This is a genomic window from Pseudomonas sp. GL_103, from assembly GCF_057835175.1.
Genome location: NZ_CM174420.1, coordinates 4,687,620 through 4,743,879, shown reverse-complemented (window position 1 = coordinate 4,743,879; position 56,260 = coordinate 4,687,620). Strand labels below are relative to the sequence as shown.

Sequence of the window (56,260 nt, the reverse complement as noted above, 5' to 3'; positions counted from 1 at the left end):
CTCAATGGCCTGGCGCTGACGTTCAGTCGTTCCACCTTGCCCTGGGCGCGGGATGCATTCGCCGTGAACCCCGAGCAGTTGCCCGAAGGTGTGCCGTACCGCCGTCATATCGGCATCTATGCCTACCGCGCCGGTTTCCTGCAGGATTTCGTCAGCTGGGGTCCATGCTGGCTGGAAAACACCGAGTGCCTGGAACAGCTTCGTGCCCTGTGGCACGGCGTGCGGATTCACGTCGCCGACGCACTGATCGCGCCGCCAGCCGGCGTCGATACCGTTGAAGACCTTGAGCGCGTTCGTCGCCTGCTGGAGGCGTGATGCGGGTTCTGTTTGTCTGCCTGGGCAACATCTGCCGGTCACCCACGGCCGAAGGCGTGCTGCGGCATAAGCTGCGTGAGGCCGGCTTGGCCGATCAGGTTGAAGTGGCCTCCGCCGGCACTGGCGACTGGCATGTCGGCAAGGCGCCGGACAAACGCAGTCAGGCCGCGGCGAAGCTGCGCGGTTATGACTTGTCCGCCCAGCGCGCCCAACAGGTCAGTCGTGCCGATTTCGCCACCTACGACCTGATCCTGGCGATGGACAACAGCAACCTGCGCAACCTCAAGGCCTTGCAACCGGCCAAGGGCAAGGCCGAACTCGACCTGTTCCTGCGTCGCTATCAGTCGCCAGTCGATGAAGTGCCGGATCCGTATTACGACGGCGAGCAAGGCTTCGAGCAGGTGCTGGACCTGATCGAGCACGCCAGTGATTTGCTGGTGATCGAATTGAAGGGACGGTTATGAGTTTGCAGGTTCAATCGCAGGTTTCGCTCAAGCCGTTCAACAGCTTTGGCGTGGATGTCCAGGCCCGGCTGTTTGCCGAAGCCCATAGCGACGCCGATGTGCGCGAAGCCCTGGCCTACGGGCTGGAGTACAAGGTCCCGGTGCTGGTGATCGGCGGCGGCAGCAACCTGCTGCTGACGGCGGATATTGATTCACTGGTGCTGCGCATGGCCACTCGCGGGATTCGCGTGCTGAGCGATGAGGGCGGCAAAGTGGTGATCGAGGCCGAGGCGGGCGAGCCCTGGCATCCATTTGTGCAACACACACTCTCCCTGGGGTTGTCCGGCCTGGAAAACCTCAGCCTGATTCCCGGCACCGTCGGCGCAGCGCCAATGCAGAACATCGGCGCTTATGGCGTCGAGATCAAGGACGTGTTCGCCGGCCTGACCGCCCTCGATCGCCAGACCGGCGAACTGCGCGACTTCACGCTGCAAGAGTGCAACTTCGCTTACCGCGACAGCCTGTTCAAGCAGGAACCGGGGCGTTGGTTGATCCTGCGTGTGCGTTTCGCCCTCGACCGCGCCGCGCATCTGCACCTGGAATACGGCCCGGTGCGTCAGCGCCTGACCGAACAAGGCATCGAGCATCCGACCGCCAGCGATGTCAGCCAGGCCATTTGCAGCATCCGCAACGAAAAACTCCCGGACCCGGCCGTACTCGGCAATGCCGGCAGCTTCTTCAAGAACCCTCTGGTGCCGGCGGCGCTGGCTGCGCGGCTCAAGGGCGAATACCCGGACCTGGTGGCCTATGCGCAACCCGACGGGCAGATGAAGCTGGCCGCCGGTTGGCTGATCGAGCGGGCAGGGTGGAAGGGTTTCCGTGAGGCTGATGCTGGCGTGCATAAATTGCAGGCGCTGGTGCTGGTCAACTATGGCGGTGCAACGGGTCTGCAATTGCTGAACCTGGCGCAGCGCATCCAGAAAGACATTTCCGAGCGTTTCCATGTCGATTTGGAAATGGAGCCGAACCGCTATTGAGCTAAGCTTCCAGGACGGATCAAAAAGCCCTGCACAATGTTTATTGTGCAGGGCTTTTTTGTTAATGCTCGGTTAACTTAGTCAGCTAACGATGCACACTCTTGCTCCACCAAAGGCCCGGTGCAGACCTTTTGCGTCCGCACAAGAGAGCCCATTAGCCTGAGTCGATCTGCGTGCGACCCACCGAGATCCAGCGGCAGATTGCTCGACCCCATAACTCAAGATCTATGCGGGCGTGCCCATGATTACCCTGAAACTCAATGGTCAAGACCATCAACTCGACGTCACCGAGGACATGCCGCTGCTCTGGGCGATCCGCGACGTGGCCGGTTACAACGGCACCAAATTCGGCTGCGGCATGGGCCTGTGCGGCGCCTGCACCATTCATATCGAAGGGGCGCCGGCACGCAGTTGCATCACGCCCATCGGTTCAGTCGTCGGGCAGAATGTCAGCACCATCGACAACTTGCACGCCGACCCGATCGGCAAAGTCGTGCAGCAAGCCTGGCTCGACACGGCGGTTGCCCAATGCGGCTTCTGCCAGGGCGGGCAAATCATGTCGGCGACGGCACTGCTCAAGATCAATCCGAACCCGAGCGACGAGCAGATCGAAGAAGCCATGGTCGGCAACATCTGCCGCTGCGGCACCTATAACCGTATCAAGACCGCGATCCGCCAGGCCTCCACTCACCTGAAGGAGGCCAAGGCATGAGCCGGTTACCGAATGATTTTGCCCTGAGCAACCTCAGTCGCCGTGGTTTTCTCAAGGGCGTGGGGATGACCGGTGCGCTGGTGGTCGCCGCGAGTTGGGGCTGGCAGGACGCGTTTGCCGAAGTAAAAGACAGGAAATTCGGCGCCGACGGCATGTCCCACGGCTGGGTCGATGATCCCAAGGTGTATGTCAGCATCGCAGCTGATGGCACAGTGACCGTGGTTTGCAACCGTTCGGAAATGGGCCAGGGCGTGCGCACCAGCTTGACCATGGTGGTGGCCGATGAACTGGAAGCCGACTGGGCGATGGTCAAGGTGCAGCAGGCCCCCGGCGATGAAGTGCGCTTCGGCAACCAGGACACCGACGGCTCGCGCAGCATGCGTCACTGGTACGAGCCGATGCGTCGCTGCGGTGCCGCCGCGCGGACCATGCTCGAACAGGCCGCCGCCGCGCAATGGAAAGTGCCGGTCGGTGAATGCCATGCGCAATTGCACAAGGTTGTCCATGAGCCGTCCGGCCGCGAGCTCGGATATGGCGCCCTGGCCTCCGCCGCAGGCGCCTTGCCGGTTCCGGCCCGCGACAGCCTGAAGCTCAAGCAACCCGCGCAATTCCGTTACATCGGCAAGGAAGGCACCAAGGCCATTGACGGTGAAGACATCGTCAACGGTCGTGCAGTGTACGGCGCCGACGTGCATTTCGACGGCATGCTGTATGCGACCATTGCGCGGCCCACGGTGTATGGCGGCAAGGTCAAAAGCTTCGACGGCAGCGCGGCGATGAAAGTCCCCGGCGTGGTCAAGGTGCTGCAGATCGAAAGCCGGCCTTTGCCTTTGGAGTTCCAACCCCTGGGCGGCATCGCCGTGGTGGCGAGCAATACCTGGGCGGCGATCAAGGGCCGCGAGGCGCTGAAAATCGAGTGGGACGACGGCCCCAACGCCAGCTACGACTCGATTGCCTATCGCAAGGAGCTCGAAGCCGCCTCGCTCAAGCCCGGCAAGGTGGTGCGCAATACCGGCAACATCGACCAGGCCATGAGCAGCGCCGATAGCACCCTGGAAGCCTCCTACTACTTGCCGCATCTGTCACAGTCGCCGATGGAGCCGATGGTCGCCATTGCGCGGTTCAAGGACGGTGCCTGTGAAGCCTGGGGACCGAGTCAGGCACCGCAGGTCACCCGGGAACGGATCGGTGAACGCCTGGGTCTGCCGTTCGACAAAGTCACCTTTAACGTGACCTTGCTGGGGGGCGGGTTCGGGCGCAAGTCCAAGCCTGACTTCATCATCGAAGCCGCCATCCTCGCCAAGGAATTCCCCGGCAAAGCGGTGCGGGTGCAATGGACCCGCGAAGACGATATTCACTGTTCCTACTTCCACACCGTATCAGCCGAATACCTCAAGGCCAGCCTGAACAAGGATGGCCTGCCGTCCGGCTGGTTGCACCGTACGGTGGCGCCGAGCATCACCGCGTTGTTTGCGCCGGGCATGAACCATGAGGCAGCGTTCGAACTGGGCATGGGGTTCACCAACATGGCATATGCGATCCCCAACATTCGCCTGGAGAACCCCGAGGCAACGGTGCATACCCGGGTGGGTTGGTATCGCTCGGTGTCGAACATTCCCCATGGCTTCGCGATCCAGAGTTTTATCGATGAACTGGCGCACAAGGCTGGGCAGGATCCGCTGAAGTACCAGATCAGATTGCTCGGCCCGGACCGTCAGATCGATCCGCGCACCTTGAGTGAAGAGTGGAACTACGGCGAATCCCCCGAGCGTTATCCGATCGACACCGCGCGCCTGCGCACGGTACTGGAGACCGCCGCCAAAGCCGCCGGTTGGGGGCGTGAGTTGCCCAAGGGGCGCGGTCTGGGCCTGGCGGTGCATTACAGCTTCGTGACGTATGTGGCGGCGGTGATCGAGGTAGAGGTCAAGGACGACGGTACGCTGGTGGTGCACAAGGCCGACATCGCCGTCGATTGCGGTCCGCAGATCAACCCCGAGCGGATTCGTGCGCAATTCGAAGGCGCCTGCGTCATGGGGCTGGGTAATGCGGTGCTGGGGGAAATCAGCTTCAAGGACGGCAAGGTCCAGCAGGATAACTTCCACATGTACGAAGTGGCGCGCATGTCCCTGGCACCGAAAGAAGTGGCGGTGCATCTGGTGACGCCGCCGGGCAGCGTGCCGTTGGGCGGTGTGGGTGAACCGGGCGTGCCACCGATTGCACCGGCACTGTGCAATGCGATCTTTGCTGCCACGGGCAAACGCATCCGCAACCTGCCGGTTCGTTATCAGCTGTCGGGCTGGCAAAAGGCCGGCGCCTGATGGACAGCGCCGATCTGAATGTCCTGCGCAGCGTGTTGCAATGGCATCGCGCCGGTCAGCGGGTGGTGTTGTACAGCGTGGTCGAAACCTGGGGCACCGCGCCCCGGGCACCCGGCGCCATGCTGGCCTTGCGCGAAGACGGCATGGTGATTGGTTCGGTCTCGGGCGGGTGTGTCGAAGATGACTTGATCGCCCGCCTGCACGACGGGCGCCTTGCGCTTAACGGGCCGCCGGTGCAATTGATCACCTACGGCGTGACCCGCGAGGAAGCCGCACGTTTTGGCTTGCCCTGCGGTGGCACCCTGCGCTTGACCGAGGAGCGTATCGACGATGGGGATTGGGTCGAGCATTTGCTCGCCCGTTGCGAGGCCCATGAAATCGTCGCCCGTGAACTGAACCTGACCACCGGCAAAGTGCTTTTGCAGACGGCCAGTAAAGCTGACGTGTTGACGTTCGACGGACAGACCTTGCGGGCGATCTATGGCCCGCGCTGGCGCTTGCTGCTGATCGGCGCAGGGCAGCTGTCGCGCTATGTGGCGGAAATGGCCCGGCTGCTGGATTTCGAGGTGCTGATTTGCGATCCGCGTAGCGAGTTCGTCTACGGCTGGGAGGAGCAGCACGGACGATTTGTCTCGGGCATGCCGGATGAGGCGGTATTGAACATCCAGACCGATGAACGCACGGCCATCGTGGCCTTGACCCATGATCCGCGTCTGGACGACATGGCGCTGCTCACGGCCCTGGATTCCAGGGCTTTTTACGTCGGGGCGCTGGGGTCGCGGGTCAACAGCCAGACGCGCCGGGAAAACCTGGCTCAACTGGGTTTGTCGCAATCGGCGATTGACCGCTTGCATGGTCCGATCGGATTGCACATCGGCAGTCATAATCCAGCGGAAATTGCCTTGTCGCTCATGGCGGAAATCGTGGCGGTCAAAAACGGCATCGAACTGAAGCAGAAGAAAGTCTTGCGGGAGAGCGTATGAGCGAGTCCATTGTCGTCATCGTACTGGCGGCGGGGCAGGGCAGCCGGTTCCGTCAGGTGGCGGGCGCGGGTGCCGAAAAGGATAAATTGGTGGCCGATTGCACCGGGCGTGACGGCGTGGTGCGGTCCGTCATCGAGCACACGTTGGTCAACCTGCCGGCGACGCTGGACAAACGCGTACTGGTGACCACTGCTGACCGCCCGCAAGTGATTCGCATGGCTCAGGCCTATGGCTGCGAGATTGTACTGATCGAATCGACGGGAATGGGTGACAGCATTGCCGCGGGAGTCGCTGCCTGCAAGCAACTCGATGGCTGGTTGATGGTGCTGGGGGATATGCCGTTCATCCTGCCATCCAGTATCGAGCAAGTGGTGGCGGGTATTGGCGATGACAGTATCAGCGTACCCGTGCAGGACGGCGAGTACGGGCATCCGGTCGGGTTCGGACGGGACTTCGCGGTGGGGTTGATGGCGCTATCGGGGGACCGTGGCGCCAAGCCGCTGTTCGCCCAGGGGCGGGTGGTTGAAGTGATTGTGGATGATCCTGGTGTGGTGTGGGATGTGGATGTGCCGCAGGCACTGGTCTTCAAGTAGCTCCGGAGGTGATCCCCTGTGGGAGCGGGCTTGCTCGCGAAGACTGACTGGCAGTCAACTGAGATGTTGGATGATCCACCGCTTTCGCGAGCAAGCCCGCTCCCACAAGGGGTTGCTGTGAAGTCCGGATATAAAAAAAGCCCCGCCTGGGATCACCAGGCGGGGCTTTTTAGTGGCCGATGGAATCAGGCAAGAGGTTTAGGCTCGTGCTCTTTTTCCTGGGCTTGCTCGTGTTGCTCTACCGCGTCCTGAACGGAGCGCGGTGCTTCGTGGATCACCGACTCAACCGGCTCGGCAGCCACTTCGGCAGCCGGTGCAGGCTCGGCAGCGACAACCGCTTCAGCCGGAGCCGCAGCTGCAGCCAGTTCAGCTTCCTTCTGCAGACGCTCGGCTTCACGCTTGCGACGACGCACTTCACGTGGGTCGTTAGGCGCACGGCCACTTGGCGTCAGGGCGCTGGCAGGAGCAGCTTCGACCACCGGTGCGGGTGCTTCGGCAACGACCGGAGCTTCAACGACTGGCGCTTCAACCACCGGCGCTGGAGCCGGTTCTGCGGCGGCAACCACCGGCTCGGAAACCATGGCTTCAGCCACTGGGGTTTCAGCGGCAGGTGCAGCGGTTTCAGCGACGGCTGGCTCGGCAACCCAATTGAATGCGGTTTGCTCTTCGCGAGCTTCACGCACGGTTTCAGTCACGGTTTCAACAACCGCTTCTTCAGCCTGGGCAGGTGCTTCTACCACTGGCGCTGGCTCGGCAGCCGCTTCAACAGCAGGCTGAGCTTCTGGCGCTGGCGCCACTTCGATTTCCGGCGAGGCGGTGATTTCGACCGGTGTGATCGCTTCAACGACTGGCGCTTCAACCGGAGCTGCTTCCAGGGTCGAGGCAGTGGCGCGTTCGGCTTGCACGTTGGCTTCAGCTTCGGCCGGAGCGCTGATCACGCTGCTGGCAACGGCTGCGGTGACAGCCAGGCCGGCGGCCAGATCGGCAGTGCTTGGCGCTTCAGCGTTTTCGCCGGACTCGGACTCTTCCGAACCTTCGATCACGTTGCCGTTGGCGTCACGCTGACGCTCGCGACGGTTGCTGCGACGACGCTGGCCACGGGAGCGGCGGCGTGGACGATCGCCTTCGGCGCCTTCCTGACCGTCTTCCTGCAGTTGCTCTTCGTTGGTGACCAGTTCTTCTTCAGTTGCAGCTGCGGCAGCTTGTTCGGCTCGTGGCTGACGTTCTTCACGCGGTGGGCGTGGAGCGCGCTCTTCACGTGGCTGGCGAGCCGGACGCTCTTCAGCGGTAGCAGCCGTAGCGGTAGCAGCGGCGGCCGGAGCAGCCGGAGCGGCATCCAGAGGTTCGCGCAGTTCACGAACACGTTCTTCACGCTCGCCACGTGGCTTGCGATCTTCACGCGGAGCGCGCGGTGCACGTTCTTCACGAGGAGCGCGTGGTGCGCGTTCTTCGCGGGCTACCGCTGGCGTTTCCTCGCGGGTCTCGCGAGGTTCGCGCACTTCCCGTGGCTGACGCTCTTCACGCGGCTCGCGTGGTGCGCGTTCTTCACGCGGTGCACGTTCTTCGCGAGGCTTGCGCTCTTCATCGCGGCGACCGTTACGGTTGCGGCTCTGCTGGCGACCGTTGCGACGCTCTTCGTTGCGGGCCGGACGCTCGGTGGTTGCAGGCTTTTCAACCACGGTCGGAGCAACAGGTTCTTCCTTGGTGGCGAACAGGCTCACCAGCGACTTCACCAGGCCTTTGAACAGGCTTGGCTCCGGTATGGCGACCGGGGCAGGGGCCGGAGCTGCGACTTCGGTCGGAACCGGAGCATTGGCGCGGGCCGGAGCAGTCTTGACCGCGGCTTCCTGGCGAACCAGGGTGCGGGTCGCAGCGGCTGGCTGGACTTCTTCGACTTCGGCAGCGGCAGCGGCGATTTCGTAGCTGGACTGGTTGGTCGCGGCTTCCGGGCTGTCATCACGCAGGCGCTGCACTTCGAAGTGCGGCGTCTCGAGGTGATCGTTCGGCAGGATGACGATGCGGGCGCGGGTGCGCAGTTCGATCTTGGTGATCGAGTTGCGTTTTTCGTTGAGCAGGAACGCAGCCACCGGGATCGGCACTTGTGCACGAACTTCGGCGGTACGGTCTTTCAGGGCTTCTTCTTCGATCAGGCGCAGGATCGCCAGGGACAGCGATTCAACGTCACGGATGATGCCGGTGCCGTTGCAACGCGGGCAGACGATGCCGCTGCTTTCGCCCAGGGACGGACGCAGGCGCTGACGGGACATTTCCAGCAGGCCGAAGCGCGAGATGCGACCGACTTGCACGCGAGCGCGGTCGGCTTCCAGGCATTCGCGGACTTTCTCTTCCACGGCGCGCTGGTTCTTGGCAGGGGTCATGTCGATGAAGTCGATGACGATCAGGCCGCCGATGTCGCGCAGGCGCAACTGACGGGCGATTTCCTCGGCCGCTTCAAGGTTGGTTTGCAGTGCGGTTTCTTCGATGTCGCTGCCTTTGGTGGCGCGCGCCGAGTTGATGTCGATGGACACCAGGGCTTCGGTCGGATCGATAACGATGGAACCGCCGGAAGGCAATTCGACAACGCGCTGGAAAGCGGTTTCGATCTGGCTTTCGATCTGGAAACGGTTGAACAGCGGAACGCTGTCTTCGTATAGCTTGATCTTGCTGGCGTACTGCGGCATCACCTGGCGGATGAAGGTCAGGGCTTCGTCCTGGGCTTCAACGCTGTCGATCAGCACTTCGCCGATGTCCTGGCGCAGGTAGTCGCGGATCGCGCGGATGATCACGTTGCTTTCCTGGTAGATCAGGAACGGCGCGGCGCGGTCCAGCGAGGCTTCCTTGATGGCGGTCCACAGTTGCAGCAGGTAGTCGAGGTCCCACTGCATTTCTTCGCTGCTGCGGCCCAGGCCGGCAGTGCGCACGATCAGGCCCATGTCGGCCGGTGCAACCAGGCCGTTCAGGGCTTCACGCAGTTCGTTGCGCTCTTCGCCTTCGATGCGACGGGAGATACCGCCGGCACGCGGGTTGTTCGGCATCAGCACCAGGTAACGACCGGCCAGGCTGATGAAGGTGGTCAGGGCGGCGCCCTTGTTGCCACGTTCTTCTTTTTCGACCTGAACGATGACTTCCTGGCCTTCGCTCAGGACGTCCTTGATGTTGACGCGACCTTCCGGGGCTTTCTTGAAGTATTCGCGGGAGATTTCTTTGAGGGGCAGGAAGCCGTGGCGCTCAGAGCCGAAATCGACAAAGGCAGCCTCGAGGCTTGGTTCGATGCGAGTAATCCGGCCTTTATAGATGTTGGCCTTCTTCTGCTCGCGTGCACCGGATTCGATGTCCAGGTCGTAGAGGCGCTGGCCATCTACCAGTGCAACACGCAACTCTTCGGGTTGAGTTGCGTTAATCAGCATTCTTTTCATGTAGTACCGTCGGTTTCCGGGCTGCCGGAAACGGCGTTCGGCACACACGACTTCTCACGGTCGGTGTCAGGTGCGTCGGGAGTGGTTGGCCATTTCCCGTGTCCAGCGAAGTCCGGCCAATGTGGGCCTTCATCGCGACGTACGCGTCCTGCTTGCTGTGGCTACTTAAGCACTCAGTCAGGAGGAGGAATCAACCAGCGGCTGTGGACGAGATGAAGCGTCTTGAGAAAGCCTGTTGCTACACAGTCCGGCGGTTGTGCATCTCCACCCTACACGTATCCCTGATAATTCGGGTGCTGCCGCGCGCAGAATCCGCAGCGGGTTGGCATTTACCGTGAGCTCCGAAAGGGGAGGTCACGCATCATGGCTAATTTAGGCGTTGTTTCCGATGCCTTCGCTCGGGGTCATTCGCAGCTGACTGCACTTTGTGAACTGGCCGTGAATATGGCTCGCAAAACGAGTGAAAACTCTGCTTTGTGGCGTGATTCAGGCCTCATGTCACCTGCGCTCGTTACACCTGCAAACTCCACCGTTACGTAGCGAAAGCCCCGTAGGACGGCCTCGCGTCCTGGTGAATTGCGTTGGTCAGGGCCGGTTTTTGACCGTTGGTCCGCTGTCCAGGCCGCTTTTGGCGACGTTCGCGACTATAGCAGCAATGATTAAGTGCTTCAATTCCATAAAAAATTGTTATCATCCGCGCCATGACGACGACTACCCCCCCGACTCCAGGCGTACAACTGCTTGAGGTCTCGCCGGAATATGCCGGCCAGCGCATTGATAATTTCCTTCTCGCCCGACTCAAAGGCGTGCCCAAGACCTTGATTTACCGCATTTTGCGCAAGGGCGAAGTGCGCGTGAACAAAGGTCGGATCAAGCCCGAGTACAAGCTGCAGGCGGGCGACATCGTGCGCGTGCCGCCGGTTCGCGTGCCTGAGCGCGACGAGCCGGTGCCATTGGCACAAGGCCTGCTGCAGCGGCTCGAAGCCTCGATTGTCTTCGAAGACAAGGCGTTGATCGTGATCAACAAGCCTTGCGGCATCGCCGTTCACGGCGGCAGCGGCTTGAATTACGGAGTCATCGAAGCCTTTCGTCAGTTGCGTCCCGATTGCAAGGAGCTCGAACTGGTTCATCGTCTCGACCGTGACACCTCCGGCCTGCTGATGATTGCCAAGAAGCGCAGCATGCTGCGTCACTTGCACACAGCCTTGCGCGGTGATGGCGTTGATAAGCGCTATATGGCGCTGGTTCGCGGTAACTGGGCGTCCTCGATCAAGCAGGTTCGAGCGTCGCTCGGTAAGAGCAATCTGCGCTCCGGTGAGCGTATGGTCGAGGTCGACGAGGAGGAGGGCAAGGAGTCTGTGACCGTGTTCAAGGTCCTGCGTCGCTTTGGCGACTTTGCCACCCTGATTGAAGCCAAGCCGATCACCGGCCGCACTCACCAGATCCGCGTCCACACGTTGCACGCTGGGCACTGCATTGCCGGCGATACCAAGTACGGCGATGACGATTTCAGTAAGGAAATCCGCGATCTGGGCGGCAAGCGCCTGTTCCTGCATGCCTACATGCTGACCGTGCCGCTTCCCGATGGCGGTGAACTGAAGCTGCAAGCGCCGGTCGACGAGATGTGGGCCAAAACCGTGGAGCGATTGAGTGCGCCCATCTGATTGCAAGCTGCTGATCTTTGATTGGGACGGCACCCTGGCTGATTCCATTGGCCGGATTGTCGAGGCGATGCACGTTGCCTCGCAGCGTTCCGGCTTTGAGCTGCGCGATGATCTGGCCGTCAAGGGCATCATCGGCCTGGGCTTGCCGGAAGCGATCCGCACCCTGTATCCCGAAATCGACGACGCCGAGCTGATCGCGTTCCGCGAGCACTATGCTGAACATTACATTGCGTCGGAGGCCGTGCCTTCTCCGCTGTTCGAAGGTGTGGTCGAGTCGCTCGAAGCGTTTCGTGCCGAGGGCTATCATCTGGCTGTGGCGACCGGCAAGGCCCGTCGCGGGCTGGATCGGGTGTTGAAGTCCCATGGCTGGGAGAATTACTTCGATATCACTCGCGCCGCCGACGAGACCGCCAGCAAGCCTCATCCGCTGATGCTCGAACAAATTCTCGCGCATTGCGAGGTTCGCCCGGAGCAGGCGTTGATGGTCGGTGATTCGTCCTTTGATCTGCAGATGGCGCGCAACGCCGGCATGGGCTCGGTGGCTGTCAGTTATGGCGCTCAATCGATCGATGCGTTGAAGTTGTATGAGCCGCGACTGGCCATCGACCGTTTTTCAGAATTGCATGCCTGGCTGAGTCAGCGGGCTTAACCGGTTGTTTTTGGGGTGGATGGCATGACCGACGAATGGAAGGCGCCCGCCAAGGCGAGCGCAGAGAGCGGTGACGACAAGAGCTGGAAGCTGCTGGAAAAGACCCTGCTGGCCGGCGTGCAGGAGCAGCGCCGGTCCCGTCGCTGGGGGATATTCTTCAAGTCTCTGACTTTTGTGTATCTGTTCGGCGCAATTGCCCTGTTTTCGCCGCTGATGGATATGGAAAAGGCCGCTACCCTCAGTGCCAATTACACGGCGTTGATCGACGTGACAGGCATGATTGCCGACAAGGAGCCGGCCAGCGCAGACAATATCGTTGGCAGCCTGCGCGCGGCTTTCGAGGACAAGAAGGTCAAGGGCGTCATCCTGCGCATCAACAGCCCGGGCGGCAGTCCGGTGCAGTCGGGTTATGTTTATGACGAGATCCGTCGTCTGCGCGGCCTGCACCCGGACACCAAGCTGTATGCGGTCATTTCCGATCTTGGGGCTTCCGGTGCTTACTACATCGCCAGCGCGGCAGATCAGATCTACGCCGACAAGGCGAGCCTGGTCGGCTCCATCGGTGTGACGGCAGCCGGTTATGGTTTTGTCGGCACCATGGAGAAGCTGGGCGTCGAGCGTCGCACCTACACCTCTGGCGAGCACAAGTCGTTCCTCGATCCGTTCCAGCCACAGAAGCCGGAAGAAACCGCCTTCTGGCAGGGCGTGCTCGATACGACCCACAAACAGTTCATCAACAGCGTCAAGCAGGGGCGTGGCGATCGCCTGAAGGACAAGGAGCATCCGGAGCTGTTCTCCGGCCTGGTCTGGTCCGGCGAGCAGGCGCTGACGCTGGGGTTGATCGATGGGTTGGGTAACGCCAGTTCGGTTGCGCGGGATGTGATCGGCGAGAAAGAACTGGTGGACTTTACCGTTCAGGAGTCGCCATTCGATCGCTTCTCGAAAAAGCTCGGTGCCAGCGTAGCTGAGCATTTGGCGATGTGGATGGGCTTTAACGGTCCGTCGCTGCGCTGATCCGGCCTTAAGGTCAAAAGATCGCAGCCTGCGGCAGCTCCCACGCTAATTCATGTAGGAGCTGCCGAAGGCTGCGATCTTTTGCTATCAGGGTATTTGCACGCCTTCGGCCAACAACATGTCGATCAGGCGAATCAGCGGCAGGCCGATCAGGCTGGTGGCGTCAGGTCCCTCGGTACTGCGAAACAGGCTCACCCCCAGCCCCTCGGCCTTGAAGCTGCCTGCGCAGTCGTAGGGTTGCTCGGCGCGCAGGTAGCGTTCGATGCGGGGTGCGTCGAGTTTGCGCATGTGTACGGTGAACGGCACGCAATCGACCTGGCAGTGTCCTGTCTGGCTGTTGAGCAGGGCCAGGCCGGTCAGGAACGTCACGCTGGCACCGCTGGCGGCCAGCAGTTGTTCGCGGGCTTTTTCGAACGTATGGGGCTTGCCGATAATCCGGTTTTCCAGCACGGCAACCTGGTCGGAGCCGATTATCAGATGAGCGGTATGGCTGTCGGCCAGGGCGCGCGCTTTCTCTTCGGCGAGGCGCTTGACCAACTCGATGGCGGATTCGCCCGGGCGATGGCTTTCGTCGATATCCGGCGAGCTGCAAGTGAAAGGCAGCTGCAGGCGGGTCAGCAATTCCCGGCGATAGACCGAGCCAGAAGCGAGTAATAAAGGCAGCATGCGCATCTCCAGAAGGCAGGTGCGAATTCTAGCGAGGCTTGCAAGTGACGGACAGGGCTGAATTTCCTTTGACATGGGCGGGTGCATCCCTATAATGCTGCGCCTATGTTGAATGACCCGATTCCACCTCACGTTGACCCGCGCAAATTGGCTGATCGTGGCACCACCCTTCAAGGTGAAATGCTGCTGGCCGATTTGGAGAGACTCTGCGACCCGCTTTCCGACAATGTCGGTACGGTGCAGGCTAAATTCGTTTTTGAACGAGATGAACGTAAATCTGTGGTCATCCACAGCTTTATCGACACTGAAGTCAAAATGGTTTGCCAGCGTTGTCTTGAGCTGGTCACCCTGCCGATCCACAGCGAATGCAGTTACGCTGTGGTGAAGGAGGGTGCGAATACCCAGTCGTTGCCGAAAGGTTATGACGTGCTGGAACTGGGCGAAGATCCTTTGGATCTGCAGTCACTGATCGAGGAGGAGCTTCTGCTCGCCTTGCCCATTGTGCCTGCTCATCATCCGGAAGAATGCCAGCAGCCGGCGGGTCTCGATGAGCCCGAACCGAGCGAGGACGAGGTAACGCGGTCCAACCCGTTCAGTGTATTGGCGCAGTTAAAGCGTGACCCAAACGTTTAGGAGTTAATCAATTATGGCTGTTCAGCAGAACAAAAAATCCCGCTCTGCCCGTGACATGCGCCGTTCGCACGACGCTCTCGAGGCTAGCACCCTGTCTGTAGAAAAAACCACCGGTGAAGTTCACCTGCGTCACCACGTATCGCCAGAAGGCGTATACCGTGGCCGTAAAGTGATCGACAAGGGCGCTGACGAGTAATCACTTGTCCGCTCAAGTCATCGCGATTGACGCAATGGGCGGGGACTTCGGTCCCCGCAGCATTGTTCAGGCCAGCCTTGCTTGCCTGTCTGCCACACCCTCGCTGCACCTGACCCTCGTCGGTCAACCCTCCCTACTTGAAGAATTGATCGCTGGCCATCTGGCTGTGGATCGCGCGCGCCTGTCGATTGCCCCAGCGTCCGAAGTCATCACCATGGACGAAAAACCGGCCCAGGCCCTGCGTGGCAAGCCCGACTCGTCGATGCGCGTGGCGCTTGAGTTGTTGCGTGACGGCAAGGTCCAGGCCTGTGTCAGTGCCGGCAATACCGGTGCGTTGATGGCGTTGTCGCGGTTCGTGCTCAAGACCCTGCCCGGCATTGACCGTCCGGCCATGGTGGCGGCAATTCCGACACAGAAGGGTTATTGCCAATTGCTCGACCTGGGCGCCAACGTCGATTGCAGTGCCGAGCATCTGCTGCAGTTTGCGGTCATGGGCTCGGTCGCGGCGGAAACCCTGGGCATAGCGCGTCCTCGGGTGGCATTGCTGAACATCGGCACCGAAGACATCAAGGGCAATCAACAGGTCAAGTTGGCAGCGACTTTGTTGCAAGGCGCCCGTGGCATCAATTACATCGGTTTTATCGAGGGCGACGGTTTGTACCGTGGCGAAGCGGATGTGGTGGTGTGTGACGGTTTTGTCGGCAACATCCTGCTCAAGTCCAGCGAAGGTCTGGCGACCATGATTGCCGGGCGCATCGAGGCGTTGTTCAGAAAGAACGTGGCCACTCGGGTGGTCGGTGCGCTGGCACTGCCCTTGATGAAGCGGCTGCAGGCCGATCTGGCGCCTGCCCGACACAACGGCGCGAGCTTTCTCGGCTTGCAGGGCATTGTGGTGAAAAGCCACGGTTCTGCCGGGGTCCAGGGGTTTCAGAGTGCCATTCAGCGCGCCTTGATCGAGATTCAGGAGAATCTTCCCGAACGCCTGCACGGTCGTCTGGAGGATTTGTTGCTTTAGGCGTTTTCGTCGGACAATGCTTAAATGTGACCGCTTGGTTCGATGGGCCATCCAACTGTCAGTTTCTTGCGTCCCCGAAGCGGGGCGCCAACTCTCCGACGACAAGATCATTAGGGGCTTGTTACATGTCTGCTTCCCTCGCATTCGTCTTTCCAGGACAGGGTTCGCAGTCCCTCGGCATGCTGGCCGAGCTGGGCACGCAACATCCGGTTGTCCTTGAAACATTCAAAGAAGCTTCCGATGCACTGGGTTACGACCTGTGGGCACTGACCCAGCAAGGGCCGGAAGAGCAACTCAATCAAACCGATAAAACCCAGCCGGCCATTCTGACCGCCTCTATCGCCCTGTGGCGTCTGTGGCTGGCCGAAGGTGGCGCGCGCCCGGCTTACGTTGCCGGGCACAGCCTGGGTGAATACAGCGCGCTGGTCGCGGCAGGCAGTCTGAGCCTGGGCGATGCGGTGAAACTCGTCGAGCGTCGTGGCCAGTTGATGCAGGAAGCCGTTCCGGCCGGGCAGGGTGGCATGGCCGCCATCCTGGGTCTGGACGATGCCGACGTACTGGCAGCCTGTGCCGAAGCGGCGCAAGGCGAAGTGGTCAGCGCGGTCAATTTCAACTCGCCGGGCCAGGTGGTCATCGCCGGTGCCAAGGCTGCCGTCGAGCGCGCCATCGAAGGCTGCAAGGCGCGTGGTGCCAAGCGCGCCATGCCGTTGCCGGTCAGCGTGCCGTCGCACTGCGAGCTGATGCGTCCGGCGGCCGAGCGTTTCGCCGAGTCGATCGCCGCGATCGACTGGCAGGTCCCGCAGATTCCTGTGGTGCAGAACGTCAGTGCCCAAGTGCCGGCCGATCTGGAAACCCTCAAGCGCGATTTGCTCGAGCAACTGTACAAGCCAGTACGCTGGGTTGAATCGGTCCAGGCGCTGGCCGCCAAGGGCGCGACCAACCTGGTCGAGTGTGGCCCGGGCAAAGTGCTGGCCGGTCTGAACAAACGTTGCGCCGAAGGCGTGTCGACATCCAACCTCAATACCCCAGACGCTTTCGCTGCCGCCCGTGCAGCGTTGGCCTGAATCAGGAGAAGCTTGCATGAGTCTGCAAGGTAAAGTTGCACTGGTCACCGGTGCAAGCCGTGGCATCGGCCAGGCCATCGCCCTGGAACTGGGTCGTCAGGGCGCCATCGTTGTGGGTACCGCGACCTCCGCGTCGGGTGCTGAACGCATTGCCGCGACCCTGAAGGAAAACGGTATTCAGGGCACCGGCCTGGAACTCAATGTCACCAGCGACGAGTCCGTGGCAAGTGTTCTGGCGAGCATTCAGGAGCAGTTCGGTGCGCCGGCGATTCTGGTCAATAATGCCGGTATCACCCGCGATAACCTGATGATGCGCATGAAAGACGACGAGTGGCACGACGTTGTCGATACCAATCTGAACAGTCTGTTCCGCCTGTCCAAGGGCGTTTTGCGCGGCATGACCAAAGCCCGTTGGGGCCGAATTATCAGTATTGGCTCGGTTGTGGGTGCCATGGGCAACGCAGGCCAAGTAAACTACGCTGCCGCCAAGGCCGGTCTGGAAGGTTTCAGTCGTGCTCTGGCGCGTGAAGTCGGTTCGCGTTCGATTACGGTAAACTCGGTGGCCCCTGGGTTCATCGATACCGATATGACCCGTGAACTGCCCGAGGCGCAGCGTGAAGCCTTGCAGACGCAGATTCCGCTGGGTCGTCTGGGGCAGGCCCAAGAGATCGCGTCCGTGGTCGCTTTTCTTGCGTCGGACGGTGCGGCTTACGTTACCGGAGCTACAATCCCGGTGAACGGCGGGATGTACATGTAATTCAAATGTGACGGATTGCTTCAAAAAAATGTCATACGAGCTGTCTAAAATCCGTTATAAAGCTGCAATCTATTTATAGGCAGAGGGTCACCGGGTTCGAGGAGTGAAGCTTTCAGTTGAAAAGCTGAAAAGCCTTTCTATACACTTACCCACTGGCCAGCTGCCTGAATTTGTCCATTAGGAGTGAAAACAAGGTATGAGCACCATCGAAGAGCGCGTCAAGAAAATCGTTGCTGAGCAACTGGGCGTTAAAGAAGAAGAAGTGGTCAACACTGCTTCCTTCGTTGAAGACCTGGGTGCCGACTCCCTTGACACCGTTGAGCTGGTGATGGCTCTGGAAGAGGAATTCGAGACCGAAATCCCTGACGAAGAAGCCGAGAAGATCACTACTGTACAAGCTGCAATCGACTACGTTACTAGCCACCAGGCGTAATAGTTTGTAATCGTTGCTCGCTGTCATGGAAAAACCGCACTGCCATCATGGCGTGCGGTTTTTTCTTTAGGCCTGATGCAAAGTCGTCATTTGAAAAAAAGGAGAGTGCTGTGTCGCGTAGACGCGTCGTAGTCACCGGTATGGGTATGTTGTCGCCACTGGGCACGGATGTGCCGAGCAGTTGGCAGGGCATTCTGGCTGGCCGCAGTGGCATTGGTCTGATCGAACACACCGACCTTTCTGCCTATTCCACCCGTTTTGGCGGCTCGGTAAAGGACTTCAATGTCGAGGAATACCTGTCGGTCAAGGAAGCCCGCAAGCTCGACCTGTTCATTCAATACGGTCTGGCCGCAGGTTTTCAGGCGGTACGCAATTCCGGTCTGGAAGTCACTGACGCCAACCGTGAGCGTATCGGCGTGGCCATGGGCTCGGGTATTGGCGGTCTGACCAATATCGAAGAAACCGCCCGCACGCTGCACGAGACCGGCCCACGACGGATCTCTCCGTTCTTCGTGCCAGGCTCGATCATCAATATGATTTCCGGTTTCCTGTCCATCCACCTCGGTGCACAGGGGCCTAACTACGCCATCGCCACGGCCTGTACCACCGGTACACACTGCATTGGCATGGCAGCCCGCAACATCATGTACGACGAAGCCGACGTGATGATTGCCGGCGGCGCCGAGATGGCGGCCTGCGGTCTGGGCATGGGCGGCTTCGGTGCCTCCCGCGCGCTGTCGACCCGCAACGACGAGCCGACCCGCGCCAGCCGTCCATGGGACAAGGGCCGCGATGGCTTTGTATTGTCCAATGGTGCCGGTGCGCTGGTGCTGGAAGAACTCGAGCACGCCAAGGCACGTGGCGCGACCATCTACGCCGAGCTGATCGGCTTCGGCACCAGTGGCGATGCCTACCACATGACCTCGCCGCCAGCCGATGGCGCAGGAGCAGCGCGTTGCATCACCAATGCACTGCGCGATGCCAAAATCAATGGCGATCAAGTGCAGTACATCAACGCCCACGGCACCTCGACTCCGGCAGGCGACCTGGCCGAAGTCAATGCGATCAAGTCGGTGTTCGGCGAGCACGCCTACAAGCTGGCCGTCAGTTCCACCAAGTCCATGACCGGTCACCTGCTGGGTGCGGCGGGCGCGGTCGAGGCGATCTTCAGCGTGCTGGCAATCAACGGCCAGGTGGCACCGCCGACCATCAACCTCGATGAGCCGGACGAAGGCTGCGACCTCGATTTCGTGCCGCACACGGCGCGCAACATGGATATCGATGTGGTCGTTTCAAACTCCTTCGGTTTTGGCGGCACCAACGGCTCGCTGGTGTTCCGCCGGTTCGCAGGCTGATGGACAGCTGGGTCGACGGTCAGCCGGCTGACGCTTTGTCGCTGAAGGATCGCGGCCTGGCTTATGGCGATGGTCTGTTCGAGACCATCGCCGTGCGCAACGGGCAGCCCGTGTTGCTGGACCGGCATCTGTCGCGTCTGGCGGACGGCTGCTCGCGTCTGGCGATAACAGCCGAGCATGAGCTGATCCGCAGCGAACTGCTGGCCTATGCCGCGGCACTGGGTGACGGGGTGCTCAAGCTCATCCTCACCCGTGGCGACGGTCTGCGCGGTTACGCCCCCGATCCTTCGGCCCAGGCCCGACGCATTCTGCAAGGCAATCCACCTGCGGCTTATCCTGCCGCGCATGGTGAGCAGGGTGTTCGTCTGTTTCCTTGCACCACGCGATTGTCCAGGCAGCCATTACTGGCCGGCCTCAAGCACCTGAATCGTCTTGAACAAGTCCTCGCTCGTGCCGAATGGCAGGACACCGAGCATGCCGAAGGCTTGATGCTCGATCAGGCCGGGCGCGTGATTGAAGGTGTGTTCAGTAACTTGTTCCTGGTGCGTGATGGCGTGCTCATCACCGCTGACCTCAAGCGCTGCGGAGTGGCAGGCGTGATGCGCGCCGAAATATTGTTTCAAGCCAAGTCGCTGGGAATCCCCACGCAAATCACCGATATCCCCCTCGAACAGCTGCAATGGGCTGACGAAGTCTTTGTCTGCAACAGCGTGTATGGTATCTGGCCGGTGCGCGCCTATGCTGCTCTTCACTGGCCGGTTGGGCCGCTCACCCGTAAACTCCAAACCATTGCCCGTGTGCTACTGGATGCTTGATACGTGAGACGTAAACTCTTGCTGCTGCTGGAAACCGGAGTGGTTCTGGCGGGGCTGCTGATGGGGGCTTCAGCCTGGAAAATTCATTCGGCGCTGGTACAGCCGCTGAACATTGCCCAGGAACAATTGCTGGATGTGCCCAAGGGCACCACGCCGACCCGCACCCTCTACCGACTCGAAGCCAACGGCGTCATCAAGGACGCATTCTGGCTGCGGGTGTATTGGCGCTTCAATCTCGCCAAACAACCCCTGCACAGCGGCGAATACCGCATTCAACCTGGCATGACCGTCGAAGGCCTGATCGACCTGTGGAAACGCGGGGAAATGGTTCAGTACAGCCTGACCCTGGTCGAAGGCTGGAGTTTCCGTCAGGTCCGCGCAGCGCTGGCCAAGGAAGAGAAGCTCGATCATAGCCTCAACGGTTTGAGCGATAGCCAGGTCATGGACAAGCTCGGCCACACCGGGATTTTTCCGGAAGGGCGCTTCTTCCCTGACACCTATCGTTATGTGCGGGGCATGTCCGATGTCGAGCTGCTGAAAACCGCTTACGACCGCCTCGACGAAGTACTCGCCAAGGAGTGGCAACAGCGCTCTTCCGATGTGCCATACACCGAGCCTTACCAGGCGCTGATCATGGCTTCGCTGGTGGAAAAGGAAACCGGCGTACCGCAGGAACGTGGGCAGATTGCCGGCGTGTTTGTGCGACGCATGGAGATGGGCATGCTGCTGCAGACCGATCCGACGGTGATCTACGGCCTCGGCGACCGCTACAGCGGCAAGCTGACCCGGGCTCACCTCAAGGAATCGACGCCCTATAACACCTACATGAATGCGGGCCTGCCGCCGACGCCGATTTCCATGGTCGGTCGCGAAGCCATCCATGCGGCGCTCAATCCGGTGGAGGGCAACAGCCTTTACTTCGTGGCGCGTGGCGATGGCACTCACGTGTTCTCCGACGACCTGGATGCCCACAACAATGCCGTGAAGGAGTTCCAGCTCAAGCGTCGCGCCGATTACCGCTCCAGCCCGGCACCCACTGCCACGCCGGAGACATCGCCGACCCAGACTGAACAAAACGGTACGCAGGAGGCCAAGGCTTCCCAGGAGCTGACACCGATCCCGGCCGCTTCACCGAACACGGCTCCCGAGGCGCTGCCGCAGGTGCCGGCGCAAGATCCTGTGCCAGCCCCTGAAACGCCGGAACTCGATGCCAACGCACCGAAAAGCTCGCAATGACTCTGACTAAGGACTGCCTGTGACTGGTTTGTTTATTACTCTGGAAGGCCCCGAAGGCGCCGGCAAGAGCACCAATCGCGAATACCTGGCCGAGCGCCTGCGCGCCGCCGGCATCGAGGTGGTGCTGACCCGCGAGCCAGGTGGCACGCCGTTGGCCGAGCGCATCCGTGAAGTGCTGCTGGCCCCGGTCGATGAAGTCATGAACCCGGACACCGAGTTGCTGCTGGTGTTCGCGGCGCGTGCCCAGCACCTGGCCGAGGTGATTCGCCCGGCGCTGGCCCGTGGTGCCGTGGTCTTGTGTGATCGTTTTACCGATTCGACATACGCCTACCAGGGTGGCGGTCGCGGCTTGTCGCTGGAGCGCATCGCGACTCTGGAAACCTTCGTCCAGGGCGATCTGCGCCCGGACCTGACGCTGATTTTCGATCTGCCTGTCGAGGTCGGCCTGGCCCGCGCCAGCGCTCGTGGTCGTCTGGATCGCTTCGAGCTCGAAGGCCGGACCTTTTTCGATGCCGTGCGCAGTGCCTTCCTCAAGCGGGCCGAGGCGGATCCGGCGCGTTATGTGCTGGTCGATGCTGCCCAACCGTTGGCAAAGGTTCAGCAATCGCTGGATGCCTTGCTGCCGCCCCTGCTGGAGTTGAGCCGTGGCTGAGGCCTATCCGTGGCAGGAAAACCTCTGGCAACAACTGGCCGGTCGCGCGCAGCATGCGCACGCCTACCTGCTGCATGGCCCGGCCGGGATCGGCAAGCGGGCACTGGCCGAGCGCTTGATGGCCAGCTTGCTGTGCCAGCGTCCGAATGCGCTGGAAGCTTGCGGCGAATGCAAGTCCTGCCTGCTGCTCAAGGCTGGCAGTCACCCGGATAACTACATCCTGGAGCCGGAAGAAGCCGACAAGGCGATCAAGGTCGACCAGGTTCGCGACCTGGTCGGTTTCGTGGTGCAGACCGCGCAGTTGGGCGGGCGCAAGGTGGTGCTGATCGAGCCGGCCGAGTCGATGAACATCAACGCCGCCAACGCCTTGCTCAAAAGCCTTGAAGAACCGTCCGGCGATACCGTTCTGTTGCTGGTCAGCCATCAGCCGAGCCGTTTGTTGCCAACCATCAAGAGTCGCTGCGTGCAGCAGGCCTGTCCGCTGCCGGGCGAGGCCATGAGCTTGAAGTGGCTGGCCCAGGCGTTGCCGGAGTGTTCCGAAGAAGAGCGCGTCGAACTGCTGACACTGGCCGCCGGTTCACCGCTGGCGGCGGTCAATCTCCAGGGCCAGGGCGTGCGTGAACAGCGCGCGCAAGTGGTGGAAGGAGTGAAAAAACTCCTCAAGCAACAGCAGTCGCCGACGCAACTGGCCGAAGAATGGAAAAACATTCCGATGTTGCGCCTGTTCGACTGGTTCTGCGATTGGTCGAGCCTGATCCTGCGCTATCAGTTGACTCAGGACGAAGCCGGTCTCGGCCTGACCGACATGCGCAAGGTCGTGCAATACCTGGCGCAGAAAAGCGCCCAGGGCAAAGTCCTCGATATCCAGGACTGGATCCTCGCCCAGCGGCAGAAAGTCCTGAGCAAGGCCAACCTCAATCCGGCCTTGTTGCTGGAGGCATTGCTGGTGCAATGGGCGTCGTTGCCTGTCCAACGATGACCGTCTGCGCCTAGACTCTGAGTATCGGCACATCCGACCGTCCCACCCATTCGATACAAGTTGCAGCCCTTTATGCTCGTAGATTCCCATTGTCACCTTGATCGCCTCGACCTGACCGCCCACGACGGCTCCCTGGATGCTGCCCTGGATGCTGCCCGGCAGCGTGGAGTAGGGCACTTTCTGTGTATCGGTGTCAGCGCGGACAACGCGGCCGACGTCAAAGCCCTGGCCGAACGTTATGACGACGTCGACTGCTCGGTGGGCGTGCACCCTCTGGATGTGCAACCGGGGGCCGCGCCGGCGCTGGATTGGTTGTTGCACGAGCTCAATCACCCGCGTGTGGTGGCGATTGGCGAAACAGGTCTGGACTATCACTACGAGCCGGAAGCGGCAGAGTTGCAGCAGGAATCCTTCCGCCTGCACCTGCAAGCGGCGCAACAGACCGGTAAACCGGTGATCATCCACACCCGTGGTGCCCGCACCGATACCCTGGACCTGCTGCGTGACGCGGCGCTGCCCCAAGCGGGCGTGCTGCATTGCTTCACCGAAGACTGGGAGATGGCGAAGGCTGCGCTGGACATGGGCTATTACATTTCCCTGTCCGGGATTGTCACTTTCCGCAATGCCGACGCGTTGCGCGATGTGGCCAGCAAGGTACCGGCCGACCGATTGCTGGTGGAAACCGACTCGCCGTACCTGGCGCCCATCCCCTATCGCGGCAAGCCAAACCTGCCGCAGTACGTGCGTGAAGTTGCGGAATTTCTGGCAATGTTGCGTGGTGAGCCCTACGAGCGGTTTGCCGAGCAAACCACGGCGAATTTCAAGCGGCTGTTCCCGCTGGCACACGTAAAAGGTTAAATCGCAGGCAAAAAAAACCCGGGTTCTGGGGGGTGAATCCGGGTTAAGACCATTAGGAGTAAAACAATGGCACGCGGTCCGTTGGTACCAATATCGGCGTGACACTTGGGGGAGATGCCCCGCCGACAGTTCAAGTATTGATCAGGATTGCGCCTCGTCCAGTTTGGCGGCCCGGGTTTTTAAACAAATTTGGAATACGTGCGCTTCGGAAGAGTTCTCATCACCCTGTAAACGTGCGCGAAATGACCAGAAAGCGCAGATATGGTCGGATGAACCGTGCATTTTTGCGCAAGTTAGGCATAATACGCGGCTTCGAATTTTGACCCCGACAGACCTTTTCTTATGCATAAAGAACCTCGTAAGGTTCGTGAATTCCGTCGCCGCGAGCAGGAAATTCTCGATACCGCGCTCAAGCTGTTCCTCGAACAAGGTGAAGACAGTGTCACCGTCGAGATGATTGCTGATGCCGTCGGTATCGGCAAAGGCACGATCTACAAGCACTTCAAATCCAAGGCGGAAATCTATCTGCGCCTGATGCTCGACTACGAGCGCGATTTGAACGCTCTGCTGCATTCGGCCGATGTCGACAAGGACAAGGAGGCCCTGTCCCGGGCCTACTTCGAATTCCGCATGCGCGATCCACAACGCTATCGCCTGTTCGACCGCCTCGAAGAGAAAGTGGTCAAGGGCAACCAGGTGCCGGAGATGATCGAGGAGCTGCACAAGATCCGCGCCTCGAACTTCGAACGCCTGACCTTGCTGATCAAGGGCCGGATCAGCGAAGGCAAGCTGGAAGACGTGCCACCTTACTTCCACTACTGCGCGTCCTGGGCGCTGGTGCACGGTGCCGTCGCGCTGTATCACTCGCCGTTCTGGAGCAATGTGCTGGAAGATCAGGAAGGTTTCTTCCAGTTCCTGATGGACATCGGCGTGCGCATGGGCAACAAGCGCAAGCGTGACACCGACACTTCCGGCAGCTGAGCCATTCAGTTGCCTTATTGCGCCATGATTTCGCTACATGGCGCAGTACCGCAGGAATATACTCAGGTAGAGGACTTGCTAAAACTTGATTTCTGAGTCAAGTTTTAGCGGCCCGATATTCTTCCGCCGGAGTGACCATGATCGTTGACCGTCAAGGCAGGCGTTTTCGCAACTTGCGAATCAGTCTGACCTCAGCCTGCAATTACGCCTGTACCTACTGCGTGCCCAACGGCAAGCGGCTGGTGGCTGCGCAGGATGAATTGTCGGCCGAAGCCATGGCGCGCGGCGTGGCTTATCTGATTGAAGCGGCGGGCATCGAGCGTCTGCGCATTACCGGCGGCGAGCCGCTGGTCAGCCCGAAACTCGAAGCGTTCATGACAGCGGTCGGGCAGATGGGCCTGGAAGACATCAGCCTGACCACCAATGGCCAGTTGCTGGCGAAGAAACTGCCGCTGCTGGTGAACGCCGGCATTCGGCGTCTCAACGTCTCCCTCGATACCCTCGACGCCAGTGCGTTCCGCGGCATTGCCCGGGGCGGCGACCTGGCCACCGTGCTCAACGGCATGAACGAGGCCAGTGCGGCCGGCATGAAGATCAAGGTCAACATGGTGCCGCTGCGCGGACAGAACCTCGATCAAGTGATGCCGCTGCTCGACTACTGCCTGGAACGCGGTTATGAACTGCGCTTCATCGAGCTGATGCGCATGGGCCACCTGGCCAGCGATTCCAATGCCTTTCTGCAACAGTTCGTCAGCCTCCAGCAATTGCTGAGCCTGATCGGCGAGCGCTACGAATACCTGCAGGCGGATGCCCCGGTCGATGCGACGGCCGTTCGCTATGAAATTCCCGGCCAGGGTTATTTCGGCGTGATCGCCAACGAGAGCGTGCCGTTCTGCCGTACCTGTTCACGCTTGCGTTTATCTTCCACCGGATGGCTGCATGGCTGCCTGTCGTCGAGCAATCGCCATTACATCGGCGACTTGCTGGACAAGCCACGCCACCAGGCGCTGCCAGCCTTGCAGCGGCTGCTGGTGAAAGCCTTGGGGGACAAGCAGGAAGTGGCGTTCTCCGGTGGCGCGACTGTCATGAAAATTATCGGCGGCTGATCCTGCGCAATCGCGAGCAAGCTCGCTCCCACAGGTGATACGCAATTCCCTGTGGGAGCGAGCTTGCTCGCGATTCGGTCTGTCAGATGCTGATGTTAATGAGCTGGCGCGGAAGCTGCATCCTACGGCCATTCGCCGGTTTTCCGACACCGGCCTCTGGAGGATAGGATGCGTAGCCTGGTTTTGCTGCTGGCCGTTTTGGCACTTGGTGGCTGCATGAACGTCAGCGATATGGCCGAAGGGACTCGTTACCATATGAGCGATGCGGGGTTGCTCGACCACAGTGACAGCCGTCGCGTAAACAACCTGCGCATTCAGCCGGACTCGTTCGTCTACATCGCCCAGGGCGCTTTCATGCCGCCCGGCAGCGCCGTCTACCCGCGGCCCAACGTGATTGCCGAAGTCGCGTTCGATGGCTTCGTCGAATATTTCCCTATGGTCCGCCGTGCCCGTACGCCGGAAGGCCTCGACCAGGCCATGGGCGAAGCCCGTGCCGCCGGTGCGCACTATCTGCTCTACACCCGGTTTGCCCAGTCTGACGACCGTATCGGCAACTCGGACGAGTGGCTGGACCAGGAAGCCCTGGATCGTCTCGGTATCGACAGCGGTATGATTCAGATCATGTTGATCGAGACCAGCACCCAGTATTTGATTGATACTGCAACCATCAAGAGTCGTGGCGGTTTACTGACGTTCCACGATAAAAAACCCGAAGACCTGATGGGCCCGCCGCTGGAACAATACGCGCGCAGCCTGCTGGGGCTCAGCGACCAGTAATGCCAAGGAGAACGCCATGAGTGGCCCGCAAAAAGCCAACGACCTGCTGGGGCAAATCCCCAAGACCAAAGGCTTGCCGCCGGTGCACCTGTGGAATCCCGATTTCTGCGGCGACATCGACATGCGCATCGCCCGGGACGGCACCTGGTATTACCTGGGCACGCCGATCGGGCGCAAGCCGATGGTCAAACTGTTCTCTACCATCATTCGCCGCGACGGCGATGATTATTTCCTGATCACTCCGGTGGAAAAGGTCGGCATCAAGGTCGACGATGCGCCGTTCGTGGCGATTGCGGTGGACGTGGAAGGCGAGGGCGAGGCGCAGCTGTTGCGCTTTACCACCAACGTCGATGAAACCACCGAGGCCGGCGCCGATCATCCCATGCGCGTGGTCATCGACCCGGTAACGCAAGAGCCAGCCCCTTACGTGCACGTGCGCAGCAATCTTGAAGCCTTGATCCATCGCAACGTGTTCTATCAATTGGTGGAGCTGGCGGTGAGTCGCGAGATCGACGGCCAGCGCTGGCTCGGTGTATGGAGTGGCGGCGAGTTCTTCCCTATCGGTCTCGAACCCTGACGCATAACAACACTAATGTGGGAGCAACTGCCTTCACCATGCCACTCGTCACCGCCATTCGGTGCCGTCCCGCAACATGGCATTCAGCCTAATCAGTAAGACTCGCATGCAGGCGACGAACGGCTCAGGCCTGCTCCAGTGCCCTGACTGCCGTGGCCCTACGCCAGATCAACCGGCCCACGGTGATCAGCCAGTTGAGCGAGGCCACTGCCAGCACGGTGAGCAACAGCGTGGCCATGCCTTGCTCGACGATGATTTTCCCGGCCAGCAATGGAAAGCCGAACACACCAATGAAGTACGACAGGCTGAACAGCAGCAAGGATTGTGCGGTGCTGCCGTTCGGTGCTTCGTTGGCGGCCAGGCCGTTGATCACCGAGTAGGTCAGGCCGTAACCGATCCCGAGCATCACCGCCGCGAGCACGTAGCTGAAGCTGCTGTCGACGACAAAACCGAACATCACGATCGAGGCCAGCATCAGCCCTGAAAGCAGGCACGATGCACGGAATGGATCGCGCTTGACCACGAACCCGGCAACCAGCATTCGGCCGCTGATCGCCGCGCCCATGAAGCCGAGGAAGAACAGCGAATAGTCGAGCGAGTGCGCCGCTGCGTAACTGGTTTGAAAACTCGACAGACCACCGAACACGCAGCCGCCGAGGCCAACCATGATGATCGGGAACACGGCCCTGGACGACAGCACCTGACCCGCTGCGCGCCAGGAAATCCGCGACACGCTGCCAGATTGCGCGGGAGCCTGTTTCAATTGTCGATCCAGGCGCCAGAACAGCAATACGCCGATCAGGCTGGCCAGTGCCGCCAGGTAAAACGCGGCTGTCACCGGATAACCGAGCGCACTCGCTGCGCGGCCAAGCAGCGGGCCGCTGCCGATCCCGGTCATCATGCTGCCCGACAACAGGGCGAAGTATTTGGCGCGCTGCGCGGGTGTCACAAGACTTGCCACTATGATCGGCCCCAGGGTGTAGAACACGCCCCAGCCCAGGCCCAGCAGCAGCCCGAAAAACAACAGCAGGTGACCGAAGCCCGGGGTCAGGGCGAAGCCCAGGCTGGCGGCTACCAGCAATACACCGAACAGCGCCACCGAGCGGGCGGCACCGAGCAGGTCGGACAAATGACCGGAAACAATCACCGCCGCAAAGGTGCTGAGCATCGCCGCCGAAATCACACTTCCGGCGTCGTGTTCGTTACCGCCGCGCGAGCCAATCAGCAATGAGAGCAAAAACGTCGAACCGTAGGACAACGACAACAGGTAGCTGGCGAGGCAAAACAGGCCGAAAAGCTTGCTTGAAACTGGGGATGTTGCGGTAGACATGACACGGTTCCTTGACCGGCTAAATGAGCAGCGCAGCTATCTAACCATGCAGTGACCGAATGTTAGGTCCGAGGTTATCGATTCCAGGGTTAGTGTCGGCCGGAGTAATGAGCGCATTTGTGGCCAGTGAGCAAGCTCTCTCGCCACACGTCACGCGCCGACTTAGTATGGCGTTTTCCACTTTTGACAAGGCACGTCCATGACGATCGAAATCCGCCCGGCGACCCCCAGTGACGCACCGCAAATCCTCGCGTTCATCACTGAACTGGCCGACTACGAACGTGCCCGCCATGAAGTCATCGCCAGCGTTGCCGATATCGAACGCAGCCTGTTCAGCGAAGGCGCCACCGCCCATGGCCTGATCTGCCTGCGCGATGGTGCACCCATTGGTTTCGCGGTGTTCTTCTTCAGCTATTCCACCTGGCTTGGCAGCAACTGCCTGTACCTCGAAGACCTCTACATCACCCCGGAACAGCGCGGCGGCGGTGCGGGCAAGACCCTGCTGCGGCATCTGGCGAAAATCGCCTGCGCCAATGATTGCGGGCGGTTCGAGTGGAGCGTGCTGGAGTGGAATACGCCGGCTATCGATTTCTACAAATCCCTGGGCGCGCAGCCGCAGGAGGAGTGGGTGCGCTATCGGATGGATGGGGCGGTGTTGCGGGATTTCGCAGCGGGTAACTGATCGCTTTTAAAAGATCGCAGCCTTCGGCAGCTCCTACACAGGAATTCGCGTTTCCCTGTAGGAGCTGTCGAAGGCTGCGATCTTTTTTATCATGTCTCACAATATGGGATTGATATTTATATATTGAGATATTGCGGCACCAGGGTTTATAGTCCCGCTCACTCACTGCCAAAAACCAAAACAGGTGAAGCGATGCAGGCGCAATTGATCGCGCTCGACTGGGGGACAACCTCATTACGTGCTTACAAACTGGCTGAAGGCGGGCAAGTGCTCGAACAGCGTTCGCTGTCGTCGGGGATCATGCAGCTGCCGAAAGCGCCGCGAATCATTGGCGGCCGGGAATGCGCCGATGGTTTTGAACTGGCCTTCGATGAGGCTTGCGGCGACTGGCTCGATGCCCAGCCGGATTTACCGGTGATTGCCTGCGGCATGGTCGGCAGCGCCCAGGGCTGGAGCGAAGCGGCCTACCGTGACACGCCGGCAAACGTCGCCACGCTCGGTACTTCCTTGCAAACCGTGCGTAGCCTGCGCGGCGTCGATGTGTACATCGTGCCCGGCGTCATCGAGCGTTCGCCTTTGCCGAACGTGATGCGCGGCGAAGAAACCCAGGTGCTCGGCGTGCTGCAAAACCTGGCGAGCGAGGCGGGCGCTGATCTGCTGATCGGCCTGCCGGGCAGCCATTCGAAATGGGTGGAAGTGGCCGACGGCTGCATCATGCATTTCGACACTTTCATGACCGGCGAAGTCTTCGCTGTGCTCAGTCAACACAGCATTCTCGGACGCACCCAACAATGTGGCGCGTCTTTCGATGGCGATGCGTTTGATCGCGGCGTACGGGTCGCGTTGTCGGCGGACGGTGATATCGGTCCGCTGTCGACCATGTTCAGCGCCCGCAGTCTCGGGTTGACCGGCGAGTTGAGCACCACCGCCCAGGCGGACTACCTGTCCGGCCTGCTGATCGGCCACGAGTTGGCAGCCCTGGCCTGCGTGCAACGGCGCCGGCGCAACAGCGTGCATCTGCCGTCGATCATCCTCATCGGTAATACCCGACTCTGTGCCCGCTACAGCCGCGCGCTCGACGCCTGCGGTTTTGCCCGGGTGACCCTGGCCGAACAGGCCACCGAACGCGGATTGTGGCAACTGGCGCTGGCTGCCGGCCTGGTCACGTGCACCGCATCCCGTTAAACCTGACTGGAGGTCTGACATGCTCAAACAAGCCCTGGCGCAAAACGGCCTGATCGCGATACTGCGTGGCCTGCGCCCGCAGGAAGCGGCGGCCATTGGCGAAGTCCTGTACGCCGCCGGATTTCGCGTCATCGAAGTGCCGCTCAATTCCCCTGAGCCGTACGAAAGTATCCGTATCCTGCGCAGTACCTTGCCCGCCGATTGCCTGATCGGTGCCGGCACGGTGTTGACCCCGGAGCAGGTCGAGCAAGTGAAAGCCGCGGGCGGCCAGGTGATCGTCATGCCCCATAGCGATCCGAAGGTCTTGCGCGCGGCGAAAGCGGCAGGGCTGTACCTGTCGCCGGGTGTCGCCACACCGACCGAAGCCTTCGCGGCACTGGCTGAGGGCGCGGATGTGCTGAAGCTGTTCCCGGCCGAGCAGATGGGCCCGGCAGTCGTCAAAGCCTGGCTCGCCGTATTACCTGCCGGAACCTTTCTGGCGCCGGTCGGTGGCATCACGCCGGACAACATGCAGTCGTTCATCGACGCCGGCGTCAAAGGTTTCGGCCTCGGCTCCGGCCTGTTCAAACCGGGCATGACGCCAGCGCAAGTGGCGACCAATGCCAAGGCCTACGTGGCTGCCTGGAAAGCCCTTCGCTAAGACTTCTTTGAGCGCCGAGCGCGCTGCATCTAATAAGAGAGCCAAAAGATGAAAATCACCAAACTGACCACCTTCATCGTTCCGCCGCGCTGGTGCTTCCTCAAAGTCGAAACCGACGAGGGCGTCACCGGTTGGGGTGAGCCCGTGGTCGAAGGCCGCGCCCACACCGTTGCCGCTGCCGTTGAAGAATTGTCCGATTACCTGATCGGCAAAGACCCACGCAACATCGAAGACATCTGGACCGTGCTGTACCGAGGCGGCTTCTACCGTGGCGGCGCGATCCACATGAGCGCCCTGGCCGGTATCGACCAGGCCTTGTGGGACATCAAGGGCAAGGCGCTGGGCGTATCGGTCAGCGATCTGCTGGGTGGTCAGGTGCGGGACAAGATTCGCGTGTATTCGTGGATCGGCGGCGACCGTCCGGCGGACACCGCGCGGGCGGCGAAAGAAGCGGTCGAGCGTGGCTTCACCGCGGTGAAAATGAACGGCACCGAAGAACTGCAATTCCTCGACACTTTCGACAAAGTCGACCTGGCCCTGGCCAACGTCGCCGCCGTGCGCGATGCCGTCGGCCCGAACGTCGGCATAGGCGTGGACTTCCATGGCCGGGTGCACAAGCCCATGGCCAAGGTGCTGATGAAGGAGCTTGATCCGTACAAGCTGATGTTCATCGAAGAACCGGTGCTCAGTGAAAACTACGAAGCGCTCAAAGAGCTGGCGCCGCTGACCAGTACGCCGATTGCCCTGGGCGAGCGGTTGTTCTCGCGCTGGGATTTCAAGCGCGTGCTCAGCGAAGGTTATGTCGACATCATCCAGCCGGATGCCTCCCACGCCGGCGGCATCACCGAAACCCGCAAGATCGCCAACATGGCCGAAGCCTACGACGTGGCGCTGGCGCTGCATTGCCCGCTGGGCCCGATTGCCCTGGCGGCGTGCCTGCAACTGGACGCGGCCTGCTACAACGCGTTCATCCAGGAACAGAGCCTGGGCATCCATTACAACGAGAGCAACGACCTGCTCGATTACGTCAAAGACCCAAGGGTGTTCGACTACGACAAAGGCTTCGTGAAGATCCCGAACGGCCCGGGCCTGGGCATCGAGATCAACGAGGAATACGTGATCGAACGCGCCGCCATCGGCCACCGCTGGCGCAACCCGATCTGGCGCCATGCCGATGGCAGTTTTGCCGAGTGGTGAGTGATCTCTAGCTCACCGCAATTCTAATGTGGGAGCGGGCTTGCTCGCGAAGGCGGTTGATCGTCCAGCATTGATGTCGACTGACACTCCGCTTTCGCGAGCAAGCCCGCTCCCACAGTTTGATCTCCATGACTCCCGAGATCTGCATTTCACATCGACCTCAATAACCATAAAAAGAGGCACCCCCCATGCAACCGCAAACCCTCACCGGGCAGGCGTCGTTGGTGACGCCCAGCCGCAAGCGTTTTTTCATCATGGTGCTGTTGTTCATCACCGTGGTGATCAACTACCTGGACCGCAGCAACCTGTCGATTGCCGCCCCGTCATTGACCAGTGACCTGGGCATCGACCCGATCCACGTCGGCCTGATCTTCTCCGCGTTCGGCTGGACCTACGCCGCCATGCAAATCCCCGGCGGCTGGCTGGTGGACCGCGTGCCGCCACGGATTCTGTACAGCGTCGCCTTGCTGCTGTGGTCGGTGGCCACGGTGATGCTCGGCTTCGCCGGCAGCTTCATCGCACTGTTCGTGTTGCGCATGGCGGTCGGTGCGCTGGAAGCGCCGGCGTACCCGATCAACAGCCGCGTGGTCACCACCTGGTTCCCCGAGCGCGAGCGCGCCACGGCCATCGGTTTCTACACCTCCGGGCAGTTCGTCGGCCTGGCCTTCCTTACGCCGGTGCTGGCCTGGCTACAGCACGAATTCGGCTGGCACATGGTGTTCGTCACCACTGGCGCGGTGGGCATTGTGTGGGCGGTGATCTGGTACGCGGTGTATCGCGAACCACGGGATTTCAAAGGCGCCAATGACGCAGAGATCGATCTGATTCGCGAGGGCGGCGGGCTGGTGGACATCCAGGCCGAACAGGCCAAGGTCAAAGCCAAATTCAGCTGGACCGACCTGGGCATCGTCCTGACCAAGCGCAAGCTCTGGGGCATCTACCTCGGGCAGTTCTGCCTCAACTCGACCCTGTGGTTCTTCCTCACCTGGTTCCCGACCTACCTGGTGAAGTATCGCGGCATGGACTTCATCAAGTCCGGCCTGTTGGCATCGCTGCCGTTTCTCGCGGCCTTTGTCGGCGTACTGTGTTCCGGTTTCTTCTCGGACTTTTTGATCCGTCGCGGCTACACGGTAGGTTTCGCCCGCAAGTTGCCGATCATCAGCGGACTGCTGATTTCCACCTCGATCATCGGCGCCAACTTCGTCGAGTCGACGCCGTTGGTGATTGCCTTTCTCGCGCTGGCATTCTTCGGCAACGGGTTGGCTTCGATTACCTGGTCGCTGGTATCGACCTTGGCTCCGGCGCGCTTGCTCGGGTTGACCGGCGGGGTGTTCAACTTCATCGGCAACCTGTCGGCGATTGCCACGCCTATCGTGATCGGCTTCCTTGCGACGGGTGATTCTTTTGCCCCTGCGATCACCTACATCTCGGTGCTGGCACTGATTGGCGCACTGTCCTACATCTTGCTGGTGGGCAAGGTCGAGCGTATCAAGTTGTAGTCGTGGTGCGCGGGCGACCATAATGCCGCCCGTTCACTCGCTCAACGGTAAAGGCTGGATATGCAGGAAGACGCCCCAAAAATCGCCAAGGACGCCGCGCCGACCGGCACCCAGACCCTGCTTCGCGGGTTGGGTGTGGTTCATGCCGTAGCCAGCGGCGCCCGCGATCTCAAGGAAATCGCCCGGCTGATCGGCACCACGCGCAGCACCACCCATCGCCTGGCCAGTTGCCTGGTGGACGAGCGTTATCTGCGGGTGGTGCCGCAAGTCGGTTATCTGCTGGGGCCGAAGCTGATCGAGCTGGGCTTTCAGGCCCGTGAAGAGTTGCCGTTGGTGACCCTGGCCGGGCCGTATCTGGATGAGTTGTCGGCGTTGACCGGCGACACCATTCACCTGGCGATCCGTGAAGGCGACGAAGTGCTGTACCTGCACAAGAATCCGGGGCGCAATGGCCCGGAAATGCGTTCGCGGGTCGGCCATCGCATGCCGTTGGCGCGCACCGGGATCGGCAAGGCGCTGATGCTCGATGATTCGCCGCAAGAGTGGCAGCGCCTGTACGAAGTCAGCCTGCCGGTGGGTGGGAAAAACCAGTTCTGGCCGCAGCACCCGGAGCAATCCTGGGAGCAGTTCGAGCAGCGCATGGTCGAGTATGTGGCCGGCGGTTATGCCTTCGATCTGGAAGACAACGAACCGTCGATCCGCTGCGTGGCGGCGCCGATCCGTGATGCCAGCAAACGCATCGTCGCCGGCATCAGCATCGCCAGCACCGTGCCGTACATGCCGCTGGAAAAAATGGCCGAGCTGATTCCCCTGATCAAAGGGGTCACAGCCCGGCTGTCGGCGGAGCTTGGCCTCAAGGTTTAAACCTTGAGGGTCGCCATGTCGATGACGAAGCGGTACTTCACGTCACCGGCGATCATGCGCGCGTAAGCCTCGTTGATCTGGCGGATGTCGAGCATCTCGATGTCGCAGGTGATGTTGTGCTCGGCGCAGAAATCCAGCACTTCCTGGGTTTCGGCGATGCCGCCGATCAGCGAGCCGGCGAGCACGCGACGCCCCAACACCAGTTTGGCGGCATGCACAGGCGGCTCCACCGGTTCGATCAACCCCACCAGGATATGCACGCCGTCGAATCGCAGCGTATCGAGGTAAGGGTTGAGGTCGTGCTGCACCGGAATGGTGTCGAGCAGAAAGTCGAAGTGACCGGCGGCGGCCTGCATCTGCGCGTCATCGGTGGACACGATCACATGGTCCGCACCCTGGCGGCGAGCCTCTTCGGCCTTGCTTGCCGAACGGGTGAACAGCGTCACTTCGGCGCCCATGGCCTTGGCGAACTTGATGCCCATGTGGCCCAGGCCACCCATGCCGAGAATCCCGACCTTGTCACCGGCCTTCACACCGTAGTGCTTGAGCGGCGAGTAGGTGGTGATGCCGGCGCACAGGATCGGCGCGGCGCTGGCCGGGTCCAGTGACTTGGGAATGCGCACCACGAAATGCTCGCTGACCACGATGCTGTCGGAGTAGCCGCCCATGGTGTTGCTGCCGTCGACCCGGTCCGGGGTGGCGTAGGTCAGGGTCGGGCCTTCGAGGCAGTATTGCTCCAGGTTGGCCTGGCAGGCTTCGCAGCTGCGGCACGAGTCGACCATGCAGCCAACACCGACCAGATCGCCGACTTTGTGTTGGGTGACTTTCGCACCGACGGCGGTCACCTTGCCTACGATTTCGTGGCCAGGCATCAGCGGGTAAACGGCAATGCCCCACTCGTTGCGGGCCTGATGGATGTCGGAATGGCAGACGCCGCAGTAGAGAATCTCGATGGCAACGTCGTCAGGCCTTGGGCTGCGACGTTCGAATTTCACGGGGGCGAGGGGAGTGGTGGCCGATTGGGCGGCGTATCCGATGGCGGTGTACATGGTGAACCTCGCAAAAGCGCTGACGGGTGAGGTGGCGCATTCTGGGCGCCGAACCCTGTACCGGCCATGGCGATTCCTCCGGGTGTCATGCCTATTCCTCCGGCATCAGCCTCTGTTCGAACCCATTGGCAATCAGACCTGCGATGATGCTTTCGTCCCTTATTCCGTGACTTTTTTTGTGACCTTTTTTTGTGAAGAGCCCCGATGCTGTTGACCCGTCACCTTGATGCCAATGCCACCCTGGTTTCGCTGATCGAGCCGTTGTCCACTCGCGACGGGTTCGTCCCGACTGCGTTGCCGGGCGTGCAGGTTCTGCGGGCCAGTTGCGATGTGGCCCGTGGGCCGCAGATCTACGAGCCGAGCCTGGTGATCATCGCCCAGGGCAGCAAACTGGCGTACCTGGGGCCGCGCACCCTGGAATATGGCGCAGGGCACTACCTGATTCAGGCGCTGCCGGTGCCGTTCGAGTGTGAAACCTTTGCCGCGCCGGACGGGCCGATGCTCGGGGTGTCGGTTGCGATCGACCGGGTGATGCTGGGCGAGCTGGTATTGGCGATGGGCCTGGCACCCGGGCGGCATATTCCGGCGCAAACACCTGAGTCCATGACCTCGGCAGTGCTCGATGATGCGATGCGCGGTTGTGTCGAGCGGCTGCTGCGTTGCCTGCACGATCCGCTGGAATGCCAGATCATGGGGCAAGCGCGCTTGCGCGAGTTGCTGTTCGTCGCATTGCGTGGTCCGCAAGCCGATGTGTTGCGGGCGCTGGTGGAGCAGCAGGGGCAGTTCGCCCGGATCGCAGCATCCCTCAGTCATCTGCATGCGCATTTTGCCGAACCGCTGAACGTCGAGACCCTGGCCAGTTGCGCGAACATGAGTGCGTCGACCTTTCACGAGCATTTCAAGCGCAGCACCTTGTTGTCACCGGTGCAGTATCTGAAGCGATTGCGTTTGCTCAGGGCGCAGCAGTTGTTGCTGGGCGAGGGGCTGGGCGTGGCGCAGGTGGCGCACCGGGTGGGGTATCAGAGCACGTCGCAGTTCAGTCGCGAGTACAAGCGGTACTTTGAGCGTAATCCCGGAGAAGAACGCGCAGCCTGATCCACCAACTGACCCTGTGGGAGCGGGCTTGCTCGCGAAAGCGGTGTGTCAGTCAATATAAATGGTGAAGGATCAACCGTATTCGCGAGCAAGCCCGCTCCCACAGGGGACGGTGTTGTGGCTTGAATCGCAGGCAACAAAAAGGCCCCCGTTTCGGGAGCCTTGATGTTCAGCAGTTCGGCTTACATGTTCGGGTAAGTCGGGCCGCCAGCGCCTTCCGGTGCCACCCAGGTGATGTTCTGTGCAGGGTCCTTGATGTCGCAGGTCTTGCAGTGAACGCAGTTCTGGGCGTTGATCTGGAAGCGCTTCTCGCCGTCTTCCTTGGTGATCACTTCATACACGCCAGCCGGGCAGTAACGTTGTGCCGGCTCATCGTACAGCGGCAGGTTCTTGCTGATCGGGATGCTTGGATCGGTCAGCTTCAGGTGGCACGGCTGTTCTTCTTCATGGTTGGTACCGGAGATGAACACCGAGCTGAGTTTGTCGAAGCTGATCTTGCCGTCCGGTTTCGGGTAGTCGATCTTCTTGCAGTCGGCCGCCAGTTTCAGACAAGCGTAATCCGGCTTGGTGTCGTGCAGGGTGAACGGCAGTTTGCCGCCGAAGATGTTCTGGTCCAGCCAGTTGAAACCACCACCGACGATGGCGCCGAACTTGTGGATCGCCGGTCCGAAGTTGCGGCTGGCGAACAGTTCTTCGTAGAGCCAGCTGTTCTTGAATGCGTCGACGTAAGTGGTCAGCTCTTCGGTGCCGTCTTTCTCTGCGAACAGCGCGTCAGCCACGGATTCAGCGGCGAGCATGCCGGACTTCATCGCGGTGTGGCTGCCTTTGATCTTGGCGAAGTTCAGGGTGCCGAGGTCGCAACCGATCAGCGCGCCGCCCTTGAACACCATTTTCGGCAGCGAGTTCAGGCCGCCCTTGCAGATGGCACGTGCGCCGTAGCTGATGCGCTTGCCGCCTTCCAGGTGCTGAGCAAGCACCGGGTGATGCTTGAGGCGCTGGAATTCGTCGAACGGCGACAGGTAGGTGTTGCTGTAGGACAGGTCGACGATCAGGCCAACCACCACCTGGTTGTTTTCCAGGTGATAGAGGAACGAGCCACCGGTGTTTTCGGTGCCCATGATGTCCATCGGCCAACCGGCGGTGTGGACCACCAGGCCAGGCTGGTGCTTGGCCGGGTCGACTTCCCAGATTTCTTTCAGGCCGATGCCGTAGTGCTGGGCATCAGCGTCAGTGTCCAGGTTGAAGCGCTTGATCAGCTGCTTGCCGATGTGGCCACGGCAACCTTCGGCGAACAGCGTGTACTTGCCACGCAGTTCCATGCCCGGGGTGTACAGGCCTTCCTTCGGATTGCCTTCGCGGTCGACGCCGAGGTCGCCGGTGATGATCCCGCGAACCACGCCGTTTTCGTCGATCAGCGCTTCCTGAGCGGCGAAGCCTGGGTAGATTTCCACGCCCAGGTTCTCGGCCTGCTGGGCCAGCCAGCGGCACAGGTTGCCCAGGGAGATGATGTAGTTGCCTTCGTTGTGCATGGTCTTGGGCACAAAGAAGTCAGGAATTTTCTGCGCGCTTTCAGCGTTCTTGAGCACGAAGATGTCGTCGCGGGTCACCGGCGTGTTCAGCGGCGCGCCGAGTGCTTTCCAGTCAGGGAACAGTTCGTTCAGGGCCCGTGGTTCGAACACGGCGCCGGACAGGATGTGAGCACCGACTTCGGAGCCTTTTTCGACCACGCAGACGCTGATTTCCTTACCGGCTTCGGCGGCCTTCTGCTTCAAGCGGCAGGCGGCGGAAAGACCAGCGGGGCCGGCACCGACGATGACCACGTCGAATTCCATGTATTCGCGTTCCACAGGTTATCTCCTACTCAAGGCTCAACAGTTTTTTTTCTAATTTGGAAGTCGGGTGTCGCATCCATGAATCCCGGCGCAACGCCGGAAGAGGACAATCGATTGACCACCTTTCTCTTTTGGTGGCGCATTATATCTACACCACTCTCAGCGTCCAATACAAACGTTTGTTTGAATTGGCTCAAAGCCAGAGAAATCAAAGTCACGCGCCTTATGAACGGCCATTTTGGCGTATTGACCGGAATAGGCGTTCCGGTCAAGATACGGGCGGTTTTGCGCTCGCCGTAGGCTGGCTGTTGGTTTCAAGAGCACCTCTAAAGACAGGGCGATGGCAGTAGAGAGTGATGCGCTGCGCGGGTTTGATGTGCAGTTTACACGCCGCGATGTTGAATGACTCGTCAGTCACCACTGACGAACGGTCATCCAGATCATGAGCGATGGTCACTTGACAGCTTTGCCGGCGTTTTTGGAGGTGCCCTTGCGCCCGATGAGCATCAACCGCCAGGTTCGCCTAGGCGACTTTCTTTTCACCGGAGAGTAACGAGGAATCCATGAAGGTTCTTGTAGCTGTCAAACGCGTTGTGGATTACAACGTCAAGGTTCGCGTCAAGGCGGACAATTCCGGCGTCGATCTTGCCAACGTCAAGATGTCGATGAACCCGTTCTGCGAAATCGCCGTGGAAGAAGCCGTACGCCTGAAAGAGAAGGGTGTTGCGACTGAAATCGTCGTCGTCTCCGTAGGCCCGTCCACCGCTCAAGAGCAACTGCGCACCGCGCTGGCTCTGGGTGCCGACCGCGCCATCCTCGTCGAGTCCGCCGAAGACCTGACTTCCCTGGCTGTTGCCAAACTGTTGAAAGCTGTTGTCGACAAGGAACAGCCTCAGCTGGTGATCCTTGGCAAACAGGCCATCGACAGCGACAACAACCAGACTGGCCAGATGCTTGCTGCATTGAGCGGCTACGGTCAGGGCACGTTCGCGTCCAAAGTCGAAATCAACGGCGACAGCGTTGCTGTCACCCGTGAAGTCGACGGCGGCGCGCAGACGGTTTCCCTGAAATTGCCGGCCATCGTCACCACCGACCTGCGTTTGAACGAGCCGCGTTATGCGTCTCTGCCAAACATCATGAAAGCCAAGAAGAAGCCTCTCGAAGTGCTGACTCCGGACGCTTTGGGCGTTTCCACCGCCTCCACCAACAAGACCCTGAAAGTCGAAGCGCCGGCTGCACGCAGCGCGGGTATCAAGGTCAAGTCGGTGGCTGAACTGGTCGAGAAACTGAAAAACGAAGCGAAGGTAATCTAATCATGACTATCTTGGTAATCGCTGAACACGACGGCAAAGCAGTGGCCCCGGCCACGCTGAACACCGTGGCCGCTGCTGTCAAAATCGGCGGCGACGTGCACGTACTGGTTGCAGGTCAGGGCGTTGGCGCCGTGGCTGAAGCCGCTGCGAAAGTCGCTGGCGTGGCTAAAGTGCTGGTGGCCGATAACGCTGCCTACGCTCACCAGCTGCCGGAAAACGTCGCTCCTCTGGTTGCAGAGTTGGGCAAGGGCTACAGCCACATCCTGGCTGCCGCTACTTCCAACGGCAAAAACATCCTGCCGCGCGTTGCCGCTGCCCTGGACGTTGACCAGATCTCCGAGATCATCTCGGTAGAAAGCGCCGACACCTTCAAGCGCCCGATCTACGCCGGTAACGCCATCGCTACCGTTCAGTCGAACGCTGCGGTCAAGGTGATCACCGTGCGTGCCACCGGTTTCGACCCGGTTGCCGCTGAAGGTGGTTCCGCTGCCGTTGAAGCCATTGCTGCTGCCCACGACGCTGGCATCTCCAGCTTCGTTGGCGAAGAACTGGCCAAGTCCGATCGTCCGGAACTGACCGCTGCCAAGATCGTCGTTTCCGGCGGCCGCGGTATGCAGAACGGCGACAACTTCAAACACCTGTACGCCCTGGCCGACAAGCTGGGCGCTGCCGTCGGTGCTTCGCGCGCCGCGGTCGACGCAGGTTTTGTTCCCAACGACATGCAGGTCGGTCAGACCGGCAAGATCGTTGCTCCTCAGCTGTACATCGCCGTCGGTATCTCCGGCGCGATCCAGCACCTGGCCGGCATGAAAGACTCCAAAGTGATCGTTGCGATCAACAAGGACGAAGAAGCGCCGATCTTCCAGGTGGCCGATTACGGCCTGGTGGCGGACTTGTTCGAAGCCATCCCTGAGTTCGAGAAGCTGGTCTAATCCGGCTGCTTCACTTATAAAGAGCCCGGCCTTTTGGTCGGGCTTTTTTTTGTTCCGGATTTGAATGGGAGTGTGATGCCATGGATCTGCGTCGCCTGTGCGGCTGGTCGTTGCTGCTGGGACTGTCGGCTATGCCGGCGCTGTCTGTCGCCGCAGGTAAATGCGAACGCCTGGTGGTCACCGGCAGCCCGGATGCGCAACCGTACCTGTGGCAAGACCCGCAGAATCCCAAATACCTGATCGGTGCCAGCGCCGATTTGCTGCAGCAAGTGGCGGGGGAGTTGGGGCTCAAGGTCGAACTGCTTTATGCCGGCAAACGCGCCCAGGCCCTGGACGAAGTACGCAGCGGGCGCATGGACATGCTGGCGGACGCGACGTTGACCGTCAGCGAGCTGGAGACCCTGGACTACATCCATCCAGCCTTGCTGGAAAACGACTACCTGGTCTGGACTCGCAAGGACTCGACCCTGGTCTACAACGAAGCACAGGACCTGCACGGCCATCCCGGTGCCGTGTCGGAAAAGGCCCGAATGACCGCTCAATTCAGCACCTTTGCCGGACAGCAACTGACCCTCACGCGCACGTCCAACCTGACCCAGGCCTTTCAGACACTGCTGTTGGGCGAGGTCGAGTTTGTACTGGCAGGGCGTTACTCGGGCATGGCGACTGCACAGACACTGGGCATGGCCGCTGATCTGATCGCACGCTCGCAACCGGTCGACAAGCCTGGCCTGTACCTGGCGATTTCCCATGATTCGGCCTGCAACGATCCGTGGTTGCGCGGACAGTTGGCCAAAAAGATGACAGAATTGCCCGCGTCCGGACTGACGGAGGCCGTGCTGATGCGCAATATCGAGCGTTGGAAAGCACAACGCTCACAACCACAGCCAAGCTCCCCGCAACAACCCGTCAGTACCCCAAAACAGTAAGGATTTTCAGTGAGTATTCGACCTCTTTTCGCTGCCGTGGCCTTTGCCGCCCTGGTGGGTTGTGCAACCGATCCTGCGCCGAATGAACAGTTTCGCCTGACCGAGCAGGCACTCGAACAGGCCAAGGCCGTGGGCGCCACGGCAGACGATGTGCCGGAAATGAAACTGGCCGAAGACAAGTTCAATCGCGCCAAGGGCAACATGACCGATCAATCCTTCAAAAACGCACGCATGCGGGCCGAACAGGCCGAACTCGATGCGCGCCTGGCTGAAGCCAAAGTGTTGACGGCCAAGAGCGAGGAACAGTTGAACGTGCTCAACACCCGCATCGCCCGCCTGCGCAAGCAACTGGGAGATGCCCAATGAGCCTCAAGAGCAAAGCCCTCGGCGGTTTGATCCTGGCAGGCTGCGCGAGCCTCTTTGGCTGCGCCAGCCAGCACAGCGAGTCCGCCTTGCAGCAGGCCGGTGCTGACTTCCAGAAGGTCAAGGAAGACTCGAATGTGCTGCGAATCGCCCCCAAGGACGTGATTCGCGCCGGTGAGTCCCTGGCCCGTGCCGATCGCCTGTCCAGCTATTGGGGCAGCGGTTCGGACGTGGTGCATTACGCCTACCTGAGCCAGCGCTACAGCGCTATTGCCCGGGAGCACACCAATGAGGTGCTCAACGAAGAGCAGGCGGCGAAACTCGAACTGGAACGGCAGCGTCTGCAACTGGCACTGCGTGAATCCAAACTGTTCAGCGTGCAGCAGCAAGGCAAATGGCTCGAGGAGCAGATCCTGGCATTGACCACCAGCCAGACCGACCGCGGGTTGGTAATGACATTGGGCGACATGCTGTTCGACACGGGCGAAGCGGAGTTGAAACCGTCGGCCAACCGTGTGGTATTGAAGATCGTGCAGTTCCTGCAACTCAACCCCAAGCGTGTGGTGCGGATCGAAGGTTATACGGACAGTACCGGGGGTAAGCAGGAAAACCTCAAGCTGTCCCGCGACCGCGCGCAATCGGTGGCTGACGTGCTGATGGACCTGGGCATCGACGACAAGCGCATCCAGGTCGAAGGTTATGGCGACGAGTACCCGGTGGACGCGAACGCGTCGGAACGGGGCCGGGCGCAGAATCGTCGGGTGGAAATTGTGTTTTCCGACGAAAAGGGCCAGCTCGGCGCCGCCCGGTAGGAGCCTGCGATCTTTTGATCTTGCTCTTGATACTCAAGTGGGCCTGGAAAGATCGCAGCCTCGTTTCACTCGACAGCTCCTACAACCCGACCTGCCATGCAGCGCCGGGTTTTTTTATGCCTGCCGATTACCGCACAAAACAGTACAGATTTTGCTGACACTGCACTGTACGGTCGACTATTGTGGCAACTGTCCCCGTACACTTCTAAACTGTTCCGGTATTGTTTCACACAAGAATAAAATGCCCGTGAAATCGAGTGCTGCGTCATGACCAATCTTTTGCTCTATCAACGTATTGCTCAACAACTGGCCGAAGACATCCGCCGTGGGGTCTATCAGCCGGGGGAGCGCGTGCCTTCGGTGCGCAAGATGAGCTCGCAGCTCAATGTCAGCCATGCGACGGTGTTGCAGGCGTATGCCAATCTCGAGGATCAGGGGCTGATCCGCGCCCGGCCGCAGTCGGGTTACTACGTGCACCAGACACCGGCACTCACCGCGCCGACGCCGGACATCGCCCGGGTCGAGCGCCCCGGCCTGGTCACCCGCAGCAGCATCATTCAACAAGTCCTGGTCGAATCCCGTCGTGAAGGTGTCTTCCCGCTGGGCGCTGCGGTGCCGAGTGTCGACTATTTACCGGTGCGGGCACTGCATCAGCAATTGGCCAAGGTCACCCGTTTCCATAGCCCGCGGGCCTTCAGCTACATGTTCAGCCCCGGTTTCGAGCCGTTGCGCCGACAGGTGGCGATCCGCATGCGCGATGCCGGCGTGGTGGTCGATCCGTCGGAAGTGGTGATCACCCACGGTTGCGTCGATGCGCTGCAGATGTCCTTGCGTGTGCTGACCCGCCCGGGCGATCTGATCGCGGCCGAGTCGCCGACCTATTACGGCTTGCTGCAACTGGCCGACCTGCTGGGCCTCAAGGTCATCGAGATCCCCAGCGATCCTGCCACGGGCATGAGCCTGGAAGCCCTGCAACTGGCGGCCAACCAATGGTCGATCAAGGCGTTGGTGTTGACCACCCGTCTGAGCAATCCATTGGGCGGCACCATGCCGGAGGAGCGGCAGAAACAATTGCTGCGCCTGGCGTCGGACTTCGATATCCAGGTTGTCGAAGACGATATCTACGGTGAGCTGATGTTCGAGCAGGGGCGCACCAAGTCCCTCAAGGCCTACGATCGGCTGGACCGGGTGATCTATTGCTCGAGCTTCTCCAAGACCCTGTCGCCCGGCGTGCGGATCGGCTGGATGATTGCCGGCAAGTATCAGCAGGAAATCCAGCGCTTGCAGACCTTCAGTACGCATTCCGCGTGCAGCGTGACCCAGATGGGCATTGCCGCGTACCTGGAAAATGGCGGGTACGACCGGCATTTGCGCTTCATCCGTCAGGAATACCGGAAAAACCTCAGTGCCTTCCAGCTGGCCGTGCAGCAGTATTTCCCTGAAGGCACGCAGATGACCCGGCCTACCGGCGGCTTCATTCTGTGGGTCAGCCTGCCGGGGCGGGTCAACACGCAAGAGTTGCACGTGCGGGCATTGCAGCAGGGCATCAGTATCGCGCCGGGACTGATCTTCAGTAATACCGAGCAATTCAATCACTGCATCCGGCTCAATTGCGGCATCCCGTGGAACCGTGAAGCCGAGCGCGCATTGATGACCCTGGGCATGCTGGCCACCCAACTCTGCCAGGAAATGGCTGGCGGTTTGTAACAGGCTGCGACTGCGCTTGTCTTGTGGGCTGCAACAGGCGAGCATATGCATCTCTGCCGTTTGCACCCACCGTTGGATACATGAAACCGACTTTTCCTGCCGCCTGGCTTTTGCTCTGCCTGATTGCGAGTATTCAGCCGGCGTCCGTCGTGGCCGCTACCGAGCAGGATCAGACAACCGGCAGTTTCCACGTCGCACCGATAGAAACCGCACCTGCGAAAAAAGCCTCGGCGGCCAGTAAGCAGGCTGCGCCCGTGAAAAAGCGTCCACCCATTGCCTCCAAATCGAAGCCGGCCAGCGAGGTGGTAAAGACTGAGCTTCCATCTGCCAAACTGGATCTGAGCTTGCCCAAGGATATGGTTCAAGAGCTCAAGCCGGTCGGAACGGTGCCGTTGGTCAGGCGCGAACCTTTGTTACCCCAGATGTTCGGTGACAAAAGCGGCAACAGCGAGTTCCAGCTCAACGGCCGCCTGCTCAGCAACGAAATGCAGCTGCAACTGCGAAATGAAGAGCGCCACGAGGTCGAAGGCGCGGCACTGGATTTCGAGTTCAAGCAGTAACCCCGTCAGGATCCACGAGCCGCAGGCCAGACGCTTTGTCGGAGACTGGCCGGTCATGCCCGTTTGCGTTGAAAAACCCGCTCGCAGGTAATTTAAAACAACTGTTTAAGCGGGTACTCTGTGCCCCGTCCATTAACACATTGCTCGTCGCGAGGAGCTTGTCGTCATGAAATGCCGTGAGGGCTGTGGCGCTTGTTGCATTGCCCCTTCCATCAGTTCGCCGATTCCCGGTATGCCCAATGGCAAGGCCGCGGGGCAGCGTTGCCTGCAACTTTCCTCCGATAACCTGTGCAGTATTTTCGGCCAGCCGGAACGGCCTGCGGTGTGTTCTGCCTTCGAGGCCGACCCCGAGGTGTGCGGAAGCAGCAGCGAAGAAGCCATCCGGTTGATTGGCTGGTGGGAGCAAATGACGGCGGCGTGATGTGTGGGCTTGCACCTCCGATCACCTCCGAAAAACCTGAAGGTGATCGGAGGTGCAAGCCCAACGGACGGAACTTCAACAATAAGGAATAAGACTATGGGTTCGCTGCATCGTATGGCTGTGCTGTGTGGTTTGACGGTTGTGCTGGCTACCTCGACGGCCCAGGCCGAAGACTGGAAAGTCAAAAAAGACGAAGACGGCATCAAGATCTCCCTGAGTGAAGTGGCCGGCTCCGACTACAAGGCCTACCAGGGCGTCACGCTGATGAAGACCACCATGGCCAAGCTGCGTGCGTTGCAGGAAGACGTCCCTGGAGCCTGCGCCTGGATTCACGAATGCAAAACCCAGAAGCTGCTCAAGCACGAAGGTGACCAGAGCTGGACCTACACTCAGTTCAACACCCCGTGGCCGGTTACTCCCCGTGATTCGGTGTTGCACATCACCACCATCGAAGGCGCCGATGGTAGCCTGACCCGCAAGCTCGAAGGCGTGCCGAAATACATTCCTGAAGAAAAAGGCTTCGTCCGGGTCGCCAAGGTCGACGGTTTCTGGAAGTTCGTACCCAAGGGCGACCAGATCGAAGTGACCTATCAGGTGCACACCGAACCGGGCGGCAGCGTGCCGTCGATGGTGGCCAACAAGTTCGTGGTGGATGCCCCGTTCAATACCTTGAAAGCCCTCAAGGAACGCGCCGAGAAGTAACTGTGTCGCTCTTTTGAGGTGACTTCGTAACGCCCCGGCTCGATCGGGGCGTTTGCGTTTTTGACCGGTGCGCAGGCTTTAATTTGTTTCCGGATATGCGTTGCACGAAATTTTCACCAGGTCTCCAAGACAATTCGCCGGCTCTCCCGTAACGCGCTGCGTATTGCTGAATGCAGGATGAAACAGTCGGGATGAGGGTAGTTATCAATGGCAATGCTGCCGTTGATCGTGCAACATTTGCGCACCGCGCAAACCCCCAGGCCTTGTACGGGCCGAAAAGAGGGCAAGGCGCAGCTGTATTTTTGAAACTTCAACTTCCAATGGGTCCTAAAACGACATGGCAATCCCGGACGCCCTGAATCAGCAGCGAGCTTCTAGTCGCCTGCTGCAACCGACCGTCAAATCGCATCTGGCCTACACGCTGTTGTGTGCCCTGGTCATGATGGTCATGTTCAGCCTGCTACGCGTCGCGCTGCTGGCTTACAACAGCTCGATGATCCTCGACACGCCGGCCTCGACCTTCCTCGAGGCATTCGCCAACGGTCTGCGTTTCGACCTGCGCCTGGTGGTCTATCTCAGTATTCCGTTGCTGCTGGCCTTGTTCAGCGCCCGGGCCATGGCCGCACGCGGGCTGTTCCGTCTCTGGCTGACGGTGGTCTCCAGCATTGCGCTGTTCCTGGGCCTGATGGAGATGGACTTCTATCGTGAGTTCCACCAGCGCCTCAACGGCCTGGTCTTCCAGTACGTCAAGGAAGACCCGAAAACCGTGGCCAGCATGCTCTGGTATGGTTTTCCGGTGGTCCGCTATCTGCTGGCGTGGGCCCTGGGTACCGTGATCCTGAGCATGGCATTCAAGGGTGCCGACCGTGCGACCCGCCCTCGTGGCCCGTTCAGTGGCGGCAGCATCGGCACACGCAAGGTAGCGCCGTGGTATGCACGCATTGGCGTGTTCGTGGTTTGCCTGCTGATCTGCGTCGTCGCGGCCCGTGGCACCTTGCGTCAAGGCCCGCCGATGCGCTGGGGTGATGTCTACACCACAGATTCCAACTTCGCCAACCAGTTGGGTCTCAACGGTACGCTTTCTCTGGTCGCCGCCGCCAAGAGCCGGATGTCCGAAGATCGCGACAATATCTGGAAAGCCACGCTGCCACAGCCACAAGCCCAACAAGTCGTGCGCGACATGCTGGTGATGGCGGATGACAAACTGGTGGATGGCGAGACCGCGGCGGTACGTCGCGATTACACCCCGCCAGCCGACAAGACCCTGCCGATCAAGAACGTCGTCGTGATCCTGATGGAAAGCATGGCCGGTCACTCGGTGGGTGCGCTGGGTGGGCCAGGCAACATCACGCCGTACCTCGACAAACTGTCGAAGGAAGGCTTGCTGTTCGATCGTTTCTTCTCCAACGGCACCCATACCCACCAGGGCATGTTCGCCACCATGGCCTGCTTCCCGAACCTGCCGGGCTTCGAATACCTGATGCAGACCCCGGAAGGCAGCCACAAGCTGTCCGGTCTGCCGCAGTTGCTCAGCGCCCGTGACTTCGACGACGTGTATGTCTACAACGGCGATTTCGCCTGGGACAACCAGTCGGGTTTCTTCAGCAACCAGGGCATGACCAACTTCATCGGCCGTAACGATTTCGTGAATCCGGTGTTCTCTGATCCGACCTGGGGCGTGTCCGACCAGGACATGTTCGACCGTGGCCTGGTCGAGCTCAAGGCACGGGAAAACGGCAAGCCGTTCTATGCCTTGCTGCAAACCCTGTCCAACCACACGCCTTACGCCTTGCCGACGCCATTGCCGGTCGAGCCCGTGACCAATCGCGGCAACCTGAACGAGCACTTGACCGCCATGCGTTACGCGGACTGGGCACTGGGCCAGTTCTTTGAAAAGGCCCGCAAGGAGCCGTACTTCAAGGAAACCCTGTTTGTCATCGTCGGTGACCACGGTTTTGGTAACGAACAGCAGATCACCGAAATGGACCTGGGCCGCTTCAACGTGCCGATGCTGCTGATCGCACCGGGCATCCAGGAAAAGTTCGGCCAGCGTGACCACACCGTGGGCACTCAGATCGACGTCGTGCCGACCATCATGGGCCGCATCGGTGGCGAAGTGCGTCATCAGTGCTGGGGACGCGACCTGCTCAACCTGCCGGAAGGCGACGCCGGTATTGGTGTGATCAAGCCGTCGGGCAGCGAGCAGACCACGGCCATCCTCACCGCAGACCAGATTCTGGTCCTGCCGAAGGACAAGGACATGGCGCCGAAGTTGTATCAGTATGAATTGGGTGCCAAGCCTCGCGCCGAAGTCATTGCTGATGTGCCGCGTACCGCCGAGTTGAAACTCAAGCTCGAAGCGTTCCTGCAAACAGCGACCAAGAGCCTGCTGGACAACACCGCTGGTGTTGTTGATGGCAAGCCGGACTAAGTTGTGACGCAATGGAAAAGAGGCCCTTCAAGGGCCTCTTTTTTTTGCCTGGCGGGTTTTTATCTTTATTAGTTACTTCAAAGGCTCCCGCAGTTTGCTCGGGCCATTCAGCAATCTGATGGAGCGTGGGTCGGGCAATTTCCTTCGCTACACTCGGTGCATCTTCCGAGAACAACAAGGCTGTCTGCTATGCAAAATCGCATGATGATCACTGGTGCAGGCTCTGGCCTGGGTCGCGAAATCGCGCTGCGCTGGGCGCGTGAAGGCTGGCAACTGGCCTTGTCGGACGTCAGCGAGCCCGGCTTGCAGGAAACCCTCAAGCTGGTCCGCGAAGCGGGCGGCGACGGTTTTATCCAGCGCTGCGACGTACGCGATTACAGCCAGTTGACAGCGTTCGCCCAGGCCTGCGAAGTCAAACTCGGCGGCATCGATGTCATCGTCAATAACGCGGGTGTAGCGTCTGGCGGGTTCTTCAGTGAGTTGTCCCTGGAGGATTGGGACTGGCAGATCGCGATCAACCTGATGGGTGTGGTCAAGGGCTGCAAGGCTTTCCTGCCACTGCTGGAAAAAAGCCAAGGCAAGATCATCAACATCGCGTCCATGGCCGCGCTGATGCAAGGCCCGGCGATGAGCAATTACAACGTGGCCAAGGCGGGCGTGGTGGCGTTGTCCGAAAGCCTGCTGATCGAGCTGGCGCATCAGGAAGTCGGCGTGCATGTGGTGTGTCCGTCGTTCTTCCAGACCAACCTGCTGGACTCCTTCCGTGGCCCGACCCCGGCCATGAAAGCCCAGGTCGGCAAGTTGCTGGAAAGCTCGCCGATCAGCGCCGCCGACATCGCCGACTACATCTATCGGCAGGTCGCCGCCGGCGAGTTCATGATCCTGCCCCACGAACAGGGCCGAATGGCCTGGGCGATCAAGCAGAAGAACCCGCAATTGCTCTACAACGAAATGACCGTCATGGCCGACAAAATGCGCGCCAAGGCCAGGCAATCCGCAAGCTGAACTTGCCCGCGGGCAACGCTGTGGTTAGGGTGGCCGCCATCGGCCATCCTCGCGAGACGCTTGCATGCTCAATTACCTGTGGTTTTTCCTCGCCGCGCTGTTCGAAATTGCCGGTTGCTTTGCCTTCTGGATGTGGCTGCGCCAGGGTAAAAGCATGTGGTGGGTGGTGCCGGCGCTCCTGAGCCTGACCCTGTTCGCCCTGCTGCTGACCCGTATCGAAGCCACCTATGCCGGGCGCGCCTACGCCGCTTACGGTGGCATCTACATCATTGCCTCAATCGGCTGGTTGGCCGTGGTCGAGCGGATTCGTCCGCTGGGTTCGGACTGGCTCGGCGTGGCGCTGTGTGTGATCGGCGCGAGCATCATCCTGTTCGGGCCGCGATTCTCCGCGTCCTGACAGATCGGCCCTACAATCAACCGACCTGTCAGACCTTTCCGTAAGTGGCGTGCGTCAGGGGCTGTCAGTCCGGTCTGGTTTGCTGTCGGAGCATTGTGGGCGTAAGGCGGGCCGGGCATCTTCAAGGGCCAGAAACCCCTGAAGGACACTCCTCATGCTCGTACTCACTCGTGTTGTGGGCGAAACCATTTCCATCGGTGACAACATTACCGTGCGCGTTCTCGCGATCAACGGAAACAACATTCGCTTTGGCGTCGAAGCGCCTCAGGACGTCAATGTGCACCGCTGCGAAATCTACGAACGCATCCAGAACAAACTGGCGAAAACCAAGGGACGCTGAAGACTTCAGTCAAACAGGTGCTTGGGTACGTCGTGCTTGAGCATCAGTTGGCATTGCTCGCTTTCCGGGTCGAAGACAATCAGTGCCTGGCCCTTGGTCAGCGCTTGACGCACACGCAATACGCGGGTTTCCAGGGGGGTGTCGTCACCATTGTCCGTGCCGTCGCGGGTCACGAAATCCTCGATCAGGCGGGTGAGGGTGTCGACTTGAAGTTGGTCGTGGGGGATCAGCATAGGCACCTCGGTTGGATCAATGGCGCGATGCTACGGCGATTGGGTGAGGACGGCCAGCCCGGGATCTTGTGTTGTCTGACAGATTGCCTTCGCGAGCAAGCCCGCTCCCACAGTTGACCGAGTTACTCCAGGAGAATGCGGTCGAATGTGGGAGCGGGCTTGCTCGCGAAGGCGTCAGGCCAGGCACCGAATATCTCAGTGTTTCAACTCAGCTCTCCGACCGCTGCCCCACCAGGCTGTCCACCGACGGCACCCGCGTGTCGCTTTCCATCTGTGTGTCATGTTCGAGCTGATGGCTGAAGCGGTCCAGTGAGCCCTTGGCCGGTTGTGCATCGCTGGCAAACACGGGCGGGCTGAGGATGTACGCACCGAGCAGGCGGCTCAGGGCGGCGAGGCTGTCGATGTGGGTGCGCTCGTAACCGTGGGTGGCGTCGCAGCCGAAGGCGAGCAGGGCGGTGCGAATGTCGTGGCCGGCGGTCACCGCTGAATGGGCGTCGCTGAAGTAGTAGCGGAACAGGTCCCGGCGTGCCGGCAACTCGTTGTCGCTGGCCAGGCGCAGGAGATGGCGCGACAGGTGATAGTCATACGGCCCGCCGGAATCCTGCATCGCGATGCTCACCGCGTGCTCGCTGGAGTGTTGGCCAGGCGCGACCGGTGCGATGTCGATGCCGACGAATTCACTGACGTCCCAGGGCAACGCCGCTGCGGCACCGCTGCCGGTTTCTTCGGTGATGGTGAACAGCGGATGGCAATCGATCATCAGTTCTTCCCCACTGTCGACGATGGCCTTGAGCGCCGCCAGCAGTGCGGCCACCCCGGCCTTGTCGTCGAGGTGACGGGCGCTGATGTGGCCACTTTCGGTGAACTCCGGCAGCGGGTCGAAGGCGACGAAATCGCCGACGCTGATGCCCATCGACTCGCAGTCGGCACGGGTGGCGCAGTAGGCGTCCAGGCGCAACTCGATGTGATCCCAACTGATCGGCATTTCATCCACTGCGGTATTGAATGCGTGCCCGGAAGCCATCAGCGGCAAGACGCTGCCGCGGATCACGCCATTGTCGGTAAACAGGCTGACCCGGCTGCCCTCGGCAAAGCGGCTGGACCAGCAGCCGACTGGCGCGAGGGTCAGGCGGCCGTTGTCCTTCACTGCACGCACCGCCGCGCCGATGGTGTCCAGATGGGCGGAAACGGCGCGGTCGGGGCTGTTCTTCTTGCCCTTGAGCGTGGCGCGGATGGTGCCGCGACGGGTCAGCTCGAAGGGAATGCCCAGTTCTTCAAGGCGTTCGGCGACGTAGCGCACGATGGTGTCGGTGAAGCCGGTGGGGCTGGGAATGGCGAGCATTTCCAGCAGCACTTTTTGCAGGTAACCGAGGTCCGGTTCGGGAATTTTGCTGGTCATGGAAACTCCTGATGAGTTGAGCGCATCGATGGTTTCGATGAGGAAGTTGTGTTGTCTGTCAGTCCGCCTTCGCGAGCAAACCCGCTCCCACACTCGACCGCATTCCAATGTGGGAGCGGGCTTGCTCGCGAAGGGGCCAGTCCTGACAACACATGGCTAAGAGACCACCGGCTGACTGTACGGAAACAACAAATCCACAAACCGCTCCGCCGTGGGCTGCGGTTCGTGGTTGGCCAGCCCGGCCCGTTCGTTGGCTTCGATAAACACATAGTCCGGCTGGTCAGCGGCGGACACCATCAGGTCGAGGCCGACCATGGGAATGTCCAGGGCCCGGGCCGCGCGGATGGCGGCGTCCACCAGCGTCGGGTGCAGGATCGCCGTGACGTCTTCAAGCACGCCGCCGGTATGAAGATTCGCCGTGCGCCGTACGAACAGGTGCTCACCGGCCGACAGAATGCTGCTGTAGTCGTATCCGGCGGCACGCAAGGTGCGCTGGGTTTCCTGGTCCTGCGGGATCTTGCTTTCGCCGCCTGTGGCCGCTTGTCGCCGCCGACTCTGGGCTTCGATCAATGCACCGATGGAGTGCTGGCCGTCGCCGACCACTTCGGCCGGCCGGCGAATGGCGGCGGCAACCACTTCAAAACCGATCACCACAATGCGCAGATCCAGGCCTTCGTGGAAACTTTCCAGTAGCACGCGGCTGTCGAAGTGGCGAGCGGCTTCTATGGCTTGCTGCACTTCCTCGATGGTGCGCAAATCCACAGCCACCCCTTGGCCCTGTTCACCATCCAGTGGCTTGACCACCACGCGCTGGTGTTCATCGAGGAAGGCCAGGTTGTCATCGGCGCTACCCGCCAATTGCTGCGCCGGCAGGTTCAACCCGGCTGCCTTGAGCACTTTGTGGGTCAGGCTTTTGTCCTGGCACAGGGTCATGCTGACGGCGCTGGTCAGGTCACTCAGGGATTCACGGCAGCGTACCCGGCGCCCGCCATGGCTGAGGGTGAACATCCCGGCGTCGGCGTCATCGACGTGCACATCTATGCCACGACGGTGTGCTTCCTCGACAATGATCCGCGCGTACGGGTTGAACGCCGCTTCCGGGCCGGGCCCGAGAAACAGCGGCTGATTGATGCCGTTCTTGCGCTTGATGGCGAAGGTCGTCAGGTTGCGAAAACCGAGCTTGGCGTAAAGGCTTTTCGCCTGGCGGTTGTCGTGCAGCACCGACAGGTCGAGGCAGGCGAGCCCGCGACTCATGAAGTGTTCGATCAAATGCCGCACCAGCACTTCACCGACACCCGGCCGCGCACAGTGCGGGTCGACCGCCAGGCACCACAGGCTGCTGCCGTTTTCCGGATCGTTGAAGGCCTTGTGGTGGTTGAGGCCCATGACGCTGCCGATGACCGCGCCGCTGTCCTCGTCTTCAGCCAGCCAGTACACCGGGCCGCCCAGATGGCGCGGAGTGAGCAGGGTGGCATCGATCGGCAACATGCCGCGGGCCTGATACAGCTGATTGATTGCCTGCCAGTCGGCATCGCTTTGCGCGCGTCGAATGCGAAAACCGCGAAACACCCGGGTCGCCTGACGGTAGTCGCTGAACCACAGGCGCAAGGTATCGGACGGGTCGAGGAACAGCTGCGTCGGCTCCAGACCCAGCACTTGCTGGGGTGCGGCGACGTACAGGGCAATGTCCCGCTCGCCGGGCTGCTCGTTGAGCAACTCTCCGGCCAGGCTCGCGGCATCGGCAAAGGTGTGGCCGATCAACAAGCGGCCCCAGCCGCAATGCACGGCAATCGGCGCCCCGCCGAGTTCACTGCCATCTTCGGCCAGACGTGCCTGCAAGCGTTCGTAGGAGGGTGACTGGCCGCGCAACAGGCGTTGGCTGAAAGCCGTGGCGTGAGGTTTCATCGGTCAGATTCCTTGTTCGCTGAGCCACAGGTTGAGGGCCGCCAGTTGCCACAGCTTCGAGCCGCGCAACGGAGTCAATTGCCCCTGTGGATCAGTCAGTAGACGGTCGAGCATCGCGGGGTTGAACAGGCCGCGATCCTGGCTGGGGTCGAGCAGCAGCTCGCGCACCCACTCCAGCGTATCGCCCTGCAAATGCTTGAGGCCCGGCACCGGGAAGTAACCTTTCTTGCGGTCGATCACTTCACTGGGAATCACTTGTCGCGCAGCTTCTTTCAAGACTTGCTTGCCGCCGTCCGGCAGCTTGAAACACCCCGGAATCCGTGCCGACAGCTCCACCAGGCGGTAGTCGAGAAACGGCGTGCGCGCTTCCAGGCCCCAGGCCATGGTCATGTTGTCGACTCGTTTGACCGGGTCGTCCACCAGCATCACCGTGCTGTCCAGACGCAAGGCCTTGTCCACCGCCGCATCGGCACCGGGCTGGGCGAAGTGGGCTTTGACGAAGTCACCGGCGGCGTCATTCGCGGTCAGCCATTTCGGCTGCACGGTGGCGGCGTATTCGTCGTAACTGCGGTCGAAAAACGCTTCGCGGTACGCGGCATACGGATCGCTCGCACCGTCCACTTGCGGATACCAGTGGTAACCGGCGAACAGTTCATCGGCGCCCTGGCCGCTCTGTACCACCTTGCAGTGTTTGGCCACTTCCCGGGACAACAGGTAGAAGGCGATGCAGTCATGGCTGACCATCGGCTCGCTCATGGCGCGGAACGCGGCGGGCAGTTGTTCGATGATTTCCTTTTCGTCGATGCGCAGTTGATGGTGCTGCGTGCCGTAGTGTCGGGCGATCAGGTCCGAATACTGGAACTCGTCCCCACGCTCGCCACCGGCGTCCTCGAAGCCGATGGAGAAAGTCGACAGATTGTCCACGCCGACTTCCCGCAACAAGCCCACCAGCAAACTCGAGTCGACGCCGCCGGACAGCAGTACGCCGACATCCACCGCCGCACGCTGACGAATCGCCACCGCTTCACGAGTGCTGTCGAGCACACGGTCGCGCCAGTCTTCGAGAGTCAGTTCCGTCTCATCGGCGTGAGGGCCGTAGGGCAGGGTCCACCAGGTTTTCTGTTCGGTGCGGCCATCGGCTTCGATGCGCATCCAGGTGGCCGGCGGCAGTTTTTCAATGCCCGCCAGCAAGGTGCGCGGTGCCGGGACCACGGCGTGGAAATTCAGATAGTGATTGAGCGCCACGGGATCGAGGATCGGGCTGATGTCGCCGCCCTTGAGCAATGCCGGCAGTGCCGAGGCGAAGCGCAGGCGCTGGCCGGTGCGCGACAGGTACAGCGGTTTCACGCCGAGACGGTCGCGGGCGATGAACAGGCGTTGGGCATCGCGCTCCCAAACGGCAAAGGCAAACATGCCATTGAGTTTCGGCAGCAAGGCTTCGCCCCAGGCGTGATAGCCCTTGAGTAGCACTTCGGTGTCGCCACCGGAATAGAAGGCGTAACCCAGGCTTTCCAATTCCGCGCGCAGTTCCGGAAAGTTGTAGATCGCCCCGTTGAAGGCCAGGGACAAGCCCAGTTGCGGGTCGATCATCGGCTGCGCCGAGCCGTCCGACAGGTCCATGATTTTCAGGCGCCGATGGCCCAGGGCAACCGGCCCCTGGCTATGAAATCCCCAGGCGTCGGGGCCGCGAGGGGCCAGGTGATGGGTGATTCGTTCAATGGCTGCAAGGTCTGCAGGTTGATGATCAAAACGTAACTCGCCAGCTAATCCGCACATAAATTCCTTACCGGTTTTTCCGTTGGGGAGGGTCGATCGATACCGCGCCAAAACAGCGGGCACTCAGAAAGTGACCCTCCTCGGTAAGGGGAGTTTTAGATCGATGAGTTATATGCACGCCAGACCACGGCCGAATCGCCCCGTGAGGGCGACTTCGGCTGCTGTATCGACTACTTGCCCCGGATCAGACGCCGCAGGGCAAACCGGTTGGGGTGACAGGCCTCGGCCACGCTTCTGGGCAATGGCAGGGGTTCGTTGTCCAGCCAGGCTGCCAGCAGCTCTCCGGACAGCGGCGCGGTGATCAGGCCGCGCGAGCCGTGACCGCTGTTGATGTACAACCCGTCAAGCCATGGGCATTCGACGTCCGGCACCTGACGGGCGTCCTTGCCCAGCGCTGCATACGCCTGAGTGAACGCCT

General features: G+C 60.7%; 56 protein-coding genes (2 of these 56 only partly in view). 46 read left to right on the top strand and 10 right to left on the bottom strand.

Annotated features, from left to right (window positions below; all coding sequences use genetic code 11):
- The 7 genes from kdsB to AC3IP0_RS21170 all read left to right on the top strand — a co-directional run.
- Positions 1–315, top strand: the end of a protein-coding gene (gene kdsB / locus AC3IP0_RS21200) for a 3-deoxy-manno-octulosonate cytidylyltransferase (protein ID WP_489325808.1). Its footprint begins 450 nt before the window's first position; the window shows 315 of its 765 coding nt (coding positions 451–765); its start codon lies off the left edge, out of view; it ends in the stop codon at positions 313–315.
- Entirely contained in the window at positions 315–779 is a 465-nt protein-coding gene (locus AC3IP0_RS21195) for a low molecular weight protein-tyrosine-phosphatase (protein ID WP_347908273.1), read from the top strand. The genes kdsB and AC3IP0_RS21195 overlap by 1 nt, the downstream gene beginning before the upstream one ends.
- Entirely contained in the window at positions 776–1,795 is a 1,020-nt protein-coding gene (gene murB / locus AC3IP0_RS21190; protein WP_489325807.1) for a UDP-N-acetylmuramate dehydrogenase, read from the top strand. Before AC3IP0_RS21195 ends, murB begins: the two co-directional genes overlap by 4 nt.
- Positions 1,796–2,036: 241 nt before the next feature.
- Positions 2,037–2,507, top strand: a complete 471-nt coding sequence (locus AC3IP0_RS21185; protein WP_489325806.1) for a (2Fe-2S)-binding protein — start codon at positions 2,037–2,039, stop codon at positions 2,505–2,507.
- Positions 2,504–4,825 (top strand): xanthine dehydrogenase family protein molybdopterin-binding subunit, encoded by a 2,322-nt coding sequence (locus tag AC3IP0_RS21180; RefSeq protein WP_489325805.1) that lies wholly within the window; start codon positions 2,504–2,506, stop codon positions 4,823–4,825. Before AC3IP0_RS21185 ends, AC3IP0_RS21180 begins: the two co-directional genes overlap by 4 nt.
- On the top strand, positions 4,825–5,808 hold the full coding sequence (locus AC3IP0_RS21175; protein ID WP_489316881.1) for an XdhC family protein: 984 nt from the start codon (positions 4,825–4,827) through the stop codon (positions 5,806–5,808). The genes AC3IP0_RS21180 and AC3IP0_RS21175 overlap by 1 nt, the downstream gene beginning before the upstream one ends.
- Entirely contained in the window at positions 5,805–6,401 is a 597-nt protein-coding gene (locus AC3IP0_RS21170) for a nucleotidyltransferase family protein (protein ID WP_489325803.1), read from the top strand. Before AC3IP0_RS21175 ends, AC3IP0_RS21170 begins: the two co-directional genes overlap by 4 nt.
- Positions 6,402–6,586: 185 nt before the next feature.
- Here AC3IP0_RS21170 and rne read toward each other — a convergent pair whose 3' ends face one another.
- Complete coding sequence (gene rne / locus AC3IP0_RS21165; RefSeq protein WP_489325802.1) at positions 6,587–9,817, bottom strand: ribonuclease E; 3,231 nt, start codon at positions 9,815–9,817, stop codon at positions 6,587–6,589.
- A 701-nt stretch (positions 9,818–10,518) separates the two neighbouring features.
- On the opposite strand from rne, the gene rluC reads away from it, so the two are divergent.
- From rluC to AC3IP0_RS21150, 3 genes are read left to right on the top strand one after another with little or no spacing between them, the layout of a single operon-like run.
- Positions 10,519–11,481, top strand: a complete 963-nt coding sequence (gene rluC, locus AC3IP0_RS21160; RefSeq protein WP_151214580.1) for a 23S rRNA pseudouridine(955/2504/2580) synthase RluC — start codon at positions 10,519–10,521, stop codon at positions 11,479–11,481.
- On the top strand, positions 11,468–12,130 hold the full coding sequence (locus AC3IP0_RS21155; protein ID WP_489325801.1) for an HAD-IA family hydrolase: 663 nt from the start codon (positions 11,468–11,470) through the stop codon (positions 12,128–12,130). The genes rluC and AC3IP0_RS21155 overlap by 14 nt, the downstream gene beginning before the upstream one ends.
- A gap of 24 nt (positions 12,131–12,154) precedes the next feature.
- On the top strand, positions 12,155–13,144 hold the full coding sequence (locus AC3IP0_RS21150) for a S49 family peptidase (RefSeq protein WP_489316877.1): 990 nt from the start codon (positions 12,155–12,157) through the stop codon (positions 13,142–13,144).
- An 87-nt stretch (positions 13,145–13,231) separates the two neighbouring features.
- On the opposite strand, the gene AC3IP0_RS21145 is transcribed toward AC3IP0_RS21150, so the two are convergent.
- Positions 13,232–13,810, bottom strand: coding sequence for a Maf family protein (locus AC3IP0_RS21145; protein ID WP_489325799.1), 579 nt, complete (start codon positions 13,808–13,810; stop codon positions 13,232–13,234).
- A 105-nt stretch (positions 13,811–13,915) separates the two neighbouring features.
- On the opposite strand from AC3IP0_RS21145, the gene AC3IP0_RS21140 reads away from it, so the two are divergent.
- The 16 genes from AC3IP0_RS21140 to AC3IP0_RS21065 all read left to right on the top strand — a co-directional run bounded on the left by AC3IP0_RS21140 (position 13,916) and on the right by AC3IP0_RS21065 (position 27,244).
- Entirely contained in the window at positions 13,916–14,443 is a 528-nt protein-coding gene (locus AC3IP0_RS21140) for a YceD family protein (RefSeq protein WP_008050439.1), read from the top strand.
- Positions 14,444–14,456: 13 nt separating this feature from the next.
- Positions 14,457–14,639 (top strand): 50S ribosomal protein L32, encoded by a 183-nt coding sequence (gene rpmF, locus AC3IP0_RS21135; RefSeq protein ID WP_003179396.1) that lies wholly within the window; start codon positions 14,457–14,459, stop codon positions 14,637–14,639.
- A gap of 4 nt (positions 14,640–14,643) precedes the next feature.
- Positions 14,644–15,654, top strand: a complete 1,011-nt coding sequence (gene plsX, locus AC3IP0_RS21130) for a phosphate acyltransferase PlsX (RefSeq protein WP_489325798.1) — start codon at positions 14,644–14,646, stop codon at positions 15,652–15,654.
- Positions 15,655–15,779: 125 nt separating this feature from the next.
- The gene (fabD, locus tag AC3IP0_RS21125; protein ID WP_489316874.1) at positions 15,780–16,718 is read left to right on the top strand and encodes an ACP S-malonyltransferase; all 939 of its coding nucleotides are present in this window, start codon (positions 15,780–15,782) and stop codon (positions 16,716–16,718) included.
- A gap of 16 nt (positions 16,719–16,734) precedes the next feature.
- Positions 16,735–17,475 carry a 3-oxoacyl-ACP reductase FabG gene (gene fabG / locus AC3IP0_RS21120; protein ID WP_007987168.1) on the top strand — a complete coding sequence of 247 codons (741 nt, stop codon included), beginning with the start codon at positions 16,735–16,737 and terminating at the stop codon, positions 17,473–17,475.
- Positions 17,476–17,671: 196 nt separating this feature from the next.
- Positions 17,672–17,908 carry an acyl carrier protein gene (acpP, locus tag AC3IP0_RS21115; RefSeq protein ID WP_003175607.1) on the top strand — a complete coding sequence of 79 codons (237 nt, stop codon included), beginning with the start codon at positions 17,672–17,674 and terminating at the stop codon, positions 17,906–17,908.
- 110 nt (positions 17,909–18,018) lie between these two features.
- A complete protein-coding gene (gene fabF / locus AC3IP0_RS21110; protein ID WP_150717480.1) occupies positions 18,019–19,263 on the top strand; it encodes a beta-ketoacyl-ACP synthase II in 1,245 nt (414 codons plus the stop codon).
- A complete protein-coding gene (gene pabC / locus AC3IP0_RS21105) occupies positions 19,263–20,078 on the top strand; it encodes an aminodeoxychorismate lyase (protein WP_489316873.1) in 816 nt (271 codons plus the stop codon). The genes fabF and pabC overlap by 1 nt, the downstream gene beginning before the upstream one ends.
- 3 nt (positions 20,079–20,081) lie before the next feature.
- Positions 20,082–21,314: an endolytic transglycosylase MltG gene (gene mltG / locus AC3IP0_RS21100; RefSeq protein WP_489316872.1), complete on the top strand. Its 1,233-nt coding sequence runs from the start codon at positions 20,082–20,084 to the stop codon at positions 21,312–21,314.
- Between the two features lie 19 nt (positions 21,315–21,333).
- On the top strand, positions 21,334–21,966 hold the full coding sequence (gene tmk / locus AC3IP0_RS21095) for a dTMP kinase (RefSeq protein WP_489316871.1): 633 nt from the start codon (positions 21,334–21,336) through the stop codon (positions 21,964–21,966).
- Entirely contained in the window at positions 21,959–22,945 is a 987-nt protein-coding gene (locus tag AC3IP0_RS21090) for a DNA polymerase III subunit delta' (RefSeq protein ID WP_489316870.1), read from the top strand. The genes tmk and AC3IP0_RS21090 overlap by 8 nt, the downstream gene beginning before the upstream one ends.
- 72 nt (positions 22,946–23,017) lie before the next feature.
- Complete coding sequence (locus AC3IP0_RS21085; RefSeq protein ID WP_489316869.1) at positions 23,018–23,803, top strand: TatD family hydrolase; 786 nt, start codon at positions 23,018–23,020, stop codon at positions 23,801–23,803.
- Positions 23,804–24,145: 342 nt separating this feature from the next.
- Entirely contained in the window at positions 24,146–24,784 is a 639-nt protein-coding gene (locus AC3IP0_RS21080; RefSeq protein ID WP_007977040.1) for a TetR/AcrR family transcriptional regulator, read from the top strand.
- A gap of 137 nt (positions 24,785–24,921) precedes the next feature.
- Positions 24,922–25,890 (top strand): GTP 3',8-cyclase MoaA, encoded by a 969-nt coding sequence (locus tag AC3IP0_RS21075; protein ID WP_489316868.1) that lies wholly within the window; start codon positions 24,922–24,924, stop codon positions 25,888–25,890.
- A 168-nt stretch (positions 25,891–26,058) separates the two neighbouring features.
- Positions 26,059–26,667 carry a DUF4823 domain-containing protein gene (locus tag AC3IP0_RS21070; protein ID WP_409078926.1) on the top strand — a complete coding sequence of 203 codons (609 nt, stop codon included), beginning with the start codon at positions 26,059–26,061 and terminating at the stop codon, positions 26,665–26,667.
- Between the two features lie 16 nt (positions 26,668–26,683).
- Positions 26,684–27,244 (top strand): DUF1285 domain-containing protein, encoded by a 561-nt coding sequence (locus AC3IP0_RS21065; protein ID WP_460054726.1) that lies wholly within the window; start codon positions 26,684–26,686, stop codon positions 27,242–27,244.
- A 124-nt stretch (positions 27,245–27,368) separates the two neighbouring features.
- Here the strand turns inward: AC3IP0_RS21065 and AC3IP0_RS21060 are convergent, their stop codons facing one another.
- On the bottom strand, positions 27,369–28,574 hold the full coding sequence (locus AC3IP0_RS21060; RefSeq protein ID WP_489316867.1) for an MFS transporter: 1,206 nt from the start codon (positions 28,572–28,574) through the stop codon (positions 27,369–27,371).
- Between the two features lie 199 nt (positions 28,575–28,773).
- On the opposite strand from AC3IP0_RS21060, the gene AC3IP0_RS21055 reads away from it, so the two are divergent.
- The 6 genes from AC3IP0_RS21055 to AC3IP0_RS21030 all read left to right on the top strand — a co-directional run bounded on the left by AC3IP0_RS21055 (position 28,774) and on the right by AC3IP0_RS21030 (position 34,641).
- Positions 28,774–29,256 (top strand): GNAT family N-acetyltransferase, encoded by a 483-nt coding sequence (locus AC3IP0_RS21055; RefSeq protein ID WP_008047047.1) that lies wholly within the window; start codon positions 28,774–28,776, stop codon positions 29,254–29,256.
- Positions 29,257–29,448: 192 nt separating this feature from the next.
- A complete protein-coding gene (locus AC3IP0_RS21050; protein ID WP_489316866.1) occupies positions 29,449–30,441 on the top strand; it encodes a 2-dehydro-3-deoxygalactonokinase in 993 nt (330 codons plus the stop codon).
- Positions 30,442–30,460: 19 nt separating this feature from the next.
- Positions 30,461–31,081, top strand: coding sequence for a 2-dehydro-3-deoxy-6-phosphogalactonate aldolase (locus AC3IP0_RS21045; RefSeq protein ID WP_489316865.1), 621 nt, complete (start codon positions 30,461–30,463; stop codon positions 31,079–31,081).
- A 48-nt stretch (positions 31,082–31,129) separates the two neighbouring features.
- Positions 31,130–32,278, top strand: coding sequence for a galactonate dehydratase (dgoD, locus tag AC3IP0_RS21040; RefSeq protein ID WP_489316864.1), 1,149 nt, complete (start codon positions 31,130–31,132; stop codon positions 32,276–32,278).
- Positions 32,279–32,466: 188 nt separating this feature from the next.
- Positions 32,467–33,777 carry an MFS transporter gene (locus tag AC3IP0_RS21035; protein WP_489325797.1) on the top strand — a complete coding sequence of 437 codons (1,311 nt, stop codon included), beginning with the start codon at positions 32,467–32,469 and terminating at the stop codon, positions 33,775–33,777.
- 60 nt (positions 33,778–33,837) lie between these two features.
- The gene (locus AC3IP0_RS21030) at positions 33,838–34,641 is read left to right on the top strand and encodes an IclR family transcriptional regulator (protein ID WP_056727198.1); all 804 of its coding nucleotides are present in this window, start codon (positions 33,838–33,840) and stop codon (positions 34,639–34,641) included.
- On the opposite strand, the gene AC3IP0_RS21025 is transcribed toward AC3IP0_RS21030, so the two are convergent.
- Positions 34,638–35,690 (bottom strand): NAD(P)-dependent alcohol dehydrogenase, encoded by a 1,053-nt coding sequence (locus tag AC3IP0_RS21025; protein ID WP_489316862.1) that lies wholly within the window; start codon positions 35,688–35,690, stop codon positions 34,638–34,640. The genes AC3IP0_RS21030 and AC3IP0_RS21025 overlap by 4 nt on opposite strands.
- Positions 35,691–35,894: 204 nt before the next feature.
- Here AC3IP0_RS21025 and AC3IP0_RS21020 point away from each other — a divergent pair, with 204 nt between their 5' ends.
- Complete coding sequence (locus tag AC3IP0_RS21020; RefSeq protein ID WP_489316861.1) at positions 35,895–36,785, top strand: AraC family transcriptional regulator; 891 nt, start codon at positions 35,895–35,897, stop codon at positions 36,783–36,785.
- 182 nt (positions 36,786–36,967) lie between these two features.
- Here the strand turns inward: AC3IP0_RS21020 and AC3IP0_RS21015 are convergent, their stop codons facing one another.
- The gene (locus AC3IP0_RS21015) at positions 36,968–38,632 is read right to left on the bottom strand and encodes an electron transfer flavoprotein-ubiquinone oxidoreductase (protein WP_489316860.1); all 1,665 of its coding nucleotides are present in this window, start codon (positions 38,630–38,632) and stop codon (positions 36,968–36,970) included.
- Positions 38,633–39,180: 548 nt separating this feature from the next.
- Between AC3IP0_RS21015 and AC3IP0_RS21010 the strand changes: the two genes are divergently transcribed.
- From AC3IP0_RS21010 to csrA, 13 genes are all read left to right on the top strand, one after another.
- On the top strand, positions 39,181–39,930 hold the full coding sequence (locus AC3IP0_RS21010) for an electron transfer flavoprotein subunit beta/FixA family protein (protein ID WP_150726209.1): 750 nt from the start codon (positions 39,181–39,183) through the stop codon (positions 39,928–39,930).
- Between the two features lie 2 nt (positions 39,931–39,932).
- The gene (locus AC3IP0_RS21005) at positions 39,933–40,862 is read left to right on the top strand and encodes an electron transfer flavoprotein subunit alpha/FixB family protein (RefSeq protein WP_489316859.1); all 930 of its coding nucleotides are present in this window, start codon (positions 39,933–39,935) and stop codon (positions 40,860–40,862) included.
- A gap of 80 nt (positions 40,863–40,942) precedes the next feature.
- Positions 40,943–41,791, top strand: coding sequence for a substrate-binding periplasmic protein (locus tag AC3IP0_RS21000; RefSeq protein ID WP_489316858.1), 849 nt, complete (start codon positions 40,943–40,945; stop codon positions 41,789–41,791).
- A 9-nt stretch (positions 41,792–41,800) separates the two neighbouring features.
- Positions 41,801–42,157 carry a DUF4398 domain-containing protein gene (locus AC3IP0_RS20995; protein WP_489316857.1) on the top strand — a complete coding sequence of 119 codons (357 nt, stop codon included), beginning with the start codon at positions 41,801–41,803 and terminating at the stop codon, positions 42,155–42,157.
- Positions 42,154–42,966 carry an OmpA family protein gene (locus AC3IP0_RS20990; RefSeq protein ID WP_489316856.1) on the top strand — a complete coding sequence of 271 codons (813 nt, stop codon included), beginning with the start codon at positions 42,154–42,156 and terminating at the stop codon, positions 42,964–42,966. The genes AC3IP0_RS20995 and AC3IP0_RS20990 overlap by 4 nt, the downstream gene beginning before the upstream one ends.
- Positions 42,967–43,233: 267 nt before the next feature.
- Entirely contained in the window at positions 43,234–44,673 is a 1,440-nt protein-coding gene (locus AC3IP0_RS20985; RefSeq protein WP_489316855.1) for an aminotransferase-like domain-containing protein, read from the top strand.
- Positions 44,674–44,753: 80 nt separating this feature from the next.
- Positions 44,754–45,233 (top strand): translation initiation factor 2, encoded by a 480-nt coding sequence (locus AC3IP0_RS20980; protein WP_489316854.1) that lies wholly within the window; start codon positions 44,754–44,756, stop codon positions 45,231–45,233.
- Between the two features lie 166 nt (positions 45,234–45,399).
- Positions 45,400–45,654 carry a YkgJ family cysteine cluster protein gene (locus tag AC3IP0_RS20975; RefSeq protein WP_046037440.1) on the top strand — a complete coding sequence of 85 codons (255 nt, stop codon included), beginning with the start codon at positions 45,400–45,402 and terminating at the stop codon, positions 45,652–45,654.
- Positions 45,655–45,750: 96 nt separating this feature from the next.
- Positions 45,751–46,356 (top strand): START domain-containing protein, encoded by a 606-nt coding sequence (locus AC3IP0_RS20970; protein WP_489316853.1) that lies wholly within the window; start codon positions 45,751–45,753, stop codon positions 46,354–46,356.
- A 337-nt stretch (positions 46,357–46,693) separates the two neighbouring features.
- On the top strand, positions 46,694–48,787 hold the full coding sequence (locus AC3IP0_RS20965) for an LTA synthase family protein (RefSeq protein WP_489316852.1): 2,094 nt from the start codon (positions 46,694–46,696) through the stop codon (positions 48,785–48,787).
- A 189-nt stretch (positions 48,788–48,976) separates the two neighbouring features.
- A complete protein-coding gene (locus AC3IP0_RS20960; protein WP_489325794.1) occupies positions 48,977–49,792 on the top strand; it encodes an SDR family oxidoreductase in 816 nt (271 codons plus the stop codon).
- A gap of 64 nt (positions 49,793–49,856) precedes the next feature.
- Entirely contained in the window at positions 49,857–50,189 is a 333-nt protein-coding gene (locus tag AC3IP0_RS20955) for a YnfA family protein (RefSeq protein WP_008004345.1), read from the top strand.
- A gap of 154 nt (positions 50,190–50,343) precedes the next feature.
- Positions 50,344–50,529, top strand: coding sequence for a carbon storage regulator CsrA (csrA, locus tag AC3IP0_RS20950; RefSeq protein ID WP_046042574.1), 186 nt, complete (start codon positions 50,344–50,346; stop codon positions 50,527–50,529).
- Positions 50,530–50,534: 5 nt separating this feature from the next.
- Here csrA and AC3IP0_RS20945 read toward each other — a convergent pair whose 3' ends face one another.
- The 5 genes from AC3IP0_RS20945 to mnmC all read right to left on the bottom strand — a co-directional run.
- On the bottom strand, positions 50,535–50,762 hold the full coding sequence (locus tag AC3IP0_RS20945) for a YheU family protein (RefSeq protein ID WP_056727184.1): 228 nt from the start codon (positions 50,760–50,762) through the stop codon (positions 50,535–50,537).
- 208 nt (positions 50,763–50,970) lie between these two features.
- On the bottom strand, positions 50,971–52,161 hold the full coding sequence (locus tag AC3IP0_RS20940; protein WP_489325793.1) for an osmoprotectant NAGGN system M42 family peptidase: 1,191 nt from the start codon (positions 52,159–52,161) through the stop codon (positions 50,971–50,973).
- Between the two features lie 156 nt (positions 52,162–52,317).
- Positions 52,318–54,066 (bottom strand): N-acetylglutaminylglutamine synthetase, encoded by a 1,749-nt coding sequence (gene ngg / locus AC3IP0_RS20935; protein WP_489325791.1) that lies wholly within the window; start codon positions 54,064–54,066, stop codon positions 52,318–52,320.
- A gap of 3 nt (positions 54,067–54,069) precedes the next feature.
- Positions 54,070–55,842, bottom strand: a complete 1,773-nt coding sequence (locus AC3IP0_RS20930) for an N-acetylglutaminylglutamine amidotransferase (protein ID WP_489325790.1) — start codon at positions 55,840–55,842, stop codon at positions 54,070–54,072.
- A 170-nt stretch (positions 55,843–56,012) separates the two neighbouring features.
- Positions 56,013–56,260 carry the end of a bifunctional tRNA (5-methylaminomethyl-2-thiouridine)(34)-methyltransferase MnmC2/FAD-dependent 5-carboxymethylaminomethyl-2-thiouridine(34) oxidoreductase MnmC1 gene (mnmC, locus tag AC3IP0_RS20925; RefSeq protein ID WP_489325789.1) on the bottom strand. 1,732 nt of this gene lie beyond the right edge of the window, so the window shows 248 of its 1,980 coding nt (coding positions 1,733–1,980); its start codon lies off the right edge, out of view; it ends in the stop codon at positions 56,013–56,015.

Coding starts and splice junctions, on each gene's coding strand:
- AC3IP0_RS21045 (WP_489316865.1), top strand. CDS start 30,461: ATGCTCAAACAAGCCCTGGCGCAAAACGGCCTGATCGCGATACTGCGT.
- AC3IP0_RS20980 (WP_489316854.1), top strand. CDS start 44,754: ATGAAACCGACTTTTCCTGCCGCCTGGCTTTTGCTCTGCCTGATTGCG.
- AC3IP0_RS21065 (WP_460054726.1), top strand. CDS start 26,684: ATGAGTGGCCCGCAAAAAGCCAACGACCTGCTGGGGCAAATCCCCAAG.
- AC3IP0_RS21145 (WP_489325799.1), bottom strand. CDS start 13,810: ATGCTGCCTTTATTACTCGCTTCTGGCTCGGTCTATCGCCGGGAATTG.
- AC3IP0_RS20955 (WP_008004345.1), top strand. CDS start 49,857: ATGCTCAATTACCTGTGGTTTTTCCTCGCCGCGCTGTTCGAAATTGCC.
- AC3IP0_RS21005 (WP_489316859.1), top strand. CDS start 39,933: ATGACTATCTTGGTAATCGCTGAACACGACGGCAAAGCAGTGGCCCCG.
- rne (WP_489325802.1), bottom strand. CDS start 9,817: ATGAAAAGAATGCTGATTAACGCAACTCAACCCGAAGAGTTGCGTGTT.
- pabC (WP_489316873.1), top strand. CDS start 19,263: ATGGACAGCTGGGTCGACGGTCAGCCGGCTGACGCTTTGTCGCTGAAG.
- AC3IP0_RS21085 (WP_489316869.1), top strand. CDS start 23,018: ATGCTCGTAGATTCCCATTGTCACCTTGATCGCCTCGACCTGACCGCC.
- AC3IP0_RS20985 (WP_489316855.1), top strand. CDS start 43,234: ATGACCAATCTTTTGCTCTATCAACGTATTGCTCAACAACTGGCCGAA.
- AC3IP0_RS21070 (WP_409078926.1), top strand. CDS start 26,059: ATGCGTAGCCTGGTTTTGCTGCTGGCCGTTTTGGCACTTGGTGGCTGC.
- fabG (WP_007987168.1), top strand. CDS start 16,735: ATGAGTCTGCAAGGTAAAGTTGCACTGGTCACCGGTGCAAGCCGTGGC.
- AC3IP0_RS21170 (WP_489325803.1), top strand. CDS start 5,805: ATGAGCGAGTCCATTGTCGTCATCGTACTGGCGGCGGGGCAGGGCAGC.
- AC3IP0_RS20945 (WP_056727184.1), bottom strand. CDS start 50,762: ATGCTGATCCCCCACGACCAACTTCAAGTCGACACCCTCACCCGCCTG.
- AC3IP0_RS21000 (WP_489316858.1), top strand. CDS start 40,943: ATGGATCTGCGTCGCCTGTGCGGCTGGTCGTTGCTGCTGGGACTGTCG.
- AC3IP0_RS21175 (WP_489316881.1), top strand. CDS start 4,825: ATGGACAGCGCCGATCTGAATGTCCTGCGCAGCGTGTTGCAATGGCAT.
- AC3IP0_RS20990 (WP_489316856.1), top strand. CDS start 42,154: ATGAGCCTCAAGAGCAAAGCCCTCGGCGGTTTGATCCTGGCAGGCTGC.
- AC3IP0_RS21050 (WP_489316866.1), top strand. CDS start 29,449: ATGCAGGCGCAATTGATCGCGCTCGACTGGGGGACAACCTCATTACGT.
- AC3IP0_RS20960 (WP_489325794.1), top strand. CDS start 48,977: ATGCAAAATCGCATGATGATCACTGGTGCAGGCTCTGGCCTGGGTCGC.
- AC3IP0_RS21055 (WP_008047047.1), top strand. CDS start 28,774: ATGACGATCGAAATCCGCCCGGCGACCCCCAGTGACGCACCGCAAATC.
- AC3IP0_RS21060 (WP_489316867.1), bottom strand. CDS start 28,574: ATGTCTACCGCAACATCCCCAGTTTCAAGCAAGCTTTTCGGCCTGTTT.
- AC3IP0_RS21010 (WP_150726209.1), top strand. CDS start 39,181: ATGAAGGTTCTTGTAGCTGTCAAACGCGTTGTGGATTACAACGTCAAG.
- ngg (WP_489325791.1), bottom strand. CDS start 54,066: ATGAAACCTCACGCCACGGCTTTCAGCCAACGCCTGTTGCGCGGCCAG.
- AC3IP0_RS20965 (WP_489316852.1), top strand. CDS start 46,694: ATGGCAATCCCGGACGCCCTGAATCAGCAGCGAGCTTCTAGTCGCCTG.
- fabD (WP_489316874.1), top strand. CDS start 15,780: ATGTCTGCTTCCCTCGCATTCGTCTTTCCAGGACAGGGTTCGCAGTCC.
- AC3IP0_RS21075 (WP_489316868.1), top strand. CDS start 24,922: ATGATCGTTGACCGTCAAGGCAGGCGTTTTCGCAACTTGCGAATCAGT.
- AC3IP0_RS20940 (WP_489325793.1), bottom strand. CDS start 52,161: ATGACCAGCAAAATTCCCGAACCGGACCTCGGTTACCTGCAAAAAGTG.
- AC3IP0_RS21185 (WP_489325806.1), top strand. CDS start 2,037: ATGATTACCCTGAAACTCAATGGTCAAGACCATCAACTCGACGTCACC.
- acpP (WP_003175607.1), top strand. CDS start 17,672: ATGAGCACCATCGAAGAGCGCGTCAAGAAAATCGTTGCTGAGCAACTG.
- AC3IP0_RS21195 (WP_347908273.1), top strand. CDS start 315: ATGCGGGTTCTGTTTGTCTGCCTGGGCAACATCTGCCGGTCACCCACG.
- AC3IP0_RS21150 (WP_489316877.1), top strand. CDS start 12,155: ATGACCGACGAATGGAAGGCGCCCGCCAAGGCGAGCGCAGAGAGCGGT.
- murB (WP_489325807.1), top strand. CDS start 776: ATGAGTTTGCAGGTTCAATCGCAGGTTTCGCTCAAGCCGTTCAACAGC.
- rpmF (WP_003179396.1), top strand. CDS start 14,457: ATGGCTGTTCAGCAGAACAAAAAATCCCGCTCTGCCCGTGACATGCGC.
- rluC (WP_151214580.1), top strand. CDS start 10,519: ATGACGACGACTACCCCCCCGACTCCAGGCGTACAACTGCTTGAGGTC.
- AC3IP0_RS21035 (WP_489325797.1), top strand. CDS start 32,467: ATGCAACCGCAAACCCTCACCGGGCAGGCGTCGTTGGTGACGCCCAGC.
- csrA (WP_046042574.1), top strand. CDS start 50,344: ATGCTCGTACTCACTCGTGTTGTGGGCGAAACCATTTCCATCGGTGAC.
- AC3IP0_RS20975 (WP_046037440.1), top strand. CDS start 45,400: ATGAAATGCCGTGAGGGCTGTGGCGCTTGTTGCATTGCCCCTTCCATC.
- AC3IP0_RS21140 (WP_008050439.1), top strand. CDS start 13,916: ATGTTGAATGACCCGATTCCACCTCACGTTGACCCGCGCAAATTGGCT.
- AC3IP0_RS21080 (WP_007977040.1), top strand. CDS start 24,146: ATGCATAAAGAACCTCGTAAGGTTCGTGAATTCCGTCGCCGCGAGCAG.
- AC3IP0_RS21025 (WP_489316862.1), bottom strand. CDS start 35,690: ATGTACACCGCCATCGGATACGCCGCCCAATCGGCCACCACTCCCCTC.
- AC3IP0_RS21020 (WP_489316861.1), top strand. CDS start 35,895: ATGCTGTTGACCCGTCACCTTGATGCCAATGCCACCCTGGTTTCGCTG.
- AC3IP0_RS21030 (WP_056727198.1), top strand. CDS start 33,838: ATGCAGGAAGACGCCCCAAAAATCGCCAAGGACGCCGCGCCGACCGGC.
- AC3IP0_RS21180 (WP_489325805.1), top strand. CDS start 2,504: ATGAGCCGGTTACCGAATGATTTTGCCCTGAGCAACCTCAGTCGCCGT.
- AC3IP0_RS20930 (WP_489325790.1), bottom strand. CDS start 55,842: ATGTGCGGATTAGCTGGCGAGTTACGTTTTGATCATCAACCTGCAGAC.
- dgoD (WP_489316864.1), top strand. CDS start 31,130: ATGAAAATCACCAAACTGACCACCTTCATCGTTCCGCCGCGCTGGTGC.
- AC3IP0_RS20970 (WP_489316853.1), top strand. CDS start 45,751: ATGGGTTCGCTGCATCGTATGGCTGTGCTGTGTGGTTTGACGGTTGTG.